At 65.0% G+C, this 42,407-nt stretch carries 25 protein-coding genes and 1 pseudogene (1 of these 26 only partly in view); 13 read left to right on the top strand and 13 right to left on the bottom strand.

Going from position 1 to position 42,407, the window contains the following annotated elements; translation table 11 throughout:
* The 8 genes and pseudogenes from J7396_RS14360 to J7396_RS14330 all read left to right on the top strand — a co-directional run.
* On the top strand, nucleotides 1–539 hold a 539-nt coding region (locus J7396_RS14360; protein ID WP_209261631.1), incomplete at its 5' end, for a hypothetical protein.
* Between the two features lie 70 nt (nucleotides 540–609).
* Nucleotides 610–1,218 (top strand): DUF4145 domain-containing protein, encoded by a 609-nt coding sequence (locus J7396_RS14355; protein ID WP_008571684.1) that lies wholly within the window; start codon nucleotides 610–612, stop codon nucleotides 1,216–1,218.
* Between the two features lie 68 nt (nucleotides 1,219–1,286).
* Nucleotides 1,287–1,457 (top strand): annotated as a pseudogene (locus tag J7396_RS22580) (IS5/IS1182 family transposase); the annotation flags it as partial.
* A gap of 365 nt (nucleotides 1,458–1,822) precedes the next feature.
* On the top strand, nucleotides 1,823–2,419 hold the full coding sequence (locus J7396_RS14345; protein ID WP_008571681.1) for a DUF1629 domain-containing protein: 597 nt from the start codon (nucleotides 1,823–1,825) through the stop codon (nucleotides 2,417–2,419).
* A 33-nt stretch (nucleotides 2,420–2,452) separates the two neighbouring features.
* A complete protein-coding gene (locus J7396_RS22735) occupies nucleotides 2,453–2,578 on the top strand; it encodes a hypothetical protein (protein WP_267459826.1) in 126 nt (41 codons plus the stop codon).
* 198 nt (nucleotides 2,579–2,776) lie between these two features.
* The gene (locus J7396_RS14340) at nucleotides 2,777–3,415 is read left to right on the top strand and encodes a DUF1629 domain-containing protein (protein WP_008571680.1); all 639 of its coding nucleotides are present in this window, start codon (nucleotides 2,777–2,779) and stop codon (nucleotides 3,413–3,415) included.
* A gap of 35 nt (nucleotides 3,416–3,450) precedes the next feature.
* On the top strand, nucleotides 3,451–7,458 hold the full coding sequence (locus tag J7396_RS14335; RefSeq protein ID WP_209261629.1) for a hypothetical protein: 4,008 nt from the start codon (nucleotides 3,451–3,453) through the stop codon (nucleotides 7,456–7,458).
* 40 nt (nucleotides 7,459–7,498) lie between these two features.
* Nucleotides 7,499–8,149: a hypothetical protein gene (locus J7396_RS14330; RefSeq protein WP_209261628.1), complete on the top strand. Its 651-nt coding sequence runs from the start codon at nucleotides 7,499–7,501 to the stop codon at nucleotides 8,147–8,149.
* 232 nt (nucleotides 8,150–8,381) lie between these two features.
* On the opposite strand, the gene J7396_RS14325 is transcribed toward J7396_RS14330, so the two are convergent.
* The 4 genes from J7396_RS14325 to ptsP all read right to left on the bottom strand — a co-directional run bounded on the left by J7396_RS14325 (nucleotide 8,382) and on the right by ptsP (nucleotide 15,195).
* Entirely contained in the window at nucleotides 8,382–9,659 is a 1,278-nt protein-coding gene (locus tag J7396_RS14325) for a carbohydrate porin (RefSeq protein WP_014090422.1), read from the bottom strand.
* Between the two features lie 171 nt (nucleotides 9,660–9,830).
* Nucleotides 9,831–11,573: a fructose-specific PTS transporter subunit EIIC gene (locus tag J7396_RS14320; protein WP_008571276.1), complete on the bottom strand. Its 1,743-nt coding sequence runs from the start codon at nucleotides 11,571–11,573 to the stop codon at nucleotides 9,831–9,833.
* 152 nt (nucleotides 11,574–11,725) lie between these two features.
* Nucleotides 11,726–12,682 carry a 1-phosphofructokinase gene (gene pfkB, locus J7396_RS14315; RefSeq protein ID WP_209261627.1) on the bottom strand — a complete coding sequence of 319 codons (957 nt, stop codon included), beginning with the start codon at nucleotides 12,680–12,682 and terminating at the stop codon, nucleotides 11,726–11,728.
* Nucleotides 12,679–15,195 carry a phosphoenolpyruvate--protein phosphotransferase gene (gene ptsP / locus J7396_RS14310; RefSeq protein ID WP_029819649.1) on the bottom strand — a complete coding sequence of 839 codons (2,517 nt, stop codon included), beginning with the start codon at nucleotides 15,193–15,195 and terminating at the stop codon, nucleotides 12,679–12,681. The genes pfkB and ptsP overlap by 4 nt, the downstream gene beginning before the upstream one ends.
* A 161-nt stretch (nucleotides 15,196–15,356) precedes the next feature.
* Here ptsP and J7396_RS14305 point away from each other — a divergent pair, with 161 nt between their 5' ends.
* Nucleotides 15,357–16,355, top strand: a complete 999-nt coding sequence (locus J7396_RS14305) for a LacI family DNA-binding transcriptional regulator (protein ID WP_014090418.1) — start codon at nucleotides 15,357–15,359, stop codon at nucleotides 16,353–16,355.
* A 345-nt stretch (nucleotides 16,356–16,700) separates the two neighbouring features.
* Here J7396_RS14305 and J7396_RS14300 read toward each other — a convergent pair whose 3' ends face one another.
* The 3 genes from J7396_RS14300 to J7396_RS14290 are packed head-to-tail and all read right to left on the bottom strand — an operon-like array spanning nucleotide 16,701 to nucleotide 21,865.
* Nucleotides 16,701–19,871: a multidrug efflux RND transporter permease subunit gene (locus tag J7396_RS14300; RefSeq protein WP_011347809.1), complete on the bottom strand. Its 3,171-nt coding sequence runs from the start codon at nucleotides 19,869–19,871 to the stop codon at nucleotides 16,701–16,703.
* A gap of 12 nt (nucleotides 19,872–19,883) precedes the next feature.
* Nucleotides 19,884–21,191, bottom strand: a complete 1,308-nt coding sequence (locus J7396_RS14295) for an efflux RND transporter periplasmic adaptor subunit (RefSeq protein WP_011347808.1) — start codon at nucleotides 21,189–21,191, stop codon at nucleotides 19,884–19,886.
* A gap of 14 nt (nucleotides 21,192–21,205) precedes the next feature.
* Complete coding sequence (locus tag J7396_RS14290) at nucleotides 21,206–21,865, bottom strand: TetR/AcrR family transcriptional regulator (RefSeq protein ID WP_008571360.1); 660 nt, start codon at nucleotides 21,863–21,865, stop codon at nucleotides 21,206–21,208.
* Nucleotides 21,866–22,142: 277 nt separating this feature from the next.
* On the opposite strand from J7396_RS14290, the gene J7396_RS14285 reads away from it, so the two are divergent.
* Nucleotides 22,143–27,152 (top strand): NAD-glutamate dehydrogenase domain-containing protein, encoded by a 5,010-nt coding sequence (locus J7396_RS14285; RefSeq protein ID WP_209261626.1) that lies wholly within the window; start codon nucleotides 22,143–22,145, stop codon nucleotides 27,150–27,152.
* 229 nt (nucleotides 27,153–27,381) lie between these two features.
* Here J7396_RS14285 and J7396_RS14280 read toward each other — a convergent pair whose 3' ends face one another.
* The 6 genes from J7396_RS14280 to J7396_RS14255 all read right to left on the bottom strand — a co-directional run bounded on the left by J7396_RS14280 (nucleotide 27,382) and on the right by J7396_RS14255 (nucleotide 38,432).
* On the bottom strand, nucleotides 27,382–28,809 hold the full coding sequence (locus J7396_RS14280) for a DHA2 family efflux MFS transporter permease subunit (protein WP_008571358.1): 1,428 nt from the start codon (nucleotides 28,807–28,809) through the stop codon (nucleotides 27,382–27,384).
* Nucleotides 28,810–29,288: 479 nt separating this feature from the next.
* On the bottom strand, nucleotides 29,289–30,275 hold the full coding sequence (locus tag J7396_RS14275) for an HD domain-containing phosphohydrolase (RefSeq protein ID WP_008571357.1): 987 nt from the start codon (nucleotides 30,273–30,275) through the stop codon (nucleotides 29,289–29,291).
* Between the two features lie 30 nt (nucleotides 30,276–30,305).
* On the bottom strand, nucleotides 30,306–34,400 hold the full coding sequence (locus tag J7396_RS14270) for a CHASE domain-containing protein (RefSeq protein ID WP_057681943.1): 4,095 nt from the start codon (nucleotides 34,398–34,400) through the stop codon (nucleotides 30,306–30,308).
* A 143-nt stretch (nucleotides 34,401–34,543) separates the two neighbouring features.
* Nucleotides 34,544–35,848 (bottom strand): DUF445 family protein, encoded by a 1,305-nt coding sequence (locus J7396_RS14265; protein WP_011347805.1) that lies wholly within the window; start codon nucleotides 35,846–35,848, stop codon nucleotides 34,544–34,546.
* A 231-nt stretch (nucleotides 35,849–36,079) separates the two neighbouring features.
* Nucleotides 36,080–36,934, bottom strand: a complete 855-nt coding sequence (locus tag J7396_RS14260; protein WP_057681942.1) for a hypothetical protein — start codon at nucleotides 36,932–36,934, stop codon at nucleotides 36,080–36,082.
* A gap of 133 nt (nucleotides 36,935–37,067) precedes the next feature.
* Nucleotides 37,068–38,432, bottom strand: coding sequence for an aspartate aminotransferase family protein (locus J7396_RS14255; RefSeq protein ID WP_209261625.1), 1,365 nt, complete (start codon nucleotides 38,430–38,432; stop codon nucleotides 37,068–37,070).
* A 515-nt stretch (nucleotides 38,433–38,947) separates the two neighbouring features.
* On the opposite strand from J7396_RS14255, the gene J7396_RS14250 reads away from it, so the two are divergent.
* The 3 genes in view from J7396_RS14250 to J7396_RS14240 are tightly spaced (at most 6 nt apart) and all read left to right on the top strand, a layout consistent with a single transcriptional unit that may run on beyond the window.
* Nucleotides 38,948–40,627 carry an OFA family MFS transporter gene (locus J7396_RS14250; protein WP_008571350.1) on the top strand — a complete coding sequence of 560 codons (1,680 nt, stop codon included), beginning with the start codon at nucleotides 38,948–38,950 and terminating at the stop codon, nucleotides 40,625–40,627.
* A gap of 6 nt (nucleotides 40,628–40,633) precedes the next feature.
* Nucleotides 40,634–41,479, top strand: coding sequence for a formate dehydrogenase accessory sulfurtransferase FdhD (gene fdhD / locus J7396_RS14245; protein WP_029819644.1), 846 nt, complete (start codon nucleotides 40,634–40,636; stop codon nucleotides 41,477–41,479).
* A protein-coding gene (locus tag J7396_RS14240; RefSeq protein WP_127168120.1) for an FdhF/YdeP family oxidoreductase crosses the window boundary here: on the top strand, nucleotides 41,476–42,407 show its start. Its footprint extends 1,417 nt past the window's final position; 932 of the gene's 2,349 nt are visible here — the first part of the coding sequence; it begins with the start codon at nucleotides 41,476–41,478; the stop codon falls past the right edge of the window. Before fdhD ends, J7396_RS14240 begins: the two co-directional genes overlap by 4 nt.

Below are 42,407 nucleotides of genomic sequence, written 5' to 3'. Positions count from 1 at the left end.
TGAATTGCGGGGAGTCGACAGCCGCGCCGCTCTTGTCGCTCATTGTTGCGGTGCTCATCAAGCATTACTTGGAGGGCAAATCGCGCTTAGTGACATACATTGGTAACGTAGCAGCCTTTCCCAGCAACAACGCACCGCAGACGCACATGCATAGCGTCGTGCTTCAGAACGCTGGCAAAAAGTCGGCGGCTAATGTACGTGTCCCACACGGGGTGCCTCTGGCCAGCGTAAGCGTTAAAGTCAATCCCCCAATGCACTACAACTTTGAATTCAGTCCATCCGGAACTTTTCAGATTTTGATCCCGACCCTCGCGCCAAAAGAGCAGGTCACGATCTCGTATTTGTATGAGGAGCCAACCGTATGGAATCAAGTCTCATGGCCATCAAAGAGTGATGACGGACTCGCAGAGATTGTTCAGGCAATTCCGGCGCCGCGCCCCAACAAACTAGTGCGTTACTCCAGCGTCGTCCTCTCGATGGTAGGGCTTTCGTACATTCTTTATTGGGCGGTTCGTTATGCATTGCAAAGTGCCACCTAACAATTCATGCAAGCAGAAGCCGATTCTCGGCTCGGCTTAATTCAGGCGTTAGACCTGCAGACCAAACACCATGTCTTGGCGAAACAAGGAAATTTCCATCAACTGGTTGAAGGCAGTCATCTCCGTTGTGGCGGTTTCTGCTATCGCAGTGCGTATCGCTTTTCCTGAGATCAAGATTGACTTGGTTACGCTCGGTCTGATGATCGTAGCGGTGCTGCCGTGGCTGTCGGAACTGATCGAAAGTGCAAAATTCCCGGGCGGCTGGGAAGTCAAATTTAGAGACCTTCGAGAGGCTGGTGAAAAGGTAACGTCTTCCTCAGAGCCTCCTCCCACGGCTTCCCATCAGCCACCGCCCGTTACACAATCCCAGCCAAGCTACGTTTCGGTAGCAGATCAGGATCCAAATCTTGCGCTAGTCGGCCTACGCATCGAGATTGAGCAACGCATTCGGCAACTATCCAAGCGCCACGACCTGCCTATGAATTGGGGCTCGCTATCGAAGTTGATTCGCGAGCTAACACGTCGCGAGATAATTCCTTATGGCGTCGCTAGCGGCTTGGAAGACCTAGTCGCAGCCGGAAATCAGGCTGCGCACGGCGCAAGCGTCGATCCTCGGGTGGCTGATTGGGCAATTACCACCGGGCCGGAAATCTTGGCTGCGTTGGATGCGCTGCTGTAGGTCTAAGGAACCTCTGAACAACGTGCCACAAATGCGCAACCCTATTGGTTCGGAGTGAAGAGGCATCCATGCAATTGAAGTTCGGTGACGCTGAAGGCCTGGGCAAGCGCAAGCAGATCCGGCGCGAGATCTTCCTTGCGGAGATGGAGCGCATCGTTCCGTGGAAGCAACTGCTTGCCCCGGCCGAATCATACTATCCGTTGTCGGGACTGCCCGGTTGGCAGCCGTATGCGCTGGCTATGGACGTACAACCATTAGCGCCCCAACATGGCGCTAGGCGGCATCACCCTAGCAATGAAATTGGCGATGGCCACGTAGCTTCAGATTTGGCGAACGCTCAGAGCGGGGGGGCTTTTCCCACCCAGGTTTTGCGAGAGCAGGTGCTGGCATCTCTCGATATTTGGGTGGTGGATCATTTGGTAATCGGTGGCAGGAGCCTGCGATCCGGGCGGCAAGTGGAATGTGGCCTCTCCGTTGCCTTATTGCTTGGGTCGGCAAAGCGGTCGAGTTAAGCTCTTTCTGTCAGCTGAGACCACACCGCACGGAAGGGATGAAACGCATGCCATCAACGACGCCAAATCAGCCGACGGCCGGGAGCTTTTACATGGTCGAAGCAGACATGGAGAGCAACAGACCGCCCTGTGGGGTGAGGTTCGAGAATGTTCGCAACCTGCTTTCCCCTCCGCGGTTGATCCTGCGGCCGGAGGAAGGAGGATTTCCGACGCTCCGCGAAACACCTCAGCTGACCTACGACCCAAAGACAGGTCCAGTCCCGCGGGATCTAGAGCCGGGATTTAGTGGCTATTGGCTGGTTTCTGAGCGACTCCACGATGTCATGGTGTCGGTGGACTCCGACGCCTTTGCTTTTGCGGAGGTAGATTACCGCTTGGCCGACGGTGCCAGAGGTCCGCGCCACCTTTTGTGCGACGTTGTTCGCGAGCTTGATGCCTTGGACGAAGTTGCTTCGAAGCTACAAATTGAAGTAGACGACGACTACGTCAATGGCAAGTTCTACTCGGTGGGAGGGGGAGCCAGCTTGGCCTTTAGGCCGGAAGTCCTGGGTCAAGCACACGTCTTCCTTACGCCGTTCAGCTCATTCTTGATTTGCGACCAAGCCTTCAAAGATGCGGTCCATGACGCGGGGATTCCTGATGATGCTGGTGAAAGCGGCATCTCTTTTATCGACGCATCAGACGTCTAGCCGCATCTGGGCAACACATAAGGAGCAGGGAGCATGCCGCGCAGCAGCCCTATTTTTCATGATCATCATGGGTTCGAGCAGCAAACCCTTCGTTACAGCCGCATCTTGCGGGTGCTGTCGAACTCAGATCGCTTCGACATTGATTCACCTGAAAATTGATTCTTCATGCCGCATGACGAAGGGCATGCCCAGGCTATGGGCATCTTAAACTTGTGCCGCAATTCCGATTGTCAGACCTGGGAGCGTCAGAGCAGCGGACAGGACACCACCGTTGCACCATCTGCCCAGAAATGAGACTGCGGCGCTAAACTTTGCCGCAATGATCCCGGCGACATAAATCAATGACGGATACAACCGATGGAAACGACGACAGCCAATCAGCCCAAGGCTGGTGAGTTCTTTATCCTCGAAGCGGGCACGATCAACGGACCGGTGAACGGCGTTGTCTTTGAGAACGTCAAGAATTTGTTGTCACCCCCGCGCCTGATTCTGAGGCCTGAAGGCGGTGGTTTCCCTCCGTTGCGCGAAACGCCGCGTTTGGTCTATCACCCCAGCAAAGGCCCACCTCCTAAGGACTTGGAGCCTGGCTTCAGTGGATACTGGCTTGTATCCGAACGACTCTTTCAAGTCATGACCTCGGTCGATCCCACTGCGTTCGCTTTCGCAGAGGTGGACTATCGGTTGGCTGATGGTGCGAAAGGGCCACCCTACTTTCTCTGTGACGTGATCCAAGAGATTGACGCACTGGACGAAGAAGCGTCCAAGCTCTTCATTGACACAACCGAAGACTTCGTCAATGGCAAGTTTTACGATCTGACCGGCGGCGCCAGTGTAACGTTCGACCGCGTGCGTTTGGGTCCGGCGCATGTCTTCAAGACGCCTTACACCGGCCGGGTATTCTGCGATCAAGTCTTTAAGGATGCAGCCGCAGCGGCAGGTATCGAGACCGACACCGATGCTGATGGGCTTTGGTTTATCGATGCTTCGGACATCTAGCCGCGCAGCAATGGCTTCTAGGAAGGATCTGATCCATGCCACGCAACGGACCTATTTTCCAAGACCACCACGCCATTGAGCAACAAACGCTAGAGCGAAGCCAGCTACTTAAGGGGCTCTCGGACGCGGGATATTTTGATATTCATGCCCCTGAGAATCGCATTTTTCTGCCTGCAGATCCCGCGTTTGCTCAGACTTTGGGGACCACGCCGCATAGCGGTGGACCCATCTCTGATTACCAGAATGGGCTAATTGATCGCTTGGGGCGCCTTGAGCAAACCCCTGATGGCATCAAGGCCCTATCAGGTGACTTGGACGCACTTGGAAGAATTTCAGGTCGCGTAGAGACCCTCCGCGACACAGTGCGTGTGGGACTGATTAATGGCGATTTGCACACCAATGCGCCACTTGGCCTTCGCGCCGACGACATCCGTCCAGGCGTCCAGAATTTCTTTCGCGACGAAGTCGCCTACGGACAGGCCCATGTTGCGCAACTTCTGAGCCTGAAGGGTTACGTGCCAGGAGATCATGGTTGGGCTGTGGTCACCCACACCGAAGGCCGTGTGGTGGCCACACTCCAACATATCCAGAGCGTCCCCAATCCTCTGACCCGCGGTGGTGCAGTCGAACTCCAGCGGCATGGTTTGTCTCAGGCTATTTCAAACGCTTACCACGGTGGACGCTTGACCATATCGCCGGGGGGTGTTGCTGTTGTTGAGAACACCTTGGGCGAAGAAGCCGCCAGATCGCTGCGAATTCCTCGCGGTCAAAGCGGTGCCGCATCCATAGAAATGCTGCTGGGCAATGCGTCGGCTAGTACCTTGGTGCGCTCGGGTGGCTTGTTGGCGACAGGTGCTGATGCAGTGCTGACCGCGCGCCGTTCGGCCGAGCTGCTGGAACAAGGCAATGCCACGGCCGCGCAGTCTGAGGTTACCCATGCACTGGCCCGCAATGTCGGTGGCTGGGCCGGTGGTGCGTCCACGGCAGCAGCCTTGGGAGGAAGCGGCTTCGTGCCGGCTGCGTTGATGGTTGGCGACGCGCTGTTGATGAGCAAGGCGTTCGATAAAGGCGCCGATCTGCTGGACAACCGCGCCATCTACCACCAGACCGACAAAGCTGGCGTGGAGTGGCAGTTCAACGGTCGCAACTGGCAGCGCGACGCGGCCATCGAGCTCGCTCCGGATGGCCGGCGCACAAGCGGCGAGCAGCCCGTAGTCGCCAGCTATGAGAAATCCCAGGAACTGGGCGCGCTGGCCAACGCCAAGGCAGTGGAGTTGGCGCTGGGCAAAGCTCCTGCACCGCAGGACCCGTTCAACCTCCCTGCACGGGCCAGCGACCAAGTTGGACTAGACAACCAGAACTGGCATCGCAATCCCGAGAGCCAGGCATGGGAACGCCAAGTCAAAAACGCTGTGTCCGGTGCCAACGACCGAGGCAGCTACGAACACCAAACCGCCTCCCCCGAACGCGCGCAACAGCTCAACCAGGAAGCCCTGGGCCGCATCGAAACCAACATCGCCACCGGGCGCGAAGCCATCGCCGCCGCTTACCTGGAAAACCATGCTGCGCAGCGCGCCCGCGACTATGGAGTGGAAGTGCCGGCAGCCGTGGAAAGTGTCCTCGCCAAGCAAGGTCAGGTGCAGGGACACGACGGGCAGGTCTACCAGCGGAACGACGCTGGACAGTGGGCTGGGAAGGATGGGGTGGCTACTGGAAACCTGGCGGTGGAACTGGAGTTGACGAACCAGGTGCGCCAGCCGTCGGTGGAGCGTGCCCAGGAGACCCTGGCAGCGATCCAGGCGCTTCCCGCCCCTACGGCTGCGCAGATAGAGCACAACGAGCTGCTGCACCGTTACCGGGCCGCAGGCGTCGATTTGAACGTGAACCCTCAGACTCAGCAGGCAGTGGCGCTGGCCGCGCAGCGGACTAGGGACGCCAATGGCATCACCGGGCCGACCATGCAGCAGCTACAACGCAATGCGTCGGGGCAATACGGGTATGACAGCCCCATCGCGCACCTCCAGCGCGACAGCGATGGAATCACTCGTGTGGTGGCCGTGACCAGCAGCGAAGCCATCCGGCAGGCGTTGAGCGAGGCGCAAGGCAATCGACTACAGTCGCCAAGCCTAGGGCGCGCGCCTGAGGGAACGGCAGAGGCGGACACCTCGGCCTCCGAGTCGTCCAATCCGCAGCAGGTGCTGGATATCCAAGCGCACCTGCAAGCCTCTGTCGCGGCGCAGGCGCGGCAAGAACGCGAACAGCAAGATCGCCTCGCGCAAGAGCAGCACGCCGCGCAGGTGCGCGAGCACCTCCAACAGGCACAGCCGGAGCGCGAAGAGCGGGCGCAGAACGAACAAGCAATCCAGGCCCACGCCGTGCTGGAAGGTCAGCGCCAAGCCGAGCAGCAGCGGGAGTCAGAAGAGCGGCAAGTGCAGGAGCAGCAAGCACAGACCAGCCAGCAACGCGAACTGCAGGAGCGTGAGGAAAGGAATTTCCAGGAACGTCAGGCGCAGGAGCGCCAAGCCCAAGACAACCAGCAACGGGAGCAGCAAGAGCGCCAGGCTCAAGAAGCCACGCGGGTCGAAGTCCAGGAACGTCAGGCTCAGCAAGCGCAGCAGCAAGACCCCAGCCAGCACTCCTCGCAGCAAGCCGATCCTCAGCCGCACGCTCCGGATGCGGCGCTGGCTCAGCAAACGCCGCAGCCCGAGTTGCAGCAGGCAGACGCCTACCAGCAGCTAGAAGCGCATAACCAATGGGCAGGCGAACACCCGGCTCACACCACACCTGACCCACGGATGCAGGCGCCTGGTCCAGGCGACGCACAGCCGCATCAAGCACAAGAAGCGGCACGCGCGCTGGAAACGCATGCGTTGGAGAGTCGCGATGCTGCGCACCTCCATGGGCCTCCCTCTGGGGGCAGGGAATCCGGCGACGAACCTATGCAAAGCGTGCAGGCCGACGTGGTGCCGCCAGCACTGCATCCCCAGGTGCAAACGCAGCAAGCAGAGATGGAGCAAGCGTCGGTCCGTCAGCAAGACGTGGCGCGTGAGCAGGAGGCAGCGCCGGTTCGCGTCATATCCGCAACAACGCCTACGGCAGCAGAACCGTTGACTGCATCGCAATCCGCGGACTCCTCCACTTCTGAACGGCATGCGGAGACAGAGCAGGCCTGTTTCTCAGGTGGCTCGCTCGCTGAGCATGGGGTGGCTTTGCTGGCCCCAACAACTCTCGCGCAAACACACGGGCGATCGCTGGGGAATAGAGTAGAAAATCGCTTTCCCTCAGAGCCATCAGGCGCGGAAAACCAGCAAGCCCAATCGACCCCCGCGCGGGAACGCAGCGCCGCAGACCCGGGTGGCGCCCTGTTCCTGGAAGAGACCATGCGCTCGCTGCGTCAACTGCAACAGGAGATTGAGGCGGCGGATCGGGAAGACGAACGCTTCCACCAGGAATGGAGGGAGTATCGCGAGCGCGGAGAACCTTATCCCTTCGCTCAAAAGAGGGCGCTAGACCAGGAGGGTGGAAGCATGGATGCATTCAGCGCCCACCCACCAAGTCACCGCTCGCCTAGTGAAGCTGCTGAGCAAACCGATGCCTTTCCACCTCTAGCTCAGCGCTCGGTCGATCCGGGGGGAGGGGATGCGCCAAACGATTCTTCGCAGGCCGAGCGCAAATCGATCACGGGCGACCCTGACGTGGACGAAGTGCTCTATGCGCTCGACAGCAAGAACGAGTTGGCGATCGAGCAAGCGCTGAATCGGGTCGCCAACAGCGCAGCGACGCAGGCGCTCATCAAAAGAGGCAACGAGTTCCTTGAGGCTCAAGCCCAGCAGGAGGCCCAGGAGCTCGCCACCACACGTCAGGCGCTGGGGATGGATGTCTCAGCGGAAATCAACACCAGCCGCGGGCCGGTCATGGTGATGACGCTGCCGGAGTTTGCCAAGGGACCGATGCAGAGCGGTCCCCAAGGGGACGGCGGTGGGGGTGGAGACGGCGGTGGAGGCGGGGGAGGAGGTGGTGGTGGTGGAGGGGGCGGCGGTTAGTCAAAATCGCTTCCGTGACCAGCCGAGCTCAGGAAACCTCATGGATAGGCAAGACGCCGCCGCAATGGCGGAAATGATGGCCACGTTGAATGCATCGAACGCTTCGTTGCAAGAGACGGTCAAAGTGCTGACGACGCTGGTGGCATCCATGCAGCAGCGCGAACAACGGTTGCGCGAGGTGGTCGCCGAGCAACTCCATGTGCTCCAGAACGCCGCCAGCAATGCCGATGCCAAGGTCACTAGGGCATTGGACAACGCACTGCCGAGACTGACGCAGCTGACCAATCAGGCGTTGACGCAGACGCTGGAGCCAGCCGCCAAGCGATTCAACAAAGAAATGGCGACTGCGGATGAGACATTGCAGCAAGCCACGCGACGTTACGCGCAGGCCCAGCAGTCCTTGGAAACGCGGAGCACTCGGCGCATGTGGATCGCATCGGCCACGATGCTCTTGGCGGGCTTGCTAGCGCTGGGGGCGGTGGCCTATTCGGTTGGCATCGTTACCGAAAAGCGAACCGAACTCGCACAGCTTCGAGCGTCCATCGACTACCTGGATCGCGTGTCCCTTGCCGACCTAGCTCCATGTGGCGAAGACCGGCTCTGCGCCACCTTTGAGAAGAATGGGCCGCGTTACGGCAACCAGCGGCAATACAGAGCGATCAATCTGCGAGCAACATCAGATTCGCAATGATGTGAAGTCGTCATTACAGCCACTGGCTTGCGCGACAGGGGCGGTCGAAAAAGCCACCTCGCGTGCGGTCGCGCCTAAGCGGCTCATCGAACTCATTGGCCAAATCCGGCATTGCCCATGCCAACCGAGTCGACGCAATGCGTTGCACTGCAGTAAATGCAACGCACCCGCCGCTCACTTCAGGCAGTGATGCCCACCAAGCATGCGCGCAACGCGCGCAGCTCTCTTCGGGTCACAGATTCCAGTCGATCCGCATGCCCGCAATCAATGCGTTCTTCAGATCGTTGGTGCGGGTCGGTTCGTTGAACTGGTCGGGGTTGATCACGTAGTGCAGGTTCGGGGCGATGCGCAGGCGCTTGGTGACCTGGATGCCGTAGCTGAGCTCCATCATGATCTGGTTGTCGGCTGGGGTGCCGGTGCCGCCGGCGGAGGCGCGGGCCAGGCGCAGGTTTTCGATCGCTTCGTCGCTGTATTTCTGCTGGGTGATCACGAAAGCGATGTTGTCCTGCGGGCGGCTGGCGAAGGTACCTTTCTGCACCAGGCCGAGCTGGATGAAATGGTCTTCGATGGCTTGGCCGCCGGTGCTCTTGAGCATGGCGCCGAAGACGGTGAGGCCGCGCGTACCCGACGGGTCGGGGTTGGTCACCTGCTGTTCGAAGCGGGCGAACATGCCCGAGCGGCCTTGCTTGTTTTCATAGCCCAAGCCGCTCAGTACGGCCGGGTTGCCATTGCGGTCGCGCAGCGGGTCGGTGTAGTCGGAGTTGTCCTGCCAGCCGCCCAGTTCGTACATGGCGGCCATGCTGCCGTCGCCACCCTTGTTCTTGTAGCCGACGGCATAGGGCACGACCACGCCGGTGGTGTCGTTGGTGCTCCAGTTCAGGCCGTGCTGGCCGTCCTGTGCCTGGATGGGGTTGACCTCGTAGGCGCCGACATGCAGATAGACCTTCGGTGTGACCCAGGCGGTGGCATGCGCGGCCCAGCTGGAGACCGGCCAGTAAGTGAAGTTGCTGGTGCGGAACACGAAGGTGGGGTTGCCGCAGGCCGAGTTGCCCTGGAAGTACTGGCACAGGTCCGAGCCCAGGAAGTGGATGTTGGCCACGCTGCGGCCGGCTTCCAGTTCCAGACGGTCGTTGAAAAGTTTCTGCAGCAGGGTGAAGTTGGCCAGGCGCGTGCCCTGGCCGCCGTAGATTTCCTGCACCGAGGTGCTGTTGCCGATGCTGCTGTTGGCCAGGTTGGTGCCGTGGCGGTTGCTGACGTACAACTTCACCGTGGCGCCGTTCCAGCCGAACAGGCGGTCCATGTCGACATCGGTGCCGACCATCAACTGGCCGGCGTAGGCGTCGCCGCTTTTGCGGCCGCCGTCGATCATCGAGGCCGCTTCGCCGGTGTAGCCGAGCTTGAGCTTGAAGGCATCGGCGGCATCCTGCGCGTGGGCGAGCGGGGTCAGTGCCAAGGTCAGCGACAGGCACAGCAGGCGGGGGCGGGCACGGCGGGGGGCGAGAGCGGTCATGGCAGGACTCCGGACAAAAGGGCGTGGCCGTGGTGGCGAACGCGACAACATGTGGGTGGGCATGCCGCTGGCAGCGCACCTGGGTGCGCGCAGCGGTGAAGCAGGTCAGGGGCGCGCGGGAAAACGCGGGCGCGTCAGGTGCGGCGGCAGGTCCGTGCCGCCGGAGGTGCCTCAGGCAACGACGTCGGTCACCGGCTTCTTGAGCAGGCGCAGCGCGATGGCCGTGACCACCACACCGACCACCAGGGCCAGCACGTAGTTGAGCAGGTGGGTGACGGCGTTGGGGATCAGCAGCACGAAGATGCCGCCGTGGGGTGCCTTCAATTCGGCACCGGCGGTCATCGAGATGGCGCCGGCCACGGCCGAGCCGATCACCAGCGCCGGGATGGTGCGCAACGGGTCGCGCGCAGCGTACGGGATAGCGCCCTCGGTCACGAAGGCCAGCCCGAGCACGCCGGCGGCAGTGGCCGAGCCGCGCTCTTCCACGGTGAAGCGGTTGCGGAACACCCAGGTCGCCAGCGCGATGCCCAGCGGCGGGGTCATGCCGGCCACCATGGCAGCGGCCATCGGGGTGTAGACCTGGCTAGCGATCAGGCCGGTGGAGAACGCATAGGCCGCCTTGTTGACCGGTCCGCCCATGTCGAAAGCCATCATGCCGCCGAGCAACAGGCCCAGCAGCAAGGCGCTGCTGCCCTGCATGCCGCGCAGCCAGGCGGTGAGCCAGGCCAGCAGGTCGGCCACCGGCTGGCCGAACACGTACATCATCGCCAGCCCGACCAGCAGGGTGCCCAGCACCGGCAGGATCAGCACCGGCTTGAGGCCTTCCAGGTTGCGCGGCAGCTTGATATAGCGGTTGAGCGCCGCCACGCCGTAGCCGGCGATGAAGCCGGCAATGATCCCGCCGAGGAAACCGGCGTTGAGATTGGCCGCGACCAGGCCCCCGATCATGCCGGGCGCGATGCCCGGGCGATCGGCGATGGAGTAGGCGATGTAACCGGCCAGGGCCGGCACCATCAGGGTGAAGCCGGCCTTGGCGCCGATCTGGAACAGCGACCAGGCCAGCGTGCCCTGGTGCGCATCGTCGCCGGCGTAGATGCCGCCGAGGGCAAATGCCAAAGCAATCAGCAGGCCGCCGGCAGTGACGAACGGCAGCATGAACGAGACGCCGGTCATCAGGTGCTTGTAGGCGCCGGTGCGGCCGGTGCCCTTGTTCGCGGTGCCGCTGGCAGCGGTGCCGGTGGCAGGAGTCGCGCCGCCCTGCACGCTGGCGTCGGCCAGCGCCTTGTTGATCAGCGCCGGGCCATCGTTGATCGCCGGCTTGGTGCCGCTCTTGAACACGCGCTTGCCGCCGAAGCGGGCCAGGTCCACTTCGCGGTCGGCGGCAATGATGACGACGTCTGCTGCGCGGATTTCGTCGTCGGTGAGTGCGTCCTGCGCACCCACCGAGCCCTGGGTTTCCACCCGCATCTGGTAGCCGAGTTTCTTGGCGGCCTGCTGCAGGCCTTCGGCGGCCATGAAGGTGTGCGCGATGCCGGTAGGGCAGGAGGTGATGGCCACGATGCGCTTGTTGCCGCTAGCGGTGCCACCGGGATTGCCGGCGACGGCCGGGTCGGCGTGTGCGGCCAGCTTGCCGATCGCAGCGGCCGGGTCGTCCAGCACCGCGCCCAGGCTCAGGCGCACCAGTTGCGCATCGCCAAAGCGGGTGGTGTCGGCATCGGCGTCGCCGACCACCAGGACCTGGGCGGCACTGCTGGCGAGTTCGCCCGGCAAGGCGCCGAGCACGCCCTGGTCGCTGCGGATTTCGATCGTCACGCGACGGCCGGCGGCAGTGGCCGCGCGGCGCAGCGCTTCGGCCGCCAGGACGGCTTCGGTACTGCGTTCGCCAGCGGCGATGACCACGATGGAAGAGGACATGGCAAAACTCCTGCTGTGTTGCGGTCGCCGGTGTTGTCGGCGGGGGGAATTTCAAGCGTTATGCGTGGCGGTGACGCGCGCGATCTGCCGCGGTCTGCAACTGCCGGCCCGACGCCGCCTGGGTGCATGCATCGGCAGTGGCCAATGGCGGCTCATGACAGCATTTCGATCACGACCTCGGTTGCGGCGCGGCGCACGCCCTCTGGCGTAATCCGGCGCGCGTCGCCGCTTTCCAGCCGGCACATCGAAAACGCCGTGGCCAGCCGTGCGCACTGCTCCAGCGTGGTCGCGGCATCGAGCGAGGCGGCGGCCAGGCCGGCCACCATCGCATCGCCTGCGCCCACGCTGCTGCCGTGCGCCAGGCGTGGCGGGCGGGCGATCAGCCGCTGGTCGCGTTGCACGAACAGGGCGCCTTCGGTGCCCATCGAAATGACCACCAGCTGGATGCCGCGGGCGATCAGTTCGTGCGCGGCGGCGCTAAGTGCGCCGTGATCGTTCAACGGGCGGCCGGTCCAGGCTGCGAGTTCGTCGCGATTGGGCTTGACCGCGTACGGCAGCGCCTGGCGCGCGGCTTCCAGCGCTCTCACCAGCGGCATGCCGCTGGTGTCCAGCAGCACGCGCGCACCGGCCGCGCTGGCCTGGGCCTGCAATTGCGCCCAGCTGTCGTCCGGCAGCCCGGCCGGCAGGCTGCCCGACAGCACCACCGGCAGGCCGGGGCGCAGCAATGGGGCGAGATGGTCGGCCACGCCTTGCAGGTGCGCAGGCCCCAAGCGCAGGCCGGGCAGGTTGATGTCGGTGGTGTCGTTGCTGCGCGCGTCGACCAGCTTGAGATTGGTGCGGGTTTCGCCGGCCACGCGCTGGCAGTGATCGGCGATGCCGCGTTCGCGGAACAGCGCTTCGAACACGCCGGCGTTGCCGACCCCGAGCACGCCCAGCGCGGCAACCTGGCTGCCCCAGTCGGCCAGGCACGCGGCCACATTGATGCCCTTGCCGCCGGCATCGTTGCGCACGCTGCTGGCGCGGTGCACGGCGCCCGGCTGCAGGTGTTTGAGCTGGATGGTCTGGTCGATCGCCGGGTTCAGCGTGACGGTGATGGCCTGCAGGCTCATGCCTTGTCCTCGCGCTTGGCTTCCAATGCGCGCACCTGTTCGGCGGTTTCGCAGGCCAGCGCCTGTTCGGCGAGGTGTTGCAGCTGGCTCAACGCGGCGCCGCGCAGGCGTGCCTTGACCGCCGGGATGTCGTTGGGCGTCATCGACAATTCCTGCACGCCCAGGCCGGCCAGCAGGCTGGCGCCGAACGCATCGCCGGCCAGGCCGCCGCAGACGCCGACCCAGCGATCGTGCTTGCGCGCACCGTCAATGGTGCTGCGGATCATGCGCAGCACCGCCGGGTGCAGGCTGTCGGCTTCGGCGGCCAGTTCCGGATTCTGGCGGTCGATCGCCAGCACATACTGGGTGAGGTCGTTGGTGCCGATCGAGAAGAAGTCTGCGTGGCGCGCCAGCACGTCGGCCTGCGCGGCGGCGGCCGGCACTTCGATCATGATGCCGATCGGCACCTCCGGTGCGTCGAGGTCGGCGCGGAGGCGTGCGCAGATGGCGCGCAGCGCCACCAGTTCCGGCACCGAGGTGATCATGGGGAACATGATCGACAGCCGCGCCCCGTCCTTGGCGGCGCGATACAGCGCACGCAGTTGCGGCTCCAGCAGGTCGGGGCGACGCAGCAGCAGGCGCGCGCCGCGCACGCCCAGGAACGGGTTTTCTTCGTGCGGCAATTCCAGATGCGCCACTTGCTTGTCGCCGCCGATATCCAGCGCACGCACGATCAGCGGGCGGCCATCCAGCGCCTGCGCCATCGCCAGGTAGGTGGCATGTTGTTCGTCTTCGCTGGGCGTGCGGCCGCTTTCCAGGAACAGGAATTCGGTGCGCATCAGGCCAACGCCTTCGGCGCCCTGGGTCAGCGCCATCGCGACCTGGTCGGGCAGGTTGACGTTGGCGCCGATGTCGATGTGGTGGCCGTCGGTGGTTTCGGCCGGCAACGCGCGCTGCGCGGCTTCGCGCTCGCGGATGGCCTGCTGCTCGGCGATATGGGTGCGGGCCGCATCCAGATCCTGCTCGGACGGGTCGATGTACAGGCGCCCGCTGCTGCCGTCGATGATGGCGGTGACGCCGTCTTCGATCTCCAGCAGCTGGCCGCCGGCCGCGACCAGTGCCGGCAGGCCGAGCGTGCGCGACAGGATGGCGGTGTGCGAGGTCGGCCCGCCCTGCGCGGTGGCCAGGCCGAGCACGCGCGCGGTGTCCAGGTTGGCGGTGTCCGAAGGCGACAGGTCGCTGGCGAGCAGGATGCACGGTTGGTTGGGTAGGTCGGTGAGTCCGGCGCCGGCGGCGGCCGGGTCGAGCTGGGCCAGCACGCGGCGGCCGACATCGCGCAGATCGGCCGCGCGGCCGGCCAGTACCGGGTTGCCGAGGGCGGCCAGGCCGGAAGCGATCTGTTCCACCGCCTGGTGCCACGACCACGCCACGCCGTGACCTTCGACCATCAGCTGGCAGGTGCGGGTAATCAGGTCGGTGTCGTTGAGCAGTTCGGCCTGGGCCTTGAAGATGGCCGCGTCCGAGGCGCCGAGCCGGCGCTGGGTGTCGTCCTGGATTGCCGCCAGCTGCTGGCGGGTGCGGGTCAGCGCGTCGTGCAGCTGCGCGCCACCATCGCCCAGGCCGACCGGTTGATCGGCGACCTCGGTCTGCGCGGCGCGCAGGCGGTGCACGATGCCGATCGCCACGCCCGGGCTGGCGCCGATGCCGACGATGGCCGGCTGCGCCTGCGGCGGCGTCCAGCCGGCCACCGGGGCAGCGCGGCGTTGCGCGGCACGCTCGGCATCGGCCTTTTCCTGCGCGGTGAGGCTGTCCATGACGGCGCGCAGGCGCTTGAGCAGTTCCGCTGCGTCGCTGCCTTCGGCCGAGACGGTGATGCTGTCGCCGGCACGCAGGCCCAACTGCAGCAAGCCCACCAGGCTCTTGGCATCGGCGGCCTGGTCGCCGGCGCGCACCTGCGCACGGGCCGAGAAGCCGCGGGCGGTTTCGGCCCAGCGGGTGGCCGGGCGCGCATGCAGGCCGCTGGGGTAGGCGATGGTCCATTCGAATGTTTCGGCCAGATCGGTGGCCGGCGCGGCATTGGTCTCGGGCGCGCGGTCGCCGGTGAGCGCGGCGACGATCACGCCGGGGTCGTCGGTGCTGAACAGCGTTTCGAGCTGGGCCGGGTCCTGGATCAACCGGGTCAGCCGGCGCAGCAGGGTGATGTGGGTATCGGACTGCGCGGCGATGCCGACCACCAGCCGGGTGATCTGGCCGGGGTTCCATTCCACGCCATCGGTGAGCTGCAGCACCGCGATGCCGTCGCGGCGCACCAGGTGGCGGTCTTCGCCGACGCCGTGCGGGATCGCCAGGCCGTGGCCCAGGAAGGTATTGGCCAGGCCTTCGCGCCGCCGCATGCTGGCGTCGTAGCCCGGCGCGACGCAGCCGGCCGCGACCAGCAACTGGGCGGCCTGGGCGATGGCGTCGTCCTTGTCGCGGGCAGAAGCGCGCAGGCGCACAAGGTCGGGGGTGACGGGGGCGGGCGACGGAGAGGACAAGGCGGGCTCCGGATGAGGTCGGGCTGGGAAGTATAGTGGGAACGTTCCCACGATCCAGGTCAATGTGCGGTGCACAAAAACGCTGTAGTGCTTTCGGGTTAGCATCAAGACCGACACCGCGCCTGGGTCAGGGTGCGCAAAATGGAGCGGGAACGGTCCCAGTGAGTATCAGCATCAATGACGTGGCCCGCGTGGCCGGAGTGTCCAAGTCCACGGTGTCGCGCGCGCTGGGCAGCGGCCCGGTCAGCGAGGAAGTGCGTGCCAAGGTGGAAGCGGCGGTGCGCCAGACCGGCTATCGGCCCAACCTGATGGCGCGGCGATTGCGATCCCAGCAATCCGGCATCCTGGGGGTGATCGTGGCCGACATCCGCAACCCGTACTTCACGGCGCTGATCCGTGCGGTGGAAGAGGTCGCCTACCGGGCCGGTATGCGCGTGACGCTGTGCAATACCGATGAAGATCCCGAGCGAGAGGCGCTATACCTGGAGTTGATGCAGGAAGAACGCATCACCGGGCTGATTTTTGCGCCGACCCGGGTCACGGTGGGGCGCATGCACGAGCTGGCGCTGGATTACCCCACCGTGCTGGTGGATCGCGCCGGCCCCGGCAGCCGCTACGACAGTGTGGTGCTGGATAACGGCGCGGCCATGGCCGAGCTGGTGGCGCATCTGCAGGCGCAGGGCTACCGGCGCATCGGCGGGCTGTTCGGCAGCACCAGCACCACGGCGGCCGAGCGCCGCGATGGTTACCTGGCCGCGATGCGCGCGCAGGGGCTGCAGCCGGATTACCGCGAAGTGGCGCCCACCGCCGAGGCGGCGATTGCCGAGTTGGGTGCATGGCTGGCCAACGACCAGCGGCCCGAGGCCATCGTGACCAGTAACAGCCTGCTGCTGATGGGCGCACTGAAGGCTGCACGCACCGCCGGCTTGCGCCTGCCACAGGATCTGGCCCTGGCCGGGTTCGACAACGAGCGCTGGACCGATCTGGTCGAGCCGGGCATCACTGTCGTCGAGCAGCCGGTGGAAGACATGGGCCGGGCGGCGATGTCGCTGCTGCTGGAACGGCTAAGCAATCCGCAATTGCCGATCCGCCGCATGGTCATGACCGGACGTTGCGTGGTGCGTGGGTCGACTGCTGCGCGTATGCCGGGCGTGGTGTAGAGCGGTGGCGAGAGTCTGTTGGGTGTGGTGGGTTTGACGGGAATGCGTTCGCGCCCGAGTGCGCTCCTACGAGGATGGCCGCCCGCCGTGGATTTCGGACCTGCGCGATGCCGGCGAACCGGAGGTGTCACTTGCCGTGATTGTTCAGGCCCCTTGCGCCGATCACTGCAACCTGCCGACATCGCCGCCTCGTAGGAGCGCACCTGGGCGCGACGGGCGTTTTCGGTAGTGCGTTCGCGCTCCGGTGCGCTCCTACAAGGGGCGGATTCGCAATGGTTTCCACCGATGCCGCACAAAAAAAGCCCCGGCAGTGCCGGGGCTTTTTGTTTGCAACGACTGACTGACTCAGCGATCCGGGCGGTGGGTTCCGCCATCGTTCTGCACGGCCAGATATTCCTTGGACTGCTCGTCCAGCTTGTCGCCCAGCATGCGGCGCACCACCACGAAGAACAGCGGGATGAAGATCACGCCGAGCACGGTGGCGAACACCATGCCGCCGATCACGCCGGTACCGATGGAGTGACGCGAGTTGGCGCCGGCACCGGTGGAGATGGCCAGCGGCAACACGCCCAGGATGAACGCGAACGAGGTCATCAGGATCGGGCGGAAGCGCAGGTGCGCCGCTTCCAGCGTGGCCTCGCGCAGGGTCTTGCCCGCCGCACGCTGCTCCACTGCAAATTCCACGATCAGGATCGCGTTCTTGGCCGCCAGACCAATCACCGTGATCATGCCGATCTTGAAGTACAGATCGTTCGGCAGGCCGCGCAGCATCGAGAAGGTGATCGCGCCCAGCACGCCGATCGGCACCACCAGCAGCACCGCTACCGGGATCGACCAGCTCTCGTAAAGCGCGGCCAGGCACAGGAACACCACCACCACCGACAGCGCCAGCAGCAGCGTGGCCGCATTACCGGCGATGATTTCCTGGTAGGACATGCCGCTCCAGTCGAAACCGAAGCCCGGCGGCAGATCGTTGTTGACGATATCTTCCATCGCGCTCATCGCCTGGCCGGAACTGCCGCCCGGAGCCGGGTTGCCGACGATGTTCACGGCCGAATAGCCGTTGTAGCGGTTCAGGGCCGGCGAGGCGTAGTTCCACTCGGCCTTGACCACGTTGCTCAGCGGGATCATGGCCGGCTGACCGTCGGCACCGGTGGCCGTGGCGCTGGGGGTAAAGAAGTTGCGCAGCGACTCGGGGCCGGCGCGGAACTGATCGTCGGCACGCATGTTGACGCGCTTGATGCGGCCCTCGGCGAAGTAGTCGTTGACGTACACCGGCGCCAGCATCAGCTGGATCGAGCTATAGATATCGCTGACATCCAGGCCCATCGATTGCGCCTGCACGCGGTCCACGTGCAACTGCAGCTGCGGCGAGTTTTCCAGGCCGTTCGGACGCACGCCGACCAGGGTGTCCTGCTTCTCCGCCGCCTTGCCGAGCACGATGTTGCGCGCATTGATCAGCGCTTCCTGGCCGGCACCGGAACGGTCCTGCAGCCACATGTCGAAGCCGCCGAACTGCCCCAGGCCCTGCACGGTGGGCAGGTTGACCACGAAGATCTGCGCGCCCTTGATGCCGTAGAAGGCGCCATTGAGTTGCTGGATCAACTGCTCGGCAGTGACGTCGCGTTCTTCCCACGGCTTGAGCCGGATGAAGCCCATACCGACGTTTTCGCCCGAGCCCAGGAAGCTGAAGCCGGCGATCTGCAGCATGCCTTCCACGGCCGGCTGCTTCTCCAGCACCGCACGCATTTGCGCGAACGCCTCGTTGGTGCGGATCTTGGTCGCGCCCGGCGGCAGCTGCACGATGGCCACGGCAAAGCCCTGGTCTTCTTCCGGCAGGAAGCTGCCCGGCATGCGCGTGAACAGGAAGCCGCACAGCACCACCAGCGCCACGAACGCGATCATCCATGGCGGCGAGCGCTTGAGGGTATGGCCCACCACGCCGACATAGCGATGCGCCAGCTTGTCGTAGTACTTGTCGAAGGTGCGGTAGACCCAGTTCTTCTTGGTCGAGTGGGTCGACTTGAGGAACGCGCCGCACAGCGCCGGGGTGAAGCTCAACGCCAGGAACGCAGAGAAACCCATCGACATGGCGATGGTCAACGCGAACTGCTTGTAGATCGCACCCGAGGCGCCGGGCTGCAGCGAGGAGGGGATGAACACCGCTGCCAGCACCACGGTGATGGCCACCACCGCGCCGGTGATCTGGGTCATCGCCTTCTGGGTGGCCGCCTTGGGCTCCAGGTGCTCCTCGCTCATGATGCGTTCGACGTTCTCGATCACCACGATCGCATCGTCCACCACGATGCCGATCGCCAGCACCATCGCAAACAGCGTCAACTGGTTGATGGTGAAGCCGATCATGTACATGCCGAAGAACGTGCCCAGCAGCGCGACCGGAATCACCAGCGTGGGAATCACGGTGGCGCGGAAGTTCTGCAGGAACAGCAGCATCACCAGGAACACCAGCACAATGGCTTCCACCAGCGTGTGGATCACTTCCTCGATGGAGATGCGCACGAAGGTGGTCGATTCGTACGGCGCAAACCAGGTCACGCCTTGCGGGAAGGTCGGCTGCAGTTCGTCGAGCTTGGCGCCCACCGCCTCGGACACGTTCAATGCATTGGCACCCGGCAACAGCTGGATACCGAAGGCGCCGGTGGGCTTGCCGTTGTACTGGGTGTCGAAGCCGTAGTTGCTCGGCCCGACGGTGACGCGTGCGACGTCTTTCAAACGCACGGTGGCGCCATTGTTGTCGGTACGCAGGATGATGTTTTCGAACTGCTCGGGCGAGCTGAAGCGGCCTTCCGCCGACACCGTGGCAGTGAAGCTGATGCCTTCCGGGGTCGGGTCGGCGCCCACCGAACCGGCAGCGAACTGCACGTTCTGGTTACGCACCGCGGTCAGCACCTGGGTTGCCGACAGGTTGTAGCCCTGCAGTTTCTCCGGGTTCAACCAGATGTTCATCGCGTACTCGGCGCCGAACTGGTTGGTGCTGCCCACGCCGGGCACGCGCGAGATCTGCTCGAGCACGCGCGAACCGACGATGTCGTTGAGCGCGTCGCGGTCGATCGAGGGGTTGTCCGAGCGCAGTGCGGCCACCATCAGGAAGCCGGCGTTGGCCTTGGCCACCACCACGCCCTGCTGGGTCACTTCCGAGGGCAGGCGCGGCGTGGCCAGCGACACCTTGTTCTGCACCTGCACCTGCGCGATATCCGCGTCGGTGCCGGTTTCGAAGGTCAGGGTGATGGTCACGCGGCCGTTGGCGGCCGAGGACGAGTTGAAGTACAGCAGGTGGTCGATACCGGTGAGCTGCTGTTCGATGACCTGGGTCACCGCCTTTTCGGCGGTGTCGGCGCTGGCGCCGGGGAAGTTGGCGGTGACGGTGACCTGCGGCGGGGCGATCGTCGGGTACGACTCGATACCCAGATTCAGGATCGAGATCACGCCCGCAAGCGAGATCAGGATCGCCACCACCCACGCAAAGACCGGGTGTTCGATAAAAAACTTAGGCATGTCCGGGTTCCGTCACTGCTGCTTGGACTGGGAGTCGGCCGGCTGCGCGGCCGCATCCTGCGTGGGCTGTTGCTGGGCGGCCGGCGCCGCTGCATCGGCCTTGTCGGCGGACGGTGCGGCTTTCGCGTCGCCGCCCTGTGCCGCGCCGGGCGCCGCGCCCGCTGCGCCGGGCTGGCCGCCTTGTGCCGGCTTGTTCGGATCCCACGGCACGCCCTTGGCCGGCTGCCCTTCCTTGGCCTTCTGCACGCCATCGACGATAACCTGATCGCCCGGGGTCATGCCGCCGGTGACGATCCACTGGCCCTTCTGCTGGCCGTCGACGGTCAGGTTCTTGCGGACCACCTTGCCGTCCTTGCCCAGCACCAGGGCGTAGGGTCCGGTGGCATCGCGCTGCACCGCCTGCTGCGGCAGCAGGTAGGCATTGTTGCGCTGGCCCAGGCTGGCCTTGAAGGTCACGAACGCGCCTGGCAGCAGCGATTGTTCAGGGTTGGGCAGGGTGGCGCGCAGCGACACCGCACCGGTGCTCGGGTCCACCGTCACCGCAGACACGTCCAGCGTGCCGGGGTGCTGGTACTGCGTGCCGTTGCCCAGCTCCACATTGATGGACGACTTGCCGTCGCCGCTCAGCTGCACGTTGCCGCTGCTCTGCGCCTGACGTAGGGCGGCCAGTTCTTCGCTGCTCATGGCGAAGTTCACGTACAGCGGGTCGATCTGGTCCACGGTGGTGAGCAGGGTGGCTTCACCGGCACCGACCAGTGCGCCTTCGGTCACGCGCTGAATGCCGGCGCGGCCGGTAATCGGCGAGGTCACGGTGGCGAAGCCGAGCTGGATGCGCGCAGCTTCGACCGCGCCGCGCGCCTGCTGCACGTTGGCCCCGGACGAACGCTCGTTGGCTTCGGCGGTGTCGATGTCGGCGCGCGAGACGTACTGCTGCGGCGCCAGGCTACGCGCACGCGTCGCGGCGATCTTGGCGTTGGTATAGGTCGCTTCGGCGGCGGCCAGCTGGCCCTGCGCCTGCAGCAGCGTGGCCTTCAGCTGCGAGGGGTCGATCTGGAACAGCGGCTGGCCCTCTTTGACGTTGGCGCCTTCGGTGTACAGGCGCTTGAGCACCACGCCGTCCACGCGCGCGCGCACGTCCGCCGAACGGTACGCCGACAGGCGGCCGACCAGGTCGCGTTCCAGCGGCAGCGTCTGCGGCTTCATCTCCAGCACCGAGACTTCCGGCGGCGGCGGTGCCTGCTGTTGTTCGGGCTTGCTGCAGGCAGCCAGCGCCACGGTGATGGCACAGGCCAGGCCGAATGTGCGGAGCGGGGCAATCATCAGGGGAAACTCCGTTAGGGTCTTGAAGTGAGAAGCGAAGGTGGCGGCGACGTCGGCGCGGCAGGAGCCGGAGCAAACGCACGCAGGAAGGTGTCCACGGCGAACTGCGCCCATTGCTGCCTGGCGGGAAGGCCGGCGCGATGGGGGACTTGAAACCGTTGGCGGTCGAAATCCAGCCCGACGATCATGCTCAGCAGCAGTTCGGCCATGAAGTGCGGATCGTCATGCCGCAGTTGGCCGGCGTCGATCGCCTGTTCGAAGCGATGCGCCAGGCGCTGCTGCATGCCGACCACGCCGTCGTGGAAGATCTGCTGCGACTGGTCGGGAAACCGGTGCGACTCGGCCTCCACCAGACGGCAGGTCTGTAGCACATCGGGGTTGTTCAAACGGTCAAGATGGGCCAGCGCGAAGGCCAGCAGATCTGCGCGGAGATCGCCCGAGACCGTGCCTAGCGGCCCGGCCGCAAGGTGCACGTGGTCCTGCAGCACGTCGCGCAGCAGGTTTTCCTTGCAGCCGTAGTAGCTGTACAGGGTCTGCTTGGAACAGCCGGCCCGCTCGGCCACCGCGTCCATGCTCAGCCGCATGCCACGCTCGGCAAGCAGCGCATGCACGGCCGCATGGATGCGGCGGTCGCAGTCCGAACGCCGGGCAGCACGGTGGGAACGAGGGATCATGGCGGTAGACTATACCGTCCAGTTTAGTTTTCAAACAGGCTTGACGGCGACGGCGCCGTCTGCACAACGCCTTCTGTGCCAAGCCTTTGGCCGGACTTTGCCGGTTGTGGCGGTCCAGCCCCGCCTTCCCGCCGCTGCGTTCTCGTCGCTACATGGATGTCGTGCTCTGCATGCCGCCTAGGGCGATCGTGGGCCGCACATTTGCGCTATGCAGCAAGGCGTCGTCACCGCGCCCCGGTACAATTCAGGTTTTCCACCGAGCATTCCAGCTCTACTCATGACAGCCAAGAAAGCCGCTTCGAAATCGTCCACGACGTCGGTCAAACCGGTCGCCGAACGTGCCGTCCCCGTGCTTGCCACCGAACCGCAGGCGGTTACCCTCGAGCCGGTGTTTGCCGCGTTGCGCAAGCGCTACCCGGCCGCCCGTCAGGCCGAAGTCCAGGCGTTCGCCGCCGACTTCTACCGGCGCATGGAGGAAGACGAATTCCCGAACCATCCACCGGAGCAGTGGGCGGCGCTGGCGTCGGACATGCTGGAGTTCGCGCGCGCGCGCAAGGCCGGCACGGTCAACGTGCGGGTGTTCAACCCGACCTTGAAGGGCCACGGCTACGAGTCGCCGCATACCCTGCTGCAGATCGTCAACGACGATATGCCGTTTCTGGTGGATTCGGTCAGCATGACCCTGGCCGACCTGGGCATCGGCGTGCACGTGCTGGGCCACCCGGTGCTGCGCATCGCACGCGACAAGTCCGGCAAGCTCACCGCAGTGGGCGAGGGCAAGGGCGAATCGTTGATGGTGCTGGAGATCGACCGCCAGCCGCCGGAAGAAATGCCCAAGCTGGAAGCGGCCGTGCGCAAGGTGCTGGCCGAGGTGCGCGCCATCGTGCAGGACTGGTCGGCGATGCGCGAGCGCATGGTCATGCTGGCCGACGATCTGGCGACCCGCCGCCTGCCGATCGACGACATCAACCGGCACGAGGCGCAGGAGTTCCTGCGCTGGGCCGCGGCCGACCACTTCACCTTCTTCGGCTACCGCGAGTATCGGGTGGAGAAGCAGGGTGGCCAGGATGTGCTGGCACCGCTGGAAGAGACCGGCCTGGGCCTGCTGCGCGGTCGCGACACCTCGCCGGCGCGTCCGGTGACCACGCTGGCCGCGCATGGCCTGAATGCCTCGTCCAAGCTCAAGGATGCGTTGATCCTGACCAAGACCAATGCACGCTCGCGCGTGCATCGGGTCGGTTACATGGATTACATCGGCATCCTGGAATTCGACGCCAAGGGCCGCATCGTCGGCGAGCAGCGCTTCCTGGGCCTGTTCACGTCCAGCGCCTACAACCGCCGCCCCTGGGAAATTCCGCTGGTGCGTCAGCGCCACGAATACGTGATGAGCAAATCGGGGCTGACCCCGAGCAGCCATAGCGGCAAGGCCTTGCGCCACATCCTGGAAACGCTGCCGCGCGAGGAGCTGTTCCAGTCCAACGAAGAAGAGCTGTACCGCACCGCGATGGGTATTCTCGGGCTGCAGGAGCGTGTGCGTAGCCGCCTGTTCCTGCGCCGCGACAAGTACGGGCGTTTCATCTCGGCGCTGGTGTACATCCCGCGCGAACGCTTCAACACCGATGTGCGCCTGCGCATCGAAGCCTTGTTGAAGGATGCGCTGCACGGCGAATACATCGACTCCAGCGTGGTGCTGGGCGAATCGCCGCTGGCGCAGCTGCACCTGATCGTGCGCCCCAAGAGCGGCGAGGCGCTGGAGTTCAACACCACCGAACTCGAATCGCGGCTGGCGCACCTGCTGCGCAACTGGCGCGATGCCCTGCGCGAGGCGTTGGTTGCGCGGCATGGCGAGGCCAACGGCCTGCGCATGGCGGCCAACTTCGGTCGCGCACTGCCGGCCGGCTATATCGAAGATTCCTCGATCGAATCGGCGGTGTCCGACGTCGAGCATCTCGCCTCGCTGGATGGCCCGGACGATCTGCATCTGAGCCTGCAGGAAATCCGTCGCGACGACGGCATGCGTCTGGACGCGGGCGAAGGCCTGCGCCTGAAGCTGTACCGCCAGCTCGACGACATTCCGCTGTCCGATGCGATGCCGATGATGGAAAACATGGGCCTGCGCGTGATTTCCGAGCGGCCATATCGGTTGCAGGTCGGCGAAACGCCGGTCTATATCCAGGATTTCGAGGTCGAATCGACGTCCGGCAAGATCAATGCCGCACACGCCGATGCCAGCTTCGGCGAAGCGTTCGAGCGCATCTGGAACGGCGATGCCGAAAACGACGGCTTCAATCGCCTGATCCTGGCGGCCGGCCTGCACTGGCGCCAGGTGGCCTTGCTGCGCGGCTACTGCAAATACCTGCTACAGACGGCGGTGCCGTTCTCGCAGGCCTACGTCGAAGCCACCTTCACCCGCTATCCGTTGCTGGCGCGCCTGCTGGTGGAATTGTTCGAAGCACGCTTCGATCCATCCACCGGCAGCGAGACCAAGGCGCAGATCTTCGCCGGCCAGGAACGCCTGCGCGAAGAACTGTCTGCGTTGGCAGGCGGCGACGAGGCCACGCTCAAGGCGCTGGACGCCGTGCTGGAAGCACGTGGCGGCGATCGCAACGCGCAGCAGGACGCCACCCGCGCCACCTTGCTCAAGCTGATGGACCGCGTCTCCAGCCTGGACGAGGACCGCATCCTGCGCAGCTTCATCGATGTGATCGATGCGACCTTGCGCACCAATTACTACCAGACCGACAAGAACGGCAAGCACCCCCACTGCATCAGCTTCAAGCTGGATTCGGCGCGCGTGCCGGACCTGCCCAAGCCGCGTCCGTATCGCGAAATTTTCGTCTACGGCCCGCGCGTGGAAGGCGTGCATCTGCGCTTCGGCGCGGTGGCGCGTGGCGGCCTGCGCTGGTCTGACCGGCGCGAGGATTTCCGCACCGAAGTGCTGGGCCTGGTCAAGGCGCAGATGGTGAAAAACACCGTCATCGTGCCGGTCGGTGCCAAGGGCGGTTTCTACGTCAAGCGATCGCCGGTGGGCGGTGACCGCGATGCCATCCAGGCAGAAGGCATCGCCTGCTACAAGCTCTTTATCCAGGGCCTGCTCGACATCACCGACAACATCGTCGGCGGCAAGATCGTGCCTCCGCCGCAGGTGGTGCGTCACGATCAGGACGACCCGTACCTGGTCGTTGCGGCCGACAAGGGCACCGCCACGTTCTCCGATATCGCCAATGGTCTGGCGCTGGACCACGGCTTCTGGCTGGGCGACGCGTTCGCCTCCGGCGGCTCGGTTGGCTACGACCACAAGGGCATGGGCATCACTGCGCGCGGCGCGTGGGAATCGGTCAAGCGCCACTTCCGCGCCATGGGCCGCGATTGCCAGAGCCAGGACTTCAGCGTGGTCGGTATCGGCGACATGTCCGGCGACGTGTTCGGCAACGGCATGCTGCTTTCAAGGCATATCCGCCTGCTGGCCGCGTTCGATCACCGCCACATCTTCCTGGACCCGAACCCGGATGCGGCGGTTTCCTTTGCCGAGCGCGATCGCCTCTTCAAGTTGCCGCGTTCCAGCTGGGCCGATTACGACGCCAAGCTGATCAGCGCCGGTGGCGGCATCTATCCGCGTACGCTCAAATCCATCGACATCAGTGCACCGGTGCGCGAAGCGCTGGGCCTGGACGCCAACGTCAAGCAGCTCTCGCCCAACGAGCTGATGAACGCCATCCTCAAGGCGCCGGTGGACCTGTTCTGGAACGGCGGTATCGGCACCTACGTCAAGGCGGCCAGCGAATCGCACGCCGATGTGGGCGACCGCGCCAACAACGGCCTGCGCGTCAACGGTGGCGAGTTGCGCTGCAAGGTGGTGGGCGAGGGCGGCAACCTGGGCCTGACCCAGCTGGGTCGTATCGAAGCGGCGCAGACCGGCGTGCTGCTCAACACCGACTTCATCGACAACTCGGCCGGCGTGGACACCTCCGATCACGAGGTCAACATCAAGATCCTGCTCAACGACATGGTGCAGGCCAAGAAGCTCACCTATGACGCGCGCAACAAGCTGCTGGCGTCGATGACCGATGAAGTGGCCGATCTGGTGCTGTGGGACAACTACCGGCAGAACCAGGCCATCAGCCTGATGGAGCGCATGAGCGTCAAGCGGCTCGGCTCCAAGCAGCATTTCATCCGCACGCTGGAACTGCAGGGCCTGCTGGATCGGCAGATCGAGTTCCTGCCCTCCGATGCCGAGCTGTCGGCACGCAAGGCGCGCGGCCAGGGCCTGACCCGGCCGGAGCTGTCGGTGTTGTTGTCGTACTCCAAGCTGGTGGCGTTCCAGCAGCTGCTGGAATCGGACATTCCCGAAGACCCGTACCTGTCCAAGGAATTGCAGCGCTACTTCCCGCAGCCGCTGCAGAAGAAGTACGCCGATGCGATGGAGCGTCACCGCCTCAAGCGCGAGATCATCGCCACCGCGGTCACCAACACCACCATCAATCGCATGGGCGCCACCTTCCTGATGCGCATGCAGGAAGACACCGGTCGCAGCATCGGCGAGGTTGCCAAGGCCTATACCATCAGCCGCGAAACGCTGGATGCGCGCGCGCTGTGGACGCAGATCGATGCGCTGGACGGCAAGGTGCCCGAGTCGGTGCAGATCGACGCGCTGGAAGTGATCTGGCGCCTGCAACGCTCGTTCGTGCGCTGGTTGCTGCTGCGCCCCGGCCAGATGCCCGGCATCACCGCGGCGGTGGAGCGTTACCACGGCCCGTTCAACGACATTCGCGTGGCGTCGGGCGTGCTGTCGGACGCGCAGCGCCCGCAGTACGAAGCCAGCGTGCAGGAGTGGCAGGACAAGGGCCTGACCCCGGCACTGGCGCAGCAGTTGTCCGAGCTGCGGTATCTGGAACCGGCCTTCGACATCATCGAAACCGCACGCACCCGCAAGCTCAAGCCGGTGGACGTTTCCAAGGTGCATTTCCGCCTGGGCGAAGCGCTGCGGCTGCCGTGGCTGTTCGAACAGATCGACGCACTGGAGGTCAACGGCCGCTGGCATGCCGTGGCACGTGGCGTGTTGCGCGACGAGCTGGCCGCGCATCAGCGTGCGCTGGTGGGCCAGGTGCTGACCATGTCCGGCAGCAGTGCCGAGGACAAGGTCGCCAACTGGATGGCGCGCGACGATTCCAGCCTGCGCTTCACCCTGGCCATGCTCGCCGACGTCGCCGAGCAGAAGACCCTGGACTACCCGACCGTGTCGGTGGCAGTGCAGCGGTTGGGCCAACTGGCTGCGCACGGGGTGTAAGTGGCCTAGTGCCGCGGTGGCGGAGCGAACGCTTCGCTATCGTGGTGGTCGCGACAGCGCCGTGATTGAGTCGATGCAGAGGCCGCCTCCGGGCGGCCTCTTGCGTGCAGGGCATGGTGCACGGCGTACGCCCACGTGTCCTGAGTGCGGCGCCCGCTGGATGTCCAGGCGCTATGTTGTGCGGCTCAAGTACAGGGCCAACACAGGCCGCCCTGCAGGCGGGCCCGGCTTACGCCCGATGCCCGCTCATTTCCTGCCCGGCATGCTTGTCGAAGCGTACGTGCCACCAGGTGGCGCTGAGCGAAATCAGGCTGACGATGCAAAAGGCCAGCGAGAAATCGCTCTGATGCGGCGTTGCGTGGCCGCCGGCCAGCATCGCCAGGTTGAGGATCATCGCGCCGGCACACACACCAACCGAGAGCATCAGTTGCTGCAAGGTCGTATACAGGCTGCTGGCGCGGCTCATGCGCGCGGCCGGCACGTTCTCGTAGGCGATGGTGTTGTAGGCGGCAAATTGAAACGACATGAAGGCGCCGCAGCACAGCAGCAGGCCGAACATCAATGCCGGCGGCCAATCGGGGCGGAAGAACGCGCACACCATATAGCCCAGGCTGGCGAGTACGCCGTTGCCGATCAGGCTGTTGCGATAGCCGAAACGACGTAGCAATTGCGGGGTGATGCTGCGCATTAGCAGTGCGCCGAGCGCGGTGGCCAGGATCAACCGGCCGCTATGCGCGGCGCTCATGCCGAAGCCGATCTGGAACAGCAGCGGCAACAGAAACGGCTGCGCGCCCTGGGTGATGCGCATCAATGCACCGCCGATCACCGACAACCGGAACGAGGCGATGCGCAACAAGCTCAGGTCCAGCAGCGGAGCGGGGTGGTGACGTGCGTGCCAGAGATAGCCCAACCCAGCGCTGCCGCCGATCGCCAGCAGCCAGCTGGCTTCGCCGATGCCGTTTTGCTGGCTGACCATTTCCAGGCCGAACAGCAGGCAGCCCAGTGCGGTACCGCACAGCACGAAGCCGCGCAGATCGAAACGCGCCGGCGTCGATTCGGTGGGAATCTCCGGAATGAAACGCCGCACCAGCAGGAAACCGGCAATACCGATCGGCACGTTGATGTAGAAGATCCAGCGCCAGTCCAGGTACGAGACGAAAAAACCGCCCAGCGGGGGGCCGAGCATCGGGCCGATGAAGGCCGGCACCAGTGTCCAGGCCATGGCCGACACCAGGTGGCGTCGTTCCACCGTGCGCAGCAGGATCAGCCGGCCCAGCGGGGCCATCATGGCGCCGCCCGCACCTTGCAACACACGTGCGGCGACCATGGTGGGCAAGCTGTCGGCCAGCGAACACAGGATCGAGCCACCGACGAATACCCAGATGGAGGCGCCGAACACGCGGCGCAGGCCGAAGCGGTCGGCGATGGCGCCACTGGCCGGGATCAGCACCGCCAGCGCCAGCAGGTAGCTGGTCATCGCGATGCTCATGGCTGGTGCCGCTACGCCGAAATCGCGCGCCAGGGTCGGCAGCGCGGTGGCCAGCACGGTGGCATCCATCTGCTCCATGAAGATGGCGCACGCCAGGATCAGCGAGATGATGCGGTAATCGGGATAACGCGGCGGCGTAGCGCCTGCCTCGGACACGCTGGAGGACATCGGACTCTCGGTTGCGGGGCCGCGCCGCCTGCGCGGCAGACGACAGCAGGAGCGGCCCGCGTCGCACGGTGTTGTGCGGCGCAACATAGGTATTGTCTGCTGGTGTGGGGCGGGGTTCAAGCGCACGTGGGTAACAGTGCGTGCTTGTGGATGCAGACGCGGCGTCTTGGTGGCGGGTGTTGGCGTGATGCAAAACGTGGCGGCTAACGCGGCTGGCGCTGACGTGAGCGCGCGATGGCGATGTGGGATGCGCGAAGTGATACATCGTGGGGTGGTTGTCCCCGAGCTGCCCGCACCCCCATCCGGCGCGACGCGCCACCTTCTCCCAGAGGGAGAAGAATCAAGATGCGGCACGCGGACAGTGATCGCGGCTGGGGAACGCCCCTCTCCTGCGGGAGAGGGGTTGGGGTGAGGGTAAGGCGAAAGACAGCCCACCTGACATCGCGAATGGGCGGTTGCCTGACCTGCCCGAATCAGCGCTAGGCCGCAGGGCTGTCCCAAGCGTCCTTGATCTGCAGAATCTGCGGCAACGCGTCGTGGAAATGCTGCACCAGGCGCGGTTCCAGTTGCTTGCCTGCCATGCTGTCGAGCTTGCGCAGGGCGTCTTCCACCGTCCAGGGCGCCTTGTAGGCGCGTCGTCCGCAGAGCGCATCGAAGACGTCGGCCACCGCCACGATGCGTGCCGATTCGGGAATCGCCTCGCCCGACAAGCCTTGCGGATACCCGCTGCCGTCCCAGCATTCGTGATGATGCAGCGCGATTTCCGCTGCCAACTGAAACACCGGACCGCGGCCGTGGCGCAACAGGTCATGGCCGGCTTGCGGGTGCTGGCGCACCACCGAGCGTTCGTGTTCGTCCAGCGAATCGGGCTTTTGCAGGATGCTGCCTGGCACTGCGATCTTGCCGGCGTCGTGCAACGGGGCGGCGTCCTGCAGGGTCTGCGCCTGCTGCGGCGACCAGCCCACCGCCTCGGCCAGGACACGCGCATACACCGCCATGCGCCAGATATGCGCGCCGGTGTCGGCGTCCTGGCCCTGGCCGGCGGTGCCGAGCAGATGGATCGCCTCGCGGTATTGCTGGGCAAGGCGTGCGTTTTCGGCCAGCTTCAACTGGGTACCGATGCGTGCCTTGAGCAGCGCAGGCGAGTAGGGCTTGCTGACGTAATCGGCCGCGCCCGCTTCCAGCCCGAGGCGTTCGTCGTGTTCGCTGTTGCGCGAGGTCACGAACAGGATGGGGATGGCGTTGCTGGACGGCTGCTGCTTGAGCGCGCGCGCCACCGCATAGCCGTCCATGTCGGGCAATTCGACATCCAGCAGGATCAGCTTTGGGGCGTGGCGGCTGACCGCATCCAGGGCTTCGCCGCCGGATTTGGCGAATACCAGCGCGAAGTCATCGCGCAGCAGCTGGCGCAGGGTGGCCAGGTTGCTGGACTCGTCGTCGACACAGAGCAGGGGGCGGGACGGCATGGTGATCCTTGCCAGACGCTCGGGGAGCGATCAGTGCGGGTGGGTGGCCTGCCACTCGCGCAACGTGGCTTCGGCGCGGCGGAAGTCGAAATCTTCGACCGCGCGTTGCAGGGCTTCCTGCAGTGCGCGCGGCAAGCGTGGCGCACAGATCAACAGCGCATGGTCGATCTGGTCGGCATCGTCGCTGGCAAAGGCCGATGTCAGGATCTGCACGCTGTCTGCATCCAACGCAACGCCCTCCTCGTCGGCGGCAACGTCGCTGTCGCCATGCTGCAAGAATGCCCGGATCGCGTCGGCGGTGCGCTGCATGACGTCCTTCAACGCAATCAGCGATGCGGTGATGTCGTGTCCTTCCTCGATACGCGTCTCCAGATCGCCGGCTGCACCGGCCAGGGCCGGCAGCGCGAGCGAGCCGGCCGCGCCGCGCAGCTTGTGCGCCATCGCGCCGATGGCCGGCAGTTCGTTGCGACGCAGATGCTCGGCGGCTACCTCAGCCGGGTCCGGGTTGTCGCGCAGCAGCTTGATCAGATAGCGCGCATAGGGTTCGCGCTCGCGCCACAGGCTGCGCGCGCGTGCGGCGTCCAGCAGTTCCGGGTCGCTGTATTCCCATTCGGGACCGGCGTGCGCCTGCGCCTCGTGCGGAAGCGATGGAATACGCCGTGTGCCCGGCTGCAAGAAATGACGAATGGCAGTGACCAGTTCTTCGACGTTGAATGGCTTGGCGATAAAGCCGTTCATGCCTGCTTCCAGCGCTTTTTCCTGCTGCGGGCGGAACGCGCCGGCGGTCAGCGCGATCACCGGCAGGCTGGCCAGGGCCGGGATCTGGCGTAACCGGCGCGTGGCCTCGTAACCGTCCACCACCGGCATCTGCACATCCATCAGCACCAGGTGGAACAGGTTGGGCGCGCGTTTGAGCGTACTCACCGCCTGTTCGCCATCGTGGGCGACGGTGACCATGGCGCCTTCGCCCTCCAGAATGCGCTGGGCGACTTCGCAATTGATGTCGCTGTCGTCGACCAGCAGCAGGTGGGCGCCCTCCAGGCGTCGCGCAACGAATGTCGGCGTGGCAGGGCGGGTACCCGGGCGTTGCTCGAGCAGCTGTTCCACCAGCCGGTGCAGGGCCGCGCCGGTCACCGGCTTGGTCATCACCGCATCCAGATCCTGCTGCTCGGGATGCTGCTCCAGCAGGCGGCGCTCGTAGGCGGTGACCATCACGATGACCGGATGCGGGCCGGGCGTGGCGCGTGCACGAATCTCGCGCGCGATGGCCACCCCGTCGATATCGGGCATGCGCCAGTCGAGCAGGAAAATATCGTAGGGCTCTGCAGCGTGTTCGATGGCCTGCAGTGCGGCCTGTCCGCTGGCCACCGCATCCACGCGCCAGCCAAGTTCGGTGGCGATGCGCACCAGGTTGTTGAGCGCTGCATCGTGGTCGTCGGCGATCAGCACGCGCGGCATCGCTTCCGGCGGCAAGGCCGGCAACTCGCGCTGTGCCTGCGGTGGCGCGGATTTTTCCAGCGTCACCACAAAATAGAATTCGCTGCCGCGGCCGGGCACGCTTTCCACTTCCAGTTCGCCGCCCATCAATTCGACCAGGCGCCGGCTAATGGTCAAACCCAGGCCGCTGCCGCCGTAACGCCGACTGGTGGACGTGTCGGCCTGCAGGAACGGCGAGAAGATCACGCTCTGCTTTTCCTTGGAAATACCGATGCCCGTGTCGCGGACCGAAAACAGCAGCTTGAACTTGTTGGGGTCGCCGCTGGGGAAGCGGCGTACCGACAGCACCACTTCGCCCTGTTCGGTGAACTTGATCGCATTGCCGACCAGGTTGACCAACACCTGGTTGATGCGCAGCGCATCGCCCAGCAGCCAACGGCTGTCGCGTGGCAGGGGTTCGACGATCATTTCCACCGGTTTGGCGCTGAGCGAGGAGCGCATCAGGTCGGCGATGTTATCGAACAGCTGGTTCAGATCGAACGGCGCGCATTCCAGGTCGATACGCCCGGCCTCGATCTTGGAAAAGTCCAGGATGTCGTTGATGATCTCCAGCAACGTGCGCGCGGAACGATCGATCTTGGCGACCATGTCCTGCGCGGCGCCGGGCAGTTCGCTGCGCTGAAGCAGGTACAGCATGCCCAGGATGGCGTTCATCGGCGTGCGGATTTCGTGGCTCATGTTGGCCAGAAAATCGGATTTGGACTGGTTGGCGCTCTTGGCCGCATCCATCGCCAGGCGCAGCTGTTTTTCGTGCAGCTTCTGCTCGGTGAGATCCACCGCCACGCCGAGATAGCCGATCACCTGGTCGTGGTCGTCGCGCAGGGTGCTCAAGGTCAGCAGCACCGGCAGGCGGCGCCCGTCATGGCTCACGTAGGTCCACTCGCTGGTGTCGCTGCGACCCAGGCTGGTGAGCGCGGCGATCGCCTCCAGCGTATGCGCCACCGGCGTACCGGTCTGTTCGGCCAGCATGTGCGCGCGCTCCTGCAGTTCCTCGGGCTCGACGAACTGGCTGGCCTTGCGTCGTCCGATCACTTCTGCCGCGCTGTAGCCCAACAGTTTTTCGGCGGCCGGATTGAACAGCGTGACGAAGCCGCTGGAATCGATGGCGATAATGGCGTAGCCGGCGTGTGCCAGGATCGCGCGTTGCAGCACCGAGAACTTCACCAGCTCGCTGGTGCGTTCGGCGACCTGGTGTTCGAGCGAGGCATTGAGGTCGATGATGCGTTGATGCGAGCGCACGCGGTCGGAGATGTCGCGGAAGAAATGCGAATGGCCGCTGAGCGTGCCTTCGCTTTCGATGATCGGCGCCTTGCTGGCCAGCACATGCACCTGATGCCCGTCGCGATGGCGCATGGTCTGCGCCGCCGATGCGTTGCCCGCCAGTGCCGCGTCGGCATGGTCGACCTCAGGCATCGCATACGGCTGCGGCGACAGCAGCATGGTCAGGTCCTGATCGATCGCCTCGTCGGCCGTGTAACCGAACATCGCCTCGGCGGCCGGATTCCAGTGCGTGATACGGCCATCCGGGGTTTCGGCAACGATGGCTTCGCTGGAATGGCTGACCAGCGCGGCCAGTTCCATCTGCTTGCGCAGCACTTCCTCGCGGCGCAGCCCATTGCTGAAATACAGCACCAGCAGGGCGGCAAACAGGACCGCGGCGGCCATCACCAGCCCGCCGATCAACCAGGGCGAACTCTGGTTGAGCGATGCGACGAAGCCGGCGGTGGGGTGGGCGGTGATGACCCAGGTGCGGCCGTAGATCGGCAACAGCCGCACCACCGGCGGACGCAGCGCACTGTCGCTGGCTGGCGTGCCGCTGCGATAGAAATTGTGGGTGGGCTCATTGCGGTCGGACAGATCCAGCGCCACGTCGTCGCGCTCACCCAATGCGCTTCGCACCATCTGCTCGACGCTGAAAGGCGCATACACCCAGCCGCTGGTGGCGAGCATGCGCTGTTGCGGGGTCTGCAACGGCATGCCTTCCCGATAGACCGCCAGCAGCACCAAAAAGCCGCTTTCGCTGGGAACGCGGTAACCGGAGAGCGAGATCGGCGAGGTCATGACCGGCTCGCCGCTGCGTGCGGCCTGCAGGGCGGCGGCACGCCGGCGCGGCTCGGAGGCGATATCGATGCCGAGCGGGCGGTTGCCCGAGGATTCCGGCTCGAAATACAGCACCATGTAACGCTCGCCATCCCATGGCGCCAACGGCCGGCGATGGATGTCCGGCGCACCGTCGGCACGCGCGGCCTGCAGAAACGCGGCTTCGTCGGCCGGGGCGACCCGATGGATGTAGCCGTAACCCAGCACCCCGGGAAACTCGCGCGGATAATCCCGCGAGCGGCTATACAAGGTGAAGCGTTCTCGACTGATGATGTCGCTGCCCGCGCCGATCACCGCACCGCGTGCGCCGCGCAAGCCATGCTCGAAGGTGGACATGCGCTCGCTGATGTTGCGCGCCAGCGTACGCACTACGTAGTCGAAGCGTTGCTGGCGCTCGAGCTCGTTCTGCCGTTGCAGCCACACGCCGGTGACGATGGCGGCAACCAGGCCGGCGCTCAGAATCAGCAGTGCACCAAAGAATGCGCGACGCCCGTATGTCCTGCGCAAATCCCAGCGGCCCTTCGGCATGTTCGTTCCTTCGCCTTGCCTGTTACGTGCCCAGAGTGCTGGCCGACCTGCGTCGACCTCGTGGTGCCGCCCGATATCCGGCGGCTGTGTGCAGTCCCCCAAGCCTGCACGTCATTTTCGGATGGGCGATCGACGTTCCCGCATCAAAACGACAGCCAGATCGACAACGCGTGAAGAATCAGTCCGATCAGTCCACCGACCAACGTTCCATTGAACCGAATGTATTGCAGATCGCGTCCCACCCCCAATTCCAATTGTTCGACGAGGTGACGTTCGTCCCAACTTTTCATCGTCGACGCAATATGGTCGGTGACCGATGTGCGCAAGCGCGCGGTGAGTTTGTCGGCGGCCTGCAACATATGTTGATTGAGCGCTTCACGCAGCGAGGGATCCTGCGACAAGGCCCGGCCGAGTGATTGCATGGAACGCTCCACGTGCGCGGCCATCGACGATTGTTCGCGCGCCAGGTCATTGCGCAGTGCGTCGCGGATTTCGCCCCACAGTCCTTGCACGTAATCCTGCAGTGCCGGGTGTTCGATGGCGCGTTGCTTGAGTTCTTCCACGCGCACGGCCATCTCCGGCTCGTCGCGCAAGCGCGTGATGTAGCCCTGCAGCCACGCTTCGTAGTCGAGCCTGATTGGATGCTCGGGCGTTTTGAGGATGTCCTGCAGTTCTTCGATCGCCGCACGCGCCATGCGGTCGGCCAGGCTGTCGCCGATCTCTTCGATCGGCTTGACCCAATTCACGGTGCCGACCAGCTTGGGCCATTCGCGGCGCGCGTAACGCACGATCAATGCAGACGCGCGCGTCTTGACCTGCTCCTGGTCCAGCCATTCGCCCAGCCGCAGCAGCACTTCATCCAGCAGCTTCTGGTGGCGGCCGTCGGTGGTGAGCAGGGCCATCACATCGCCGATGGTGGCGGCGGCGTTCCATTTGCGCAGGCGGTCGACCACGAAGCCTTGAATCGCGCGGCGGACGGCTGCCTCGTCGAGCAGTTCCAGCGCCTGCAGCATCCAGCCGCGCGTCATCTGCGCCAGCATGCGTGCCTGCTCTGGTTTGGCCAGCCAATCGCCCAGCCGGCTGGCGGGATCGAATACCCGCAGTTTTTCCATCAACGCATCCGGGGCGAGGAACTGGTCGCGCACGAACACTGCCAACCCGTCGGCCAGCCGTTCCTTGCCGCGCGGCAGGATGGCGGTGTGCGGGATCGGCAGGCCCATCGGGTGGCGGAACAGCGCCACCACCGCGAACCAGTCGGCCAATGCGCCCACCGTGGCCGCTTCGCAGAAGGCCGACACCCAGGCCCAGATGCCGTGTTCGCCCATCAGGTGGCTGATGACGAAGCCGGCGAACATCGCCAGCAACAAGGCCACCGCCAACAGCTTCATGCGCTGCAACTGGGCACGACGAGGATCGATCGGACGGGGAGTGCTGAGACTGGGTTCCATCGGTGAAGTGTACCCAGTCGTTTGACCAGGGCATGTCCACGGCAGGTGGCGCCATCGCGTGTGCAGGTTGTGGCCGCGTCTTGCGTGCCTTGTGCTCCAGCTGCGCCTGGGTTGGGGCGACCCAGCGGCTGTTGCTGTCGCGGGAGCGCACCTGGGCGCGACGGGCTTTATCGGGAATGCCTGTCGCACACAGGTGCGCTCCTACGTGCTGCTGTCGACTGTCGGGTGCACTCAGCCGCGCAGGCGTTCCAGCTGCGCCTGCAGTGCGGTCACCTTCGATTGCAGCGCGGCATTCTCGTTTTCCAGCTCGGTGACGCGGCGCTGCAGGGCCTTGATGTCGCGGCGTTCGGCTTCGCCACCTTCGGCCTCGTCGGCCTTGGGTTTGCGCTTGGCATCGCGTACACGCTTGGCGGCCTGTTTGAGTTCGGCCTTGCCGGCCTGCGCGGCGGCGCGTTGTTCGTCCTCCGACAGCGTGGCCACCGCAGCGGCGGCGCTGATCGAAATCTCGCCCGCCTTGACCGCCTGCACCACTTCCGGCGCGGCCTGCTTGTGGATGCGTTCGATCATCACCACCTGGTTGCTGCTCAGGCGCGCTTCGCGGGCCAGCTCGGCACGGCTGACCGGGGTAGAGGTTTCGTCCCACGGCGGGCTGTCGGTGTCGTCGGCGGTGTGCGTGCCGCTCTGCTCCAGACTAGTGTCCGGCTGGTCGCCGGCCACCGCCGGCCCTTCGGCAGCGGCGTCGGCGTCGCGCTGGCTGCGTTGGCGTGCGGCCAGGATCTCGCGCTTGCGCAACGCCAGTACGCCACGCTGGAAGTCGGACACGCTGCGCCGGCCCAGGTGCTGTTCGATCATCCACAGGTGCACGTCCTGCATGGACTGGAAGCGCGGGTTCTGCACCGTCTGGAACGGCAGCCCGTGTTTCTGGCAGATACCGTAGCGGTTGTGGCCATCCACCAGCACATCGCCCCACAGCACCAAGGCATCGCGGCAGCCTTCGGCCAGCAGGCTGCGTTCCAGCGCCTCGTGCTCGTCGGGCGTCAGCGGGTCGATATAGGCCTTGAGTTCTTCTTTGACAACGATGTTCATACGGCAACTGCTGGGATGCGGGGCGGGCATTGTAGTGAGCCGGCCCCGGCTTTGCGCGCTTGACGGCTGCCTGCATGCGTGACACGCGGGGCCCGTCGCCGGCGTTGCGGTCGTTGCCTATGGCCAGCCGAGCCTAGTCCACCTGGCGCAGCATCTTGCCCAGCGTCTCCACCATCTGCCCGATCTGCTCCGGGGTGACGATCAGCGGCGGTGACAGTGCGATGACATCGCCGGTGACGCGCACCAGCAGGCCGCCCTCGTGGAAACAGCGCTCGAAGACCTCGTAACCGCGCGCGCCCGGGGCGCCGTCGCGTGGTGCCAACTCGATCGCGCCGATCAGGCCGATGTTGCGGATGTCGATCACATGCGGCGAGCCGCGCAGGCCGTGCAGTGCGTCTTCCCACTGCAGGCCAAGCGTGATCGCGCGGGTGAACAGCTCTTCCTCGGCATAGGTGTCCAGCGTGGCAATCGCCGCTGCACAGGCCAGCGGGTGGCCGGAATAGGTATAGCCGTGAAAGAGCTCGATCGCGTTTTGCGGCCCGTGCATGAAGGCATCAAAGATCGCATCGGCCACCAGCACCGCGCCCATCGGCACGGTGCCGCTGGTCAGGCCCTTGGCGGCGGTGATGATGTCCGGGGTGACGCCGAAGCGCTGCGCGGCGAATGCGTCGCCCACGCGGCCGAAACCGGTGATCACCTCGTCGAACACCAGCACGATGCCGTGGCGGTCGCAAATGGCGCGCAACCGCTGCAGGTAACCTTCCGGCGGCAGGATCACGCCGGCCGAACCGGACACCGGTTCGACGAACACTGCGGCGATGGTGGATGCATCGTGCAAGGTGATCAGCCGTTCCAGATCGTCGGCCAGCTCCGCGCCGTGTGCGGGCAATCCACGCGCATAGGCGTTGCGCTGCAGATCCAGCGTGTGCCGCAGATGATCGGTACCGGCCAGCAGCGGACCGAACCACTTGCGGTTGTTGGGCAGCCCGCCGATCGACATGCCGCCGAAGCCGACCCCGTGGTAAGCCTTTTCGCGGCCGATAAAACGGGTGCGCTGGCCTTCGCCGCGCAGCCGGTGGTAGGCCAGCACGATCTTCATCGCGCTATCCACCGCCTCCGAGCCGGAGTTGGTGAAGAACACATGGCCCAAGCCGGGCGGGGCGATTGCGGCCAGCCGCTGCGCCAGTACGAAGGGCAGCGGAGAGCCCATCTGGAAGGTCGGCGCGAAATCCAGCGTGCCGGCCTGTTCGCGAATGGCGGCCACGATGCGCTCGCGGCCATGTCCTGCATTGCAGCACCACAGGCCTGCCGTGCCGTCCAGAATCTGGCGGCCGTGGACATCGCGGTAATGCATGCCCTGCGCCGAGGCCAGCAGGCGAGGCCGTGACTTGAACTGGCGATTGGCGGTGAACGGCATCCAGAAGGCATCCAGCTGCGTCGGTGCCTGCAGCGCATCGGCGGCATCGCTGGGAAGGTGGAGGGGCATGGCAGGCTCCATCGTGCAGGATCGCCCGACTGTACGCAGCTGGCGCCTCGGCCGTCACCTGACAGGCCGGCAGGCGCACAGGAGTAGCAGGCGCATCGTGCGTATTCCGGTCGAGCGACACCAGGACCGGATGATGCCGGCACCCGCCACAGCGCTGCGCGTGCAGCCGGCGCGGGGACGGGTTTCGCGACGCGGTTGGCGAAGTGCAGACAGACTAGTCAATTAGTCGCAGCTGCGGCCGCTAACACCAAGGCACGCTTACGTGACATGGGTATGGGCGGCGCTTTGCAACACTGCAGGGCGCTGGCAAGCATTGCAAACAGGCAGGGATCGCCGATGATGCGCCAGACGACCGCCAGTTGGGCCTGGTCGGTGTCGCTGCCCATATCGCAACGCGTTATTTGATTGCAGCTATCAATCGTATTCGGAACGGCCGACAGGACGTCGCCATCGCCCGCCAGGCGTTGGTGGTAGTCCTGTCAGCCGTGTTTTCGCAGTTCATCGTTGGTTTTTTGGGGGAAATGAGAATGACGCAAGGGTCCACCGTGGCGACAGCCAGCGGCGCAGACGCCGGTTTACTGTCCAAGGAGCGCATCATTGCGCGGCCGGGGTTCAATCGTTGGTTGGTACCGCCGGCAGCACTGGCGATCCACCTGTGCATCGGCATGGCCTACGGCTTCAGCGTGTTCTGGCTGCCGTTGTCCAAGGCGCTGGGCATCACCGAGTCGATCGCATGCCCGGCCGATATGGGCCTGTTCGCACGCATGGTGGCCACCACCTGCGACTGGAAGATCAGCGAGCTGCAGTGGATGTACACGCTGTTCTTCGTGCTGCTGGGGTGCTCGGCAGCGATCTGGGGCGGCTGGCTGGAACGGGCCGGCCCGCGCAAGGCCGGCGTGGTCTCGGCGCTGTGCTGGTGCGGCGGGCTGGTGATCTCGGCAGTCGGCATCCACTTCCATCAGATCTGGATGCTGTGGCTGGGCTCGGGCGTGATCGGCGGCATCGGCCTGGGGTTGGGCTACATCTCGCCGGTGTCGACGCTGATCAAGTGGTTCCCGGACCGACGCGGTATGGCGACGGGCATGGCGATCATGGGCTTTGGCGGCGGCGCGATGATCGGCAGCCCCTTGGCCGATGCGCTGATGCGCCATTTCGCGACCCCCACCTCGGTGGGCGTAATGGAAACCTTCCTGGTGATGGCGGCGCTGTACTTCGTCTTCATGATGGCCGGCGCGTTCGGTTACCGCGTGCCGCCGAGCGGCTGGACCCCGGCCGGCTGGACCGCGCCGGTGGCCAGCAGCAACGCCATGATCACCGCCAACCACGTGCACGTGAAAAAGGTCTGGGGCATCCCGCAGTTCTGGTTGCTGTGGGGCGTGCTGTGCCTGAACGTCTCGGCCGGCATCGGCGTGATCGGCATGTCCTCGCCGATGTTGCAGGAAGTGTTCGGCGGCCGTCTGATCGGCGTGGATGTGGGCTTCGCCAGCCTGGATCCCACCCAGCTGGCCAGCATCGCGGCCATCGCGGCCGGCTTCACCGGTCTGCTCAGCCTGTTCAACATCGGCGGCCGGTTCTTCTGGGCCAGCATGTCCGACAAGCTCGGCCGCAAGAACACCTACACGCTGTTCTTCGTGCTGGGCATCTGCCTGTATGCAGCGGCGCCGTCGGCTGGCGGTATTGGCGGCATCGCGCTGTTTGCGGGCATCTTCTGCATCATCCTGTCGATGTACGGCGGCGGTTTCGCCACCATTCCGGCGTATCTGGCCGACCTGTTCGGTACCCAGATGGTCGGCGCCATCCACGGCCGGCTGCTGACTGCCTGGGCAACCGCCGGCATCCTGGGTCCGGTGGTGGTGGGTTACATGCGCGAGTACCAGCTGGCGCACGGCAGCCCGCCGTCACAGGTCTACAACACCACCATGTACATCCTTGCCGGCATGCTCGTGCTCGGCCTGATCTGCAATCTGTTGGTGCGCCCGGTGGCCGCACGTCACTTCATGACGCCCGACGAACTGGCACGCGAAAAGCAGCTGGCGCACGAAAAGGTCGACCGCACCGGGCACGGCACGATTCCACCGGAACAAATGGCGCGCATCGGTCATGGCGGCAACCCCGCGCTGGTCGCGTTTGCCTGGCTGGCGGTGGGTATCCCGATGCTGTTCGGTATCTGGGTCACGCTGCAAAAAGCCTTCGTGCTGTTCCATTGAGGTGAGATGACCAGTCCGTCTTCCCGCGCCGTGCGTCCGGGCAGTGTGGTACGCACGGTCCGTCGCCATCGCGGCGGCCGCAGCGCCACGGTGCAGGACATGGTGGCGGCCGAAATGCCGGTCGCCTTCATCTACAACGGCGTGCCGTTCGCGGTGATGATGGCCACGCCGGAGGACCTGGAGGATTTCGCACTTGGGTTCTCGTTGAGCGAAGGCATCGTCGATCACGCGCAGGACTTGCGCGTGATCGCGGTGGAGACGTTTTTGGAAGGCGCTTCGCTGCAAATAGAAATCCCGCCCGAGCGCGCAGCCGCGTTGGACCAACGGCGCCGCAATCTGGACGGGCGCAGCGGGTGCGGGGTGTGCGGCAACGAGTCCATCGAAGCGGTGCTGCGTGTGCCGCCGGTGCTGCACTCGTCGCTGCAGATCGACGTGGATGCCTTGGCGCATGCGCTGGATGCGCTGCATGCACGGCAGCCCATCGCCGCGCAGACCGGCGCCGTGCACGCGGCTGCTTGGGCCGATGCGCAGGGCAATGTGCAGCTGGTCCGCGAAGACGTGGGCCGGCATAACGCGTTGGATAAATTGATCGGTGCATTGGCGCGCGCGCGCATCGATGCATCGCACGGGTTCGCGGTGGTCACCAGCCGCGCCAGTTACGAAATGGCCATGAAAGCCGCGCAGGCCCGAATTCCGCTGCTCGCAGCGATTTCGGCGCCAACTGCGCTGGCGATCAGCCTGGCCGAGAGTGCGGGACTGACCCTGATCGGGTTTGCCCGCGATCACGATTGTGTCGTTTACAGCCATCCGCAGCGCCTGGATCTGGGCGTTGCGGTGGGAGAGCCCGCATGAGCAAGAAAACCATCAAGCAATACGACAATCCCGCGGGCGGCTGGGGCGCATTGCGCTCGGTGGCCAAGCACCTGATGGAACAGGACATCGCCGTGCAGGGCGCCAAGACGCTGCTGCACGCCAACCAGCCGGACGGTTTCGACTGCCCCGGTTGTGCCTGGCCGGATCGCGACCACACGTCCACGTTCGAATTCTGCGAAAACGGCGCCAAGGCCGTGGCGGCCGAGTCCACCGCACGTCGCGCCGGGCCGGAGCTGTTCGCTTCGCACACCGTCAGCCTGCTGTCGCAATACAGCGATTACTGGTTGGAAGGGCAGGGTCGCCTGACCCACCCGATGCGCTACGACGCTGCGACCGACCACTACGTGCCGGTGAGCTGGGACGATGCCTTTGCGCAGATCGCGCGGCATCTCAATGGCCTGGCAACGCCGGATGAGGCGATCTTCTACACCTCCGGGCGCACCAGCAACGAGGCAGCGTTCCTGTATCAGTTGTTCGTGCGCGAGTTCGGCACCAACAATTTCCCCGATTGCTCCAACATGTGCCATGAGCCCTCCGGCACCGCGCTGCGGTCGCAGATCGGCGTGGGCAAGGGCACGGTGTCGCTGCACGATTTCGAGCTGGCCGACGCCATCTTCATCTTCGGGCAGAACCCGGGCACCAATCATCCGCGCATGCTGGGCGAGTTGCGTCAGGCCTCCAAGCGCGGTGCGGCGATTGCGGCGTTCAACCCGCTGCGCGAGCGCGGGCTGGAAAAGTTCGCCGACCCGCAGGACAAGCTGGAGATGTTGCACAACGGCTCCACGCGCATCGCTTCGGATTATTTCCAGCTCAAGATCGGCGGCGACCTGGCTGCGGTGAAGGGCATCATCAAGCACGTGCTGGAGCGCGATGCGCAGGCGCAGCGCGATGGCACGCCGCGCTTGCT

The sequence above is a fragment of the Xanthomonas sp. A1809 genome, from assembly GCF_017746015.1.
In the GTDB taxonomy this organism is placed as follows: domain Bacteria; phylum Pseudomonadota; class Gammaproteobacteria; order Xanthomonadales; family Xanthomonadaceae; genus Xanthomonas; species Xanthomonas euvesicatoria.
This window is presented reverse-complemented; position numbering and strand designations above follow the sequence as displayed.

Excerpts from the sequence above, each read along its gene's own strand:
- J7396_RS14355 (WP_008571684.1), top strand. The coding sequence starts at position 610 with ATGTCTTGGCGAAACAAGGAAATTTCCATCAACTGGTTGAAGGCAGTC.
- J7396_RS14345 (WP_008571681.1), top strand. The coding sequence starts at position 1,823 with ATGGTCGAAGCAGACATGGAGAGCAACAGACCGCCCTGTGGGGTGAGG.
- J7396_RS22735 (WP_267459826.1), top strand. The coding sequence starts at position 2,453 with ATGCCGCGCAGCAGCCCTATTTTTCATGATCATCATGGGTTCGAGCAG.
- J7396_RS14340 (WP_008571680.1), top strand. The coding sequence starts at position 2,777 with ATGGAAACGACGACAGCCAATCAGCCCAAGGCTGGTGAGTTCTTTATC.
- J7396_RS14335 (WP_209261629.1), top strand. The coding sequence starts at position 3,451 with ATGCCACGCAACGGACCTATTTTCCAAGACCACCACGCCATTGAGCAA.
- J7396_RS14330 (WP_209261628.1), top strand. The coding sequence starts at position 7,499 with ATGGATAGGCAAGACGCCGCCGCAATGGCGGAAATGATGGCCACGTTG.
- J7396_RS14325 (WP_014090422.1), bottom strand. The coding sequence starts at position 9,659 with ATGACCGCTCTCGCCCCCCGCCGTGCCCGCCCCCGCCTGCTGTGCCTG.
- J7396_RS14320 (WP_008571276.1), bottom strand. The coding sequence starts at position 11,573 with ATGTCCTCTTCCATCGTGGTCATCGCCGCTGGCGAACGCAGTACCGAA.
- pfkB (WP_209261627.1), bottom strand. The coding sequence starts at position 12,682 with ATGAGCCTGCAGGCCATCACCGTCACGCTGAACCCGGCGATCGACCAG.
- J7396_RS14300 (WP_011347809.1), bottom strand. The coding sequence starts at position 19,871 with ATGCCTAAGTTTTTTATCGAACACCCGGTCTTTGCGTGGGTGGTGGCG.
- J7396_RS14295 (WP_011347808.1), bottom strand. The coding sequence starts at position 21,191 with ATGATTGCCCCGCTCCGCACATTCGGCCTGGCCTGTGCCATCACCGTG.
- J7396_RS14290 (WP_008571360.1), bottom strand. The coding sequence starts at position 21,865 with ATGATCCCTCGTTCCCACCGTGCTGCCCGGCGTTCGGACTGCGACCGC.
- J7396_RS14285 (WP_209261626.1), top strand. The coding sequence starts at position 22,143 with ATGACAGCCAAGAAAGCCGCTTCGAAATCGTCCACGACGTCGGTCAAA.
- J7396_RS14280 (WP_008571358.1), bottom strand. The coding sequence starts at position 28,809 with ATGTCCTCCAGCGTGTCCGAGGCAGGCGCTACGCCGCCGCGTTATCCC.
- J7396_RS14275 (WP_008571357.1), bottom strand. The coding sequence starts at position 30,275 with ATGCCGTCCCGCCCCCTGCTCTGTGTCGACGACGAGTCCAGCAACCTG.
- J7396_RS14270 (WP_057681943.1), bottom strand. The coding sequence starts at position 34,400 with ATGCCGAAGGGCCGCTGGGATTTGCGCAGGACATACGGGCGTCGCGCA.
- J7396_RS14265 (WP_011347805.1), bottom strand. The coding sequence starts at position 35,848 with ATGGAACCCAGTCTCAGCACTCCCCGTCCGATCGATCCTCGTCGTGCC.
- J7396_RS14260 (WP_057681942.1), bottom strand. The coding sequence starts at position 36,934 with ATGAACATCGTTGTCAAAGAAGAACTCAAGGCCTATATCGACCCGCTG.
- J7396_RS14255 (WP_209261625.1), bottom strand. The coding sequence starts at position 38,432 with ATGGAGCCTGCCATGCCCCTCCACCTTCCCAGCGATGCCGCCGATGCG.
- J7396_RS14250 (WP_008571350.1), top strand. The coding sequence starts at position 38,948 with ATGACGCAAGGGTCCACCGTGGCGACAGCCAGCGGCGCAGACGCCGGT.
- fdhD (WP_029819644.1), top strand. The coding sequence starts at position 40,634 with ATGACCAGTCCGTCTTCCCGCGCCGTGCGTCCGGGCAGTGTGGTACGC.